At 58.4% G+C, this 57,671-nt stretch carries 51 protein-coding genes and 1 pseudogene (1 of these 52 running past the window's edge); 28 read left to right on the top strand and 24 right to left on the bottom strand.

The genetic code is table 11. From position 1 onward, the window contains the following. Positions 1–373, top strand: partial view of a LysR family transcriptional regulator gene (locus GRH90_RS06415; protein WP_162365120.1) — the end only. 530 nt of this gene lie to the left of the window's left edge; the window shows 373 of its 903 coding nt (coding positions 531–903); its start codon lies off the left edge, out of view; it ends in the stop codon at positions 371–373. An 82-nt stretch (positions 374–455) separates the two neighbouring features. On the opposite strand, the gene fabI is transcribed toward GRH90_RS06415, so the two are convergent. The 8 genes from fabI to pspF form a co-directional block, all read right to left on the bottom strand. Then, a complete protein-coding gene (gene fabI, locus GRH90_RS06410) occupies positions 456–1,244 on the bottom strand; it encodes an enoyl-ACP reductase FabI (protein WP_162365119.1) in 789 nt (262 codons plus the stop codon). 132 nt (positions 1,245–1,376) lie between these two features. Further along, on the bottom strand, positions 1,377–2,189 hold the full coding sequence (gene sapF, locus GRH90_RS06405; protein ID WP_162365118.1) for a putrescine export ABC transporter ATP-binding protein SapF: 813 nt from the start codon (positions 2,187–2,189) through the stop codon (positions 1,377–1,379). Between the two features lie 2 nt (positions 2,190–2,191). Then, complete coding sequence (gene sapD, locus GRH90_RS06400; protein WP_162365117.1) at positions 2,192–3,184, bottom strand: putrescine export ABC transporter ATP-binding protein SapD; 993 nt, start codon at positions 3,182–3,184, stop codon at positions 2,192–2,194. Next, complete coding sequence (sapC, locus tag GRH90_RS06395; RefSeq protein WP_162365116.1) at positions 3,184–4,074, bottom strand: putrescine export ABC transporter permease SapC; 891 nt, start codon at positions 4,072–4,074, stop codon at positions 3,184–3,186. The genes sapD and sapC overlap by 1 nt, the downstream gene beginning before the upstream one ends. Beyond that, the gene (gene sapB / locus GRH90_RS06390) at positions 4,061–5,026 is read right to left on the bottom strand and encodes a putrescine export ABC transporter permease SapB (RefSeq protein ID WP_162365115.1); all 966 of its coding nucleotides are present in this window, start codon (positions 5,024–5,026) and stop codon (positions 4,061–4,063) included. Before sapB ends, sapC begins: the two co-directional genes overlap by 14 nt. After that, complete coding sequence (gene sapA / locus GRH90_RS06385; RefSeq protein ID WP_162365114.1) at positions 5,023–6,660, bottom strand: ABC transporter substrate-binding protein SapA; 1,638 nt, start codon at positions 6,658–6,660, stop codon at positions 5,023–5,025. Before sapA ends, sapB begins: the two co-directional genes overlap by 4 nt. Positions 6,661–6,902: 242 nt before the next feature. Continuing rightward, positions 6,903–7,124 carry a hypothetical protein gene (locus GRH90_RS06380; RefSeq protein ID WP_162365076.1) on the bottom strand — a complete coding sequence of 74 codons (222 nt, stop codon included), beginning with the start codon at positions 7,122–7,124 and terminating at the stop codon, positions 6,903–6,905. Beyond that, complete coding sequence (gene pspF / locus GRH90_RS06375) at positions 7,111–8,124, bottom strand: phage shock protein operon transcriptional activator (RefSeq protein WP_162365113.1); 1,014 nt, start codon at positions 8,122–8,124, stop codon at positions 7,111–7,113. The genes GRH90_RS06380 and pspF overlap by 14 nt, the downstream gene beginning before the upstream one ends. A gap of 184 nt (positions 8,125–8,308) precedes the next feature. Between pspF and pspA the strand changes: the two genes are divergently transcribed. From pspA to ycjG, 9 genes and pseudogenes are all read left to right on the top strand, one after another. Next, the gene (gene pspA, locus GRH90_RS06370; protein WP_162365112.1) at positions 8,309–8,977 is read left to right on the top strand and encodes a phage shock protein PspA; all 669 of its coding nucleotides are present in this window, start codon (positions 8,309–8,311) and stop codon (positions 8,975–8,977) included. Positions 8,978–9,008: 31 nt separating this feature from the next. Further along, a complete protein-coding gene (pspB, locus tag GRH90_RS06365) occupies positions 9,009–9,230 on the top strand; it encodes an envelope stress response membrane protein PspB (protein ID WP_312857176.1) in 222 nt (73 codons plus the stop codon). A gap of 1 nt (position 9,231) precedes the next feature. After that, positions 9,232–9,591 carry an envelope stress response membrane protein PspC gene (pspC, locus tag GRH90_RS06360; protein WP_162365110.1) on the top strand — a complete coding sequence of 120 codons (360 nt, stop codon included), beginning with the start codon at positions 9,232–9,234 and terminating at the stop codon, positions 9,589–9,591. A 265-nt stretch (positions 9,592–9,856) separates the two neighbouring features. Beyond that, complete coding sequence (locus tag GRH90_RS06355) at positions 9,857–10,765, top strand: SDR family oxidoreductase (RefSeq protein ID WP_162365109.1); 909 nt, start codon at positions 9,857–9,859, stop codon at positions 10,763–10,765. Between the two features lie 156 nt (positions 10,766–10,921). Continuing rightward, positions 10,922–11,020: pseudogene (locus GRH90_RS26185) on the top strand (ATP-binding cassette domain-containing protein); the annotation flags it as partial. A 174-nt stretch (positions 11,021–11,194) separates the two neighbouring features. Continuing rightward, positions 11,195–12,592, top strand: a complete 1,398-nt coding sequence (locus tag GRH90_RS06345) for a YcjX family GTP-binding protein (protein ID WP_162365108.1) — start codon at positions 11,195–11,197, stop codon at positions 12,590–12,592. After that, positions 12,589–13,644, top strand: coding sequence for a YcjF family protein (locus tag GRH90_RS06340; protein ID WP_162365107.1), 1,056 nt, complete (start codon positions 12,589–12,591; stop codon positions 13,642–13,644). The genes GRH90_RS06345 and GRH90_RS06340 overlap by 4 nt, the downstream gene beginning before the upstream one ends. Before the next feature lie 130 nt (positions 13,645–13,774). Next, positions 13,775–15,346, top strand: a complete 1,572-nt coding sequence (gene tyrR / locus GRH90_RS06335) for a transcriptional regulator TyrR (RefSeq protein WP_162365106.1) — start codon at positions 13,775–13,777, stop codon at positions 15,344–15,346. Between the two features lie 130 nt (positions 15,347–15,476). Further along, positions 15,477–16,445 (top strand): L-Ala-D/L-Glu epimerase, encoded by a 969-nt coding sequence (ycjG, locus tag GRH90_RS06330; protein ID WP_162365105.1) that lies wholly within the window; start codon positions 15,477–15,479, stop codon positions 16,443–16,445. Between the two features lie 72 nt (positions 16,446–16,517). Here ycjG and mpaA read toward each other — a convergent pair whose 3' ends face one another. Continuing rightward, positions 16,518–17,252 (bottom strand): murein tripeptide amidase MpaA, encoded by a 735-nt coding sequence (gene mpaA / locus GRH90_RS06325; protein WP_162365104.1) that lies wholly within the window; start codon positions 17,250–17,252, stop codon positions 16,518–16,520. Positions 17,253–17,395: 143 nt separating this feature from the next. On the opposite strand from mpaA, the gene GRH90_RS06320 reads away from it, so the two are divergent. Continuing rightward, positions 17,396–19,012 carry a peptide ABC transporter substrate-binding protein gene (locus GRH90_RS06320; RefSeq protein ID WP_162365103.1) on the top strand — a complete coding sequence of 539 codons (1,617 nt, stop codon included), beginning with the start codon at positions 17,396–17,398 and terminating at the stop codon, positions 19,010–19,012. A gap of 42 nt (positions 19,013–19,054) precedes the next feature. Here the strand turns inward: GRH90_RS06320 and GRH90_RS06315 are convergent, their stop codons facing one another. Then, positions 19,055–19,366, bottom strand: coding sequence for a hypothetical protein (locus tag GRH90_RS06315; RefSeq protein WP_162365102.1), 312 nt, complete (start codon positions 19,364–19,366; stop codon positions 19,055–19,057). Positions 19,367–19,890: 524 nt separating this feature from the next. Between GRH90_RS06315 and zntB the strand changes: the two genes are divergently transcribed. Then, entirely contained in the window at positions 19,891–20,868 is a 978-nt protein-coding gene (zntB, locus tag GRH90_RS06310; RefSeq protein WP_312857172.1) for a zinc transporter ZntB, read from the top strand. Positions 20,869–21,241: 373 nt separating this feature from the next. Next, positions 21,242–21,439, top strand: coding sequence for a hypothetical protein (locus GRH90_RS06305; RefSeq protein ID WP_162365075.1), 198 nt, complete (start codon positions 21,242–21,244; stop codon positions 21,437–21,439). An 8-nt stretch (positions 21,440–21,447) separates the two neighbouring features. Here the strand turns inward: GRH90_RS06305 and ttcA are convergent, their stop codons facing one another. The 3 genes from ttcA to nifJ form a co-directional block, all read right to left on the bottom strand. Beyond that, complete coding sequence (gene ttcA / locus GRH90_RS06300) at positions 21,448–22,374, bottom strand: tRNA 2-thiocytidine(32) synthetase TtcA (RefSeq protein WP_162365101.1); 927 nt, start codon at positions 22,372–22,374, stop codon at positions 21,448–21,450. A gap of 110 nt (positions 22,375–22,484) precedes the next feature. Beyond that, positions 22,485–22,973 (bottom strand): hypothetical protein, encoded by a 489-nt coding sequence (locus GRH90_RS06295; RefSeq protein WP_162365100.1) that lies wholly within the window; start codon positions 22,971–22,973, stop codon positions 22,485–22,487. A 162-nt stretch (positions 22,974–23,135) separates the two neighbouring features. Beyond that, positions 23,136–26,678, bottom strand: a complete 3,543-nt coding sequence (gene nifJ / locus GRH90_RS06290) for a pyruvate:ferredoxin (flavodoxin) oxidoreductase (RefSeq protein ID WP_162365099.1) — start codon at positions 26,676–26,678, stop codon at positions 23,136–23,138. 245 nt (positions 26,679–26,923) lie between these two features. On the opposite strand from nifJ, the gene GRH90_RS06285 reads away from it, so the two are divergent. Both GRH90_RS06285 and GRH90_RS06280 read left to right on the top strand, forming a co-directional pair. Next, complete coding sequence (locus GRH90_RS06285) at positions 26,924–27,151, top strand: DUF333 domain-containing protein (protein ID WP_246235914.1); 228 nt, start codon at positions 26,924–26,926, stop codon at positions 27,149–27,151. 425 nt (positions 27,152–27,576) lie between these two features. Next, positions 27,577–28,188 (top strand): hypothetical protein, encoded by a 612-nt coding sequence (locus GRH90_RS06280; protein WP_162365097.1) that lies wholly within the window; start codon positions 27,577–27,579, stop codon positions 28,186–28,188. A 287-nt stretch (positions 28,189–28,475) separates the two neighbouring features. Here GRH90_RS06280 and GRH90_RS06275 read toward each other — a convergent pair whose 3' ends face one another. Next, the gene (locus tag GRH90_RS06275) at positions 28,476–29,468 is read right to left on the bottom strand and encodes a 2-hydroxyacid dehydrogenase (protein WP_162365096.1); all 993 of its coding nucleotides are present in this window, start codon (positions 29,466–29,468) and stop codon (positions 28,476–28,478) included. 162 nt (positions 29,469–29,630) lie between these two features. Between GRH90_RS06275 and GRH90_RS06270 the strand changes: the two genes are divergently transcribed. Continuing rightward, positions 29,631–32,408, top strand: coding sequence for a YdbH family protein (locus GRH90_RS06270; RefSeq protein WP_246235912.1), 2,778 nt, complete (start codon positions 29,631–29,633; stop codon positions 32,406–32,408). Then, the gene (locus tag GRH90_RS06265; protein ID WP_162365095.1) at positions 32,405–32,620 is read left to right on the top strand and encodes a YnbE family lipoprotein; all 216 of its coding nucleotides are present in this window, start codon (positions 32,405–32,407) and stop codon (positions 32,618–32,620) included. Before GRH90_RS06270 ends, GRH90_RS06265 begins: the two co-directional genes overlap by 4 nt. Positions 32,621–32,690: 70 nt before the next feature. On the opposite strand, the gene GRH90_RS06260 is transcribed toward GRH90_RS06265, so the two are convergent. After that, on the bottom strand, positions 32,691–33,296 hold the full coding sequence (locus GRH90_RS06260; RefSeq protein ID WP_162365094.1) for an FMN-dependent NADH-azoreductase: 606 nt from the start codon (positions 33,294–33,296) through the stop codon (positions 32,691–32,693). A gap of 235 nt (positions 33,297–33,531) precedes the next feature. Here GRH90_RS06260 and hrpA point away from each other — a divergent pair, with 235 nt between their 5' ends. Further along, positions 33,532–37,419: an ATP-dependent RNA helicase HrpA gene (gene hrpA, locus GRH90_RS06255; protein WP_162365093.1), complete on the top strand. Its 3,888-nt coding sequence runs from the start codon at positions 33,532–33,534 to the stop codon at positions 37,417–37,419. A 43-nt stretch (positions 37,420–37,462) separates the two neighbouring features. On the opposite strand, the gene GRH90_RS06250 is transcribed toward hrpA, so the two are convergent. The 5 genes from GRH90_RS06250 to rstA all read right to left on the bottom strand — a co-directional run bounded on the left by GRH90_RS06250 (position 37,463) and on the right by rstA (position 41,299). Then, positions 37,463–38,332: a trypsin-like serine peptidase gene (locus tag GRH90_RS06250; RefSeq protein ID WP_162365092.1), complete on the bottom strand. Its 870-nt coding sequence runs from the start codon at positions 38,330–38,332 to the stop codon at positions 37,463–37,465. A 165-nt stretch (positions 38,333–38,497) separates the two neighbouring features. After that, complete coding sequence (ydgU, locus tag GRH90_RS26845; protein WP_512698838.1) at positions 38,498–38,578, bottom strand: small membrane protein YdgU; 81 nt, start codon at positions 38,576–38,578, stop codon at positions 38,498–38,500. Between the two features lie 133 nt (positions 38,579–38,711). After that, positions 38,712–39,047 carry an acid resistance repetitive basic protein Asr gene (asr, locus tag GRH90_RS06245; protein WP_162365091.1) on the bottom strand — a complete coding sequence of 112 codons (336 nt, stop codon included), beginning with the start codon at positions 39,045–39,047 and terminating at the stop codon, positions 38,712–38,714. A 219-nt stretch (positions 39,048–39,266) separates the two neighbouring features. Then, the gene (gene rstB, locus GRH90_RS06240; RefSeq protein ID WP_162365090.1) at positions 39,267–40,580 is read right to left on the bottom strand and encodes a two-component system sensor histidine kinase RstB; all 1,314 of its coding nucleotides are present in this window, start codon (positions 40,578–40,580) and stop codon (positions 39,267–39,269) included. Then, entirely contained in the window at positions 40,577–41,299 is a 723-nt protein-coding gene (rstA, locus tag GRH90_RS06235; RefSeq protein WP_162365089.1) for a two-component system response regulator RstA, read from the bottom strand. Before rstA ends, rstB begins: the two co-directional genes overlap by 4 nt. 321 nt (positions 41,300–41,620) lie before the next feature. On the opposite strand from rstA, the gene GRH90_RS06230 reads away from it, so the two are divergent. Then, entirely contained in the window at positions 41,621–42,046 is a 426-nt protein-coding gene (locus GRH90_RS06230) for a hypothetical protein (RefSeq protein WP_162365088.1), read from the top strand. A gap of 72 nt (positions 42,047–42,118) precedes the next feature. Here the strand turns inward: GRH90_RS06230 and ydgH are convergent, their stop codons facing one another. Then, positions 42,119–43,072, bottom strand: coding sequence for a DUF1471 family protein YdgH (gene ydgH, locus GRH90_RS06225; protein WP_162365087.1), 954 nt, complete (start codon positions 43,070–43,072; stop codon positions 42,119–42,121). 329 nt (positions 43,073–43,401) lie between these two features. On the opposite strand from ydgH, the gene pntA reads away from it, so the two are divergent. Both pntA and pntB read left to right on the top strand, forming a co-directional pair. After that, positions 43,402–44,931, top strand: coding sequence for a Re/Si-specific NAD(P)(+) transhydrogenase subunit alpha (pntA, locus tag GRH90_RS06220; RefSeq protein ID WP_162365086.1), 1,530 nt, complete (start codon positions 43,402–43,404; stop codon positions 44,929–44,931). Positions 44,932–44,942: 11 nt separating this feature from the next. Continuing rightward, positions 44,943–46,331: a Re/Si-specific NAD(P)(+) transhydrogenase subunit beta gene (pntB, locus tag GRH90_RS06215; protein WP_162365085.1), complete on the top strand. Its 1,389-nt coding sequence runs from the start codon at positions 44,943–44,945 to the stop codon at positions 46,329–46,331. A 66-nt stretch (positions 46,332–46,397) separates the two neighbouring features. Here the strand turns inward: pntB and uspE are convergent, their stop codons facing one another. Together uspE and fnr are read right to left on the bottom strand one after the other, a co-directional pair. Next, entirely contained in the window at positions 46,398–47,351 is a 954-nt protein-coding gene (uspE, locus tag GRH90_RS06210) for a universal stress protein UspE (RefSeq protein ID WP_162365084.1), read from the bottom strand. Positions 47,352–47,491: 140 nt separating this feature from the next. Then, positions 47,492–48,244 carry a fumarate/nitrate reduction transcriptional regulator Fnr gene (fnr, locus tag GRH90_RS06205; RefSeq protein WP_162365380.1) on the bottom strand — a complete coding sequence of 251 codons (753 nt, stop codon included), beginning with the start codon at positions 48,242–48,244 and terminating at the stop codon, positions 47,492–47,494. A 208-nt stretch (positions 48,245–48,452) separates the two neighbouring features. Between fnr and GRH90_RS06200 the strand changes: the two genes are divergently transcribed. The 7 genes from GRH90_RS06200 (at position 48,453) to GRH90_RS06170 (ending at position 56,210) form a co-directional block, all read left to right on the top strand. Continuing rightward, a complete protein-coding gene (locus GRH90_RS06200; RefSeq protein WP_162365083.1) occupies positions 48,453–49,361 on the top strand; it encodes an L-lactate dehydrogenase in 909 nt (302 codons plus the stop codon). A gap of 126 nt (positions 49,362–49,487) precedes the next feature. Next, positions 49,488–50,054: a DNA endonuclease SmrA gene (smrA, locus tag GRH90_RS06195; RefSeq protein WP_162365082.1), complete on the top strand. Its 567-nt coding sequence runs from the start codon at positions 49,488–49,490 to the stop codon at positions 50,052–50,054. Positions 50,055–50,071: 17 nt separating this feature from the next. Next, positions 50,072–50,848, top strand: coding sequence for a trans-aconitate 2-methyltransferase (gene tam / locus GRH90_RS06190; protein ID WP_162365081.1), 777 nt, complete (start codon positions 50,072–50,074; stop codon positions 50,846–50,848). Between the two features lie 243 nt (positions 50,849–51,091). After that, a complete protein-coding gene (locus tag GRH90_RS06185) occupies positions 51,092–54,337 on the top strand; it encodes a hypothetical protein (protein WP_162365080.1) in 3,246 nt (1,081 codons plus the stop codon). 80 nt (positions 54,338–54,417) lie between these two features. Further along, positions 54,418–54,822 (top strand): antitoxin Xre-like helix-turn-helix domain-containing protein, encoded by a 405-nt coding sequence (locus GRH90_RS06180; protein ID WP_162365079.1) that lies wholly within the window; start codon positions 54,418–54,420, stop codon positions 54,820–54,822. Further along, positions 54,822–55,529 (top strand): RES family NAD+ phosphorylase, encoded by a 708-nt coding sequence (locus GRH90_RS06175; protein ID WP_218586226.1) that lies wholly within the window; start codon positions 54,822–54,824, stop codon positions 55,527–55,529. Before GRH90_RS06180 ends, GRH90_RS06175 begins: the two co-directional genes overlap by 1 nt. A 366-nt stretch (positions 55,530–55,895) precedes the next feature. Beyond that, a complete protein-coding gene (locus GRH90_RS06170; protein ID WP_162365077.1) occupies positions 55,896–56,210 on the top strand; it encodes a hypothetical protein in 315 nt (104 codons plus the stop codon). 659 nt (positions 56,211–56,869) lie between these two features. On the opposite strand, the gene GRH90_RS06165 is transcribed toward GRH90_RS06170, so the two are convergent. Continuing rightward, a partial coding sequence (locus GRH90_RS06165) for a fibronectin type III domain-containing protein (protein ID WP_218586225.1) occupies positions 56,870–57,671 on the bottom strand: 802 nt, incomplete at its 5' end.

The following is a 57,671-nucleotide window of genomic DNA, read 5'->3' as shown; positions in this document are numbered from 1 at the left end:
ACGGTTGACCGAAGGCGCGGTTTTGTCGCTTGAGGAGGTGGCGGCGCTGCCGTTGTGCCTGGCCGAGCCGAGCCGATATTTCCGCCGTTACCTGGATGAGCATTTCCGCGCCCTGGGGTTGCGGCCGCATATCCGGCTGGAAAGCGCGTCGATTTTCCAGCTGTTGCAGGGCGTCTTTACCGGGTTGGGATGCGGGATGATGCCGCGCGGGCATTTGCTGCCGGGGATGACGCCGGATTTGCGTTCGGCCTTGATTAACCTGCCGCCGATGAAGCGCCAGAGCGCGATTGTGATAACGGAAGCGGGCCGGGCGACGCCGCTGGCCAGGACGTTGTTTGCGTTTGCGCGGGAGTGGCTGGCGCAACGGGCTTAAACCTTTGACGCGCCTTGCATAGACAGTGTCGGCGAGCCAATCGCGCCAAAGAGAAAGGCCCGGGGATATCGGGCCCGGGAGCTTATTCGGCTTCGAGCTCGCCCATGGCGGCGATGCTGAAACCGCCGTCCACGTGGATCACCTCACCGGTGATGCCGGAGGAGAGATCGGAGCACAGGAACGCGGCGGTGTTGCCCACGTCCTCGATGGTGACCACCCGGCGGATCGGCGTGACCGATTCACAGTGCGCCAGCATTTTCTTGAAGTTTTTGATGCCTGACGCCGCCAGGGTGCGGATCGGCCCGGCGGAAATGGCGTTGACGCGAATGCCCTGCGGGCCCATGGCGTTGGCCATATAACGGGTGTTGGCTTCCAGCGACGCCTTGGCCAGGCCCATCACGTTATAGTTCGGGATGGCCCGTTCAGCGCCCAGGTAGGTCAGTGTCACCAGCGCGGAATTCGGGTTCAGCATATGGCGGCTGGCCTTGGCCATGGCGACAAAACTGTAGGAACTGATGTCGTGGGCAATGGCGAAGCCTTCGCGGGTCACGGCGTTCACATAGTCGCCGTCCAGCTGATCGCCGGGGGCAAAGGCGATGGCATGCACAAAACCGTCATAGTTCGGCCATACTTTGGCCAGCTCGGCAAACAGCGCTTCGATGCTGGCGTCTTCGGCCACGTCGCAGGGCAGCACGATGCTGGAATCCAGTTCGGCGGCGAAACCTTCCACCCGTGATTTCAGCTTGTCGTTCTGGTAAGTGAACGCCAGTTCGGCGCCTTCACGGCGCATCGCCTGCGCGATGCCGAATGCGATTGAACGGGTGCTGGCCACGCCCGTGACCAGAATGCGCTTACCGGTAAGAAAACCCATAGCATTAATCCTTGTGATCGTTATTACATGCGCGCGTTGCATCGTTTTGACGCCAACGGCGCTGCGTTTCGACGTTGATAAACCGGCGAAGTGTACCATATAACGCCGGGGGAGGTGTATACCCCGCCTATCTCAGGCGATAATCCCGTCGCGCCGCCAGGCGTCGGCGGTGAGGGCCTCGCCGAAGTGGCTGGTTATCAGCCGTTTGGTCAGGTCATGCAGCGGGGCGGCCAACACATCGGCGGTATTGCCGCGTTCCACCACCTCGCCGTTCTGCATCACCATGATCTGGTCGCTGATATGTTTCATCATACCCAGGTGCTGGGTGACGTAGATATAGGCGATGCCGTGTTTGGCCTGCAGTTCCAGCATCAGGTTGATGATTTGCGAGCGCATCGACATATCCAGCGCGGCCAGCGCCTCGTCCGCCACAATGACCTTCGGCTGCAGGATCAGCGCCCGCGCAAGGCCGACGCGCTGTTTTTGCCCCGGCGCCAGCATATGCGGATAATAAAAGGCGTGATCGGGGCGTAGTCCGACCTGGCGCAGGGTCTTGTCGATGGCGCGTTCACGTTCGGACGCCGGCAGATCGGTATTGAGCCGCAGCGGCACATCCAGCAGTTGCCCGATGCGCTGGCGGGGATTGAGGGCGTTGCCGGCGTCCTGGAAAATCATCCGGATGCGCTGGCTGCGATAGCGGTAATCGCCGAAAGTCAGCGGATGGTCGTCGATATACAGCTCGCCGGCGGTGGGCGCCAGCGTGCCGGCCAGCATTTTCGCCAGGGTCGATTTGCCGGACCCGTTCTCGCCGATAATCGCCAGCGTCTGGCCCTCGCGCAGGATAAAGCTGAGGGGTTTGACCGCCTCCACCTGATGGCGGGTAAACAGACCGGTGCGATAGCGAAAGGTTTTGGTCAGGTTGCGCGCTTCCAGTAAGGTTTCCATGCTTATTGCCCCTCCATGTTGAGCGGGAAATGACAGGCGAACCAGTGGGTTTTCACCGGCACCAGGGGCGGCATCTGGATACAGGTTTTCTGCGCGTAGGGGCAACGCGGCCCAAGGCGGCAGCCGATGGGCAAATGCTCCAGGGACGGGATGCCGCCGGGCAGGGTGTTAAGCCGGCTTTTGGGCGGCATCGAGCGGCCGAAATCGGGGATGGCGCGGATCAGCGCCTGGGTATAAGGATGGTGCGGCGTGGCGATCAGCTCCTCGCAGGCGGCGCTCTCCACCGTCTGGCCGCAGTAGAGCACGTTGATCCGGGTGGCCCATTTGCTCATCATCTGGATATCATGGCTTATCAGCAGGATGGTGGTGTTGTTATTCTGGTTCAGCCCCGCCAGCAGGCGGAATATCTGCGCCTGGGTCGTGGGTTCCATGGCGTTGGTCGGCTCGTCGGCAATCAGCAGCCTGGGCTGGTTGGCCAGGGCGATGGCGATCATCACTTTCTGGCACTCGCCCTCGGTCAGCTCGTAGGGGTAGCTACCCATGATATTCTTGTGATCCTTGATGCCGACCCGGTGCAGCAGTTCAATGGTGCGGCGCCGGCGCCAGCCGAACCGTTGCCACCATGTGCCTTTATAGGTCCAGCCCGGTATGGCCTGGCCCAACTGGCGGCCGATGGTTTCCGACGGATCGAGGCACGACTGCGGCTCCTGGAAAATCATCGAGACGTTATGACCCACCAGCCGCCTGCGCTGGCGCGGGGTGAGCTGCAACAGGTCGATATCGTCAAAACGAAACCGGTCCGCCGTCACGCGCCAGTTATCCTTGGTGACGCCGCAGATGGCTTTGGCGATCAGGCTTTTGCCGGAGCCGGACTCGCCTACCAGGCCGCGCACCTCGCCCTCGGTCAGGGTAAAACTGACCCGGTCTACGGCTTTTACCGGCCCCTCGGCGGTCATGAATTCAATGGTTAAGTTGCGGATATCCAGTAACGGCATTATTCCACCCCCGAGATCATGGCGCGGCGCAGGCCGTCGCCCAGCACATTCACGATCAGCACGCAGGCCATGATGGCGCCGCCGGGCAGCATTACCGTCCAGGGCGCGACATAGACCAGCTCAAGCGTATCGCCCATCATCGCGCCCCACTCCGGCGACGGCAGCTGGGCGCCGAGGTCGAGGAATCCCAGCGCGGCGATATCGAGTATCGCCATCGACAGCGAGCGGGTAAATTCCGAGACCAGGACGCTGGCGATGTTCGGCAGCACCGCATAGCGCAGGATATGCATCATCGACGCGCCGTCGATGCGCACCGCCAGCACATACTCCTTATCCAGCTCGTCATGCACCGCGTCATAAACCGTGCGCACGATACGCGGCAACAGGGCCAGCCACACCGCCAGCATGGCATGCTCCAGCTTGGGACCCAGGAACGCCACCACCACGATGGCCAGCAGCAGCGAGGGAATCGACAGCAGGGTATCCAGCACGTGGTTAAGCGCCGCCGAGCGCAGGCCGCGGGTGATGCCCGCCAGGACGCCGAGCGTGACGCCGAACACCGAGGCGGCGATGGTCACCACCAGCGCCGAGCCAAAGGTGGGCGCCGTGCCGGTCAGAAGACGGCTTAGCACGTCGCGCCCCAGGTCATCGGTCCCCAGGAAGAACGACACGTCGCCGTAGCGCGACCAGGACGGCGGCAGCAGCTGGTAGCCGAGGAACTGCTGATCCAGCGCGTAAGGCGCCACTACCGTGCCGAATACGCACAGCAGCAGCAGGGTGAGAAAACCGTAGAATCCGATCATCGACAGGGCGTCATGGTAAAAAATGCGCCAGATATGCCGCAGCGGGCTGGGCATGCGTTTTTCGCGATAAACATTATCTGAGGGCATACCATTCCTTATGGCGCAGCGGGTTCGCCAGCGCGCCAATTACGTCGGCCAGCACGTTGACAGAGATAACCAGCGTCCCCACCACCATCACCCCGGCTGAAATGGCGGCATAGTCCTGCTGGCGAATGGCGTTGACCAGCCAGCGGCCCAGTCCCGGCCAGCTGAATACCACTTCGGTAATCATCGCCAGGGTCAGCATGGTGGAAAACTGCAGGCCCAGCTTGGGGATAATCGGCGGCAGCGCGTTATGCAGCACGTGGCGGCGAATGACGGTGGCCAGCGTCAGCCCGCGCGTCGCCGCCGCCTTGACATAGTTACTGTCGAATACCCCAGCGGCGCTGATGCGCATCAGCCGGATCACCTCGGTAGTGGGCGCCACCGCCAGGGCGGTAATGGGCAGCACCATATGCCGCAGCGCGCTGGCCATCATTTCATGCCGGTAAGGCGAGTCCGACAGCCAGGCGTCAACCAGGGCAAAACCGGTGACCTGCCTGACCTGGTAGAGCAGGTCATAGCGCCCGGATACCGGCAGCCAGCCCAGGTGCAGGGCAAAAAACAGCGTCAGCAGCAGGGCCAGCCAGAATACCGGCATCGACAGCCCCAGCAGGGCGAAGACGCTGATACTGATATCCTGCCATTTATTGCGCGTTACCCCGGCGATAATACCGAGCGGGATGCCGATGGCCAGCGCCAGGATAAACGCCAGGATGCACAGCTCAAGCGTCGCCGGGAATACATCGCGCAGCTGTTCGCCGATGGACTGGCCGTTGATGCTCGACACGCCGAAATTACCGTGCAGCAGGCTGCTGAAATAATACCGATAGGCATCGGTCAGCGCCGCGCCGCCCAGCGGCGCATGAGGGGTGAAATAGCTCAGGCTGAATCCCACCAGCGTCAGGAAGAACAGGGTAATCAGCAGCAGCACTAGCCGGCGCAGGGTAAATATAATCATGGTTTCTGTTCCTGGGGGGCTTCCCGGTACACCCCGGCAAAGGAGGCGTTGCCGAAGGGACTGAGCACCAATCCCTTGATGTCGTAGCGGTAGGCCTGCAGGCGCAGGGAAGACGCCAGCGGCAGGACCGGTAGCTCTTGTTCCAGCATTTTTTGCACATTGCGATAGGTGTCCATCCGTCCCGACAGCTGTTGCGACAACAGCGCCGCGCGCAGCAAGTCATCGAACCGCGGCTGGCACCAATGAGCATAGTTGGTTTGCGAGCGGATGGCGGCGCAGCTGAGCAGCGGCCGGAAAAAACTGTCCGGGTCGTTGCTGTCGGTGGACCAGCCGGCCAGCGTCAGGTCATGGTTCTTGGCCATCAGCCGCGCTTCCTGGAAGCGGCCCTCCACCGGCACGATGGTCAGCGTAATGCCCACCTGCGCCAGGTCGGCCTGGATAAGCTCGGCGGTTTTCAGCGGGCTGGGATTATAGGACTGCGAGGCGGTCGGCACCCATAGGCTTAACTCCAGATGTTCCCTGCCGAGCGAGCGCAGGATTTCTCGCGCCTTGTCCGGGCTGTACTCGGTCACCCTGGCGTCGTTGTCGTAGGCCCAGGACGCGCGCGGCAGGATCGAGGCCGCGGTTTCCGCGGTGCCGTAATAAATGGATTGCATCAGGCGCTGGTTATTAATCGACAACGCAATGGCGTGGCGCACCCGCGCATCGTCCAGCGGCGGTTTGGCGGTGTTGAACGCCAGGTAGGCGATATTCATTCCCGGCCGCAGGGTCAGCCGCAGGCGCGGATCGTCGCGCAGGATGGTCAGCTGGCTGGCGGCCGGATAGGCCAGCACGTCGCATTCGCCGGTTAACAGCTTGGACAGCCGGCCGATGCCGCCGGCGCCCAGATCGATCACCACCTGCTCCATGCGCGGCAGGCCCTTCCAGTAACGGTCGTTGCGCAACAGCCGGATATATTGTCCGGCCCGGTATTCGTTGAGCATAAAAGGGCCGGTGCCCACCGGCTGCCGATCGATCTGCTCCTGGCGGCCGGCCTGGCTCAGCTGTTCGGCATACTCACGGGAAAGCACCGGCGCGTAATGGGTGGCGATATGCCACAGGAACGAGGCATCCGGCGCGTTCAGGCGAAATTCCACCGTGTCGTTATCCAGCTTTACCACGCTTTGCACCGAATCGGCGAACTGCAGGCTATCGAAATAGGGGTAATCGCCGCCGTTGACCTCATGGTAAGGATGGCGCTGGTCGAACATGCGCGCAAAGCTGAACACCACGTCGTCGGCGTTCAGCGCGCGCGTCGGGGCGAACCAGGCGGTATGCTGGAACGGCACGTTTCTACGCAGGTGGAAACGATAGGTGGCGCCGTTATCCAGCACTTCCCAACTTTGCGCCAGCTCGGGGATCAGGCGATAGGTGTAGGGGTCGACCGCCAGCAGCCGGTCGTACAGCTGGGCGGAAAGGGTGTCCACCGTTAATCCGCCGCTGGCCATCTGGGGGTTGAAGGTATTGAGCAAGCCGTTGACGCAGTAGACAAAGCCGCTTTGACGGATATCCCGCGCCGGCCCCGGTACCGGCGCGGCGGCGGCCTGGCCGATCAATACCAACGCGATGCCCCAGGACAGGGCGCGCCCGGACATAAACCATCGGGACAGGATAGGCCGACGCCACGCGCGCCGGTGCCGCGCCGGCAAAAAACACGCCTGCCAAGAAAACCATTTAATTCGCATACACTACTTACATCCCGCGGGGCAATAATTCCAGTTTACCTTACTCTGCCCTGACACCCAATTCATGGCGCGAATATACCTCGCGCAGTGGGTTAAAAAGCAGCAAGGTGGCGAAAAGAACCCCAATAATTGTATGGAAATGAGAATAATTATCAACAAAGCGCTTTACAAGCGATAGTGATAACCATTATCATTGCTTGGCTGACGGACGGCAGGCCTCGTTTGCCGGTCGACAGCACGACATTGCTCACATTGCTTCCAGTATTATTTTTAGCCAGCATGGGTGCTGGCTTTTTTTTGCCTGTTGTTTCCCTTAATATAATAGTCGCCGCCGCCGTATCCGCACCGGCCGTCACCGCCTTACGATTGCCCATCGTTTTCACCGCCGCCTGCCCTGATGCCATGCTTTTTCATCACGCCCCGCAGCTGATGATAGGTCAGCGCCAGCAGCTCCGCCGCCTGGCGCTGATTGTAATGCGCCTGCGCCAGGGCGCGCCCGACCCATCGCCGCTCCTGTTGTTCCAGGGCCTGTTTCAAATCCATTGGCAATGACGCCGGCTCGTCCGCTGACGCCGCCGCCGTCTCATCGGGCGGCAGCGACACCGCGGCAAACGGGTCCAGCAGGATATCGTCCAGCGGCCGTTCGGCGCTGTCATGGCGGTAAATCGACCGCTCCACTACGTTTTTCAGCTCGCGCACATTGCCCGGCCAGCCATACCCCAACAAAGCGCGGCGCGCGCGCGCGGTAAAACCGGGGAACAGCGGCAGGCCGATTTCGCGGCACATCTGGATGGCAAAATGCTCGGCCATTACCATGATATCCTGCTGGCGCTCCCGCAGCGGGGGCAAGGCCACCACGTCAAACGCCAGCCGGTCCAGCAGGTCGGCGCGAAAGCCGCCGGATCGCGCCAGCCGGGGCAGGTCGGCATTGGTGGCGCAGACCAGCCGTACATCCACCTGCAGCGGCCGGCTGCCGCCGACGCGTTCCAGTTCGCCGTATTCAATGACGCGCAGTAATTTTTCCTGCACCATCATGGGCGCGGTAGCCAACTCGTCAAGGAACAGGGTGCCGCCGTCGGCGCGCTCAAAGCGCCCTTGGTGACGTTTTTGCGCGCCGGTAAACGCACCGGCCTCGTGGCCGAATAACTCCGAGTCCAGCAGATTTTCATTTAACGCGGCGCAGTTCAGGGAAATAAACGGGCCCTGCCAACGGGGCGACAGGTAGTGCAGACGCCGGGCGATCAGCTCTTTGCCGGTGCCCCGTTCGCCGATCACCAGCGCCGGTTTGACCAGCCGCGCCAGCCGGGAAACCTGTTCCAACACCTCGAGAAAATTATTGGACTGTCCCAGCAGGTTGTCGTGGTTTTCAGCCATGGTTAATTTCGCCAACAATTAGTGATAATAATCACTATAGCGTACGTGCCGACTGCGTCAATTTTAAAAGTTATTTTAAATCAATAAATTAAATTGAATCATATCTTGGCATGGTAATTGTAATGATAGGGTGGTGAAGGATGACAGCATCTTTCGGCCATCACTGATTAAAGAGGAGCTCGCTATGGGTATTTTTTCTCGTTTTACCGATATTGTGAATGCCAACATCAACGCACTGTTGGATAAAGCGGAAGATCCGGAAAAACTGGTGCGCCTGATGATCCAGGAAATGGAAGATACCCTGGTCGAGGTCCGCACCACTTCCGCCCAGGCGCTGGCGGAAAAGAAACAGCTGCTGCGGCGCGTCGAGCAGGCTGAAACCCAGCAGGCCGACTGGCAGGGCAAGGCCGAACTGGCGCTGGCCAAGGACAAAGAAGATCTGGCGCGCGCCGCGCTGATGGAAAAACAGCGTCTGACCGCTATTATCGCCACGTTGCGCCAGGACGTGGCGGTTATCGAGGATACCCTCGAGCGCATGAAGCATGAAATCGGCGAACTGGAAAACAAACTCGCCGAAACCCGCGCCCGCCAGAAGACCCTTACCCTGCGCCACCAGGCGGCCGCCTCGTCGCGCGACATCCGGCGCCAGCTCGATAGCGGCAAGATCGATGAGGCCATGGCCCGTTTCGAACAGTTCGAACGCCGCATCGATCATATGGAGGCTGAGGCGGAAAGCGTCGGTTTCGGCAAGCAGAAATCGCTGGATCAGCAGTTCGCCGAACTAAGGGCGGACGATGAAATCAGCGCGCAGCTGGCGGCGCTGAAGGCCAAAATGAACCAAAGCCAAGAATAAAAAGCCACCTAAAGGAGCCATCATGGAAGCCGTGTCAATTGTGCTTGCCATCCCGCTGACCATTTTTATCCTGTTCGTGGCGCCGGTATGGCTATGGTTGCATTACAATAGCCGCCGCCGGCAGGGTTCGGTCCTGCAGGCGCAGGACAGCCGCCGCCTGGCGCAGCTTAGCGCGGACGCGGGGCGCATGCAGGCGCGCATCCGGGCGCTGGAAGATATACTGGACGCCGAACATCCCGGCTGGAGGCAATAATATGGCCCATACGTTTAAACAGCCGCTTTACCTCAGGCCTGACGAAGGTATGTGCAAAGGTGTCTGCGCCGGGGTGGCGCATTACCTGGACGTACCGGTAAAGCTGGTGCGCATTATCGTGGTGCTGTCGATGTTCTTCGGGCTGTTTTTGCTGACTATCGTCGCCTACGCCATCCTGGCCTATTGGCTGGAACCGGCTCCGGCGGATGAGGCATCGGCGGAGCGCTCGCGCATGGCGCCGTCACAGCAGCTCGATCTGCTGGAACTGCGGCTGGACGACAGCGAGCAGCACCTGCGGCAGGTGGAGCGTTATGTCACCTCGGAAACCTTTGGCGTGCGCAACCGCTTCCGCCGGCTGTAACCCCACCAATTGCCAACGCCGGGCTCAAAGAAGGCGGGTTAAAAGGAGGGCGTGCCGATGGGCCGAGGCAGGCATGGTTTTTCTGCCTGCCCGGAACGTGGCCGGGTCAAGCCTGATACGGCGATCTCCTGGAAAGTTGCCTGGTTTATTGCCGGTTACGTCGGCCATTGCGAGGCTGTTAGGATTTATACCATGATAAAGCCACTACTTTTATAATAATGACTTTAAGATAATACTTCCTGCCACACAACACAGGAGGTATCCCATGCGCGTATTTCTCACCGGCGCGACCGGTTTCATCGGCTCCCGCATCGTGCCCGAACTGCTGGCGGCCGGACATCAGGTCATCGGCCTGACGAGATCCGATGCCGGCGCTCAATCCCTGGAGGCCTCGGGAGTGGAAGTACATCGCGGCGCCCTGGAAGATCTCGACAGCCTGCGCGCCGGAGCAGCCAAGACGGACGCCGTGATCCACACCGCATTCGATCACGACTTCTCGAACTTCGCGGCAAACTGCGAGAAGGACCGGCGCGTAATCACGGCGTTGGGCTCCACGCTGAAGGGTTCCGGGCGGCCCCTCATCATCACATCCGGTACCGGGATGGGCGATGCCGGATCCGGCCAACCCGCGACGGAGGATGTTTTCAACGCCGGCCATCCCAACCCGCGCGTTGCGTCCGAGCTGGCGGGTCATGAGATGCTGGCGGCGGGGATCGACGTGCGCGTGGTGCGGCTTCCGCAGGTCCACGATACGTTCAGGCAAGGGCTCATTTCACCTTATATCGACATCTCGCGGGAGAAGGGCGTGGCGGCCTATATCGGCGATGGCGCCAACCGCTGGCCGGCGGCCCATGTGCTTGATGTGGCGAAGCTCTATGTCCTTGCCCTGGACAAGGGCGGCAAGGGGGCGCGCTATCATGCCGTTGCCGAGGAGGGCATTCCGGTCCGCGCGATAGCTGAATTAGTGGGCGCAGGCCTTGGCGTGCCGGCGGTGTCTCTGTCCGCCGGGGACGCGGCGCGGCATTTCGGCTGGTTCGCCATGTTCGCGGGCATGGACCTCCGTGCTTCGGGCGCGTGGACGCGCGCGCAGCTCGGTTGGGAACCTGCCGGGCCGGGGCTGATCGACGATCTGCGGCAAATGAACTACCGGCCAAGGGAGGCTGCCCGGCGTTAAGTTCCGGCGGCGCAAGCCATTGTCCCGGGCGGCGGCTGCCCGTCCGCCGCTCCGGACCCGCCGTTGCCATAATCCGATCACCACCTCACCTAACTTTGTGATTTTGCTTACAACTATTAAAAGATAGGACTGGTACCGGGTTTCCTCGACCCTAATCCCCACCCATTGTCGGGCGGCCAGCGCCAGCGGGTGGCCATCGCCCGCGCGCTGATCCCCGAACCCAGGGTATTGTCACTGGACGAACCGACCCCGGCGGCGGGTTAAGGCGCGCCCCGGCCGCGCAAGGGCGGCGGTTGGCGGGCGGATTTGTTTGTTTGCCGTTTGGACGACATAATAGACTTCTTGTCAACGGGAGGGATTTATGTCTGCTCAGGCCACGATGCCTATTTACCACCGCCATTATTGTCCGCCGCCGTCGGTCGTCCTGCCATGAGCCGGCTGCAAAACGATCTTGGCGCGCTGCTGAACCGCGGCCTGGACCGCCACCTGCGCCTGGCGGTCACCGGCCTGAGCCGCAGCGGCAAAACCGCGTTCATCACCTCCTTTGTCAACCAATTGCTGATGGTCAATAACGGCGCGCGCCTGCCGATGTTTTCCGCCGCGCGCGACGGCCGGCTGCTCGGGGCCAAACGAGTGCCGCAGCGCCATCTCGGCATTTCACGGTTTGCGTATGATGAAGGTATCGCCGCGTTGTACGGCACGCCGCCCGCCTGGCCGACGCCGACGCGCGGCGTCAGCGAGATGCGGCTGGCGCTGCGCTATCGCTCCCGCGACGCCCTGTGGCGCCATATCAAGGATACCGGCACGCTGTACCTGGAAATCGTCGACTATCCCGGCGAATGGCTGCTGGACCTGCCGATGCTTGAGCAGGATTACCTGTCCTGGTCGCGGCAGATGAACGGCCTGCTGCAGGGCGAACGGGCGGAATGGGCGGCGCCCTGGCTGGCAAAATGCGCCGCCCTCGACCCGCTGGCGCCGGCCGACGAGCGCGCGCTGGCGGATATCGCCCACGCCTATACCGATTATCTGCTGCGCTGCAAACGCCAGGGCCTGCATTTTATCCAGCCGGGACGTTTTGTCCTGCCCGGCGATATGGCCGGCGCGCCGGCGCTGCAGTTTTTCCCCTGGCCCGATGTGGCCGATGGCGGCGAGGCCAGGCTGGCGCAGGCGGCCAAAACCTCCAATCTCGGCATGCTGCGCGCGCGTTATCACTACTATTGCCGGGACGTGGTCAAGGGATTTTACCAGCAGCATTTCACCGGCTTCGATCGGCAAATTGTGCTGGTGGATTGCCTGCAGCCGCTCAACAGCGGTCCCCACGCCTTTAACGATATGCGCCTGGCCCTGGCCCAGCTGATGAGAAGTTTTCACTACGGCAAGCGCAGCCTGTACCGCCGGCTGTTTTCCCCCTGTATCGATAAGCTGATGTTTGCCGCCAGCAAGGCCGATCACGTCACCGCCGATCAGCAGGCCAACCTGGTGTCTTTATTACAACAACTGGTACAGGACGCCTGGCAGAACGCCGCGTTTGAAGGCATCGCCATGGACTGCGCGGGCCTGGCCTCGGTACAGGCGACGCAAAGCGGCCTGGTCGGCCACCAGGGCGGCAATATTCCCGCGCTGCAGGGACACCGCCTGGACGACAACCACCCGCTGACCTTTTATCCCGGCGACGTGCCGGCCCGTTTGCCGGGCTCCGCCTTTTGGCAGGAGCAGGGATTCCAGTTCGAAAATTTCCGGCCGCGCGCCATGGATCCCGACCGGCCGCTGCCGCATATCCGCCTGGATGGCGTCATGGAATTTTTATTGGGAGACAAACTACGATGAGCGACCCCGTCAAGCCCCGTATCGATTTTGAACAAGGGCGGGATCTACCGCTGACGCCGCCGGCGGAGCCGGTCCTGCGCGGCGCGCAAGCCTTCGACGCGCTGGAGGACGCCCAGTTTCATCCGTTGCCGGAGCCGGATGAGGAAGGGCGCCCGGAGCAGTTGCTGCTGAGCGCCCTGCGGCCGAAACGCGGCATCTGGCGCCGCATGGCCATCGCCGGCGCCGGGCTGCTGGTAGTGAGCGCGGCGGCGCAGGGGGCGCTCTGGGCCGCGCACGCCTGGCAGCGGCAGGACTGGCTTGCCCTGGGCGCGCTGGGCGCCGGCGCCCTGTTCGCGCTGGCGGGCGCCGGCTCGCTGGCCGCCGAATGGCGGCGGTTATACCGCCTGCGCCAGCGTGCCGGGGAACGCGACCGGGCAGGGGAGCTGCTGCGCAGCCACGCGCTGGGCCAGGGCCGTGAATTTTGCCTGCGCCTGGCCGGGCAGGCCGGCATTGACGATGCCCATCCGGCGCTGCGGCGCTGGCAGGCCATGGTGCACGATACCCACAGCGATCGCGAAGTGGTGACGCTGTACGCCAAAATGGTGCAGCCGGTCATCGATCGCCGGGTACGCGCCGAAATCAGCCGCTCCGCCGCCGAGTCCGCGCTGCTGATCGCGGTCAGCCCGCTGGCGATCGTGGACATGGGGTTTATCGCCTGGCGCAACCTGCGGCTGATCAACCGCGTGGCGGCGCTGTACGGCATTGAGGTGGGGTATTTCAGCCGCATCCGGTTATTCCGGCTGGTGCTGCTGAATATCGCCTTCGCCGGCGTGAGCGAATGGGTGCGCGAGGTGGGCATGGACTGGATGTCGCAGGACCTTACCGCCCGCCTGTCCGCCCGCGTGGCCCAGGGCATGGGCGCCGGCCTGTTGACCGCGCGCCTGGGCATCAAGGCCATGGAGCTGTGCCGCCCGCTGCCCTGGATAGACGGCGACAAACCGCGCCTGGGGGATTACCGCCGTGAAATTATCGGCCAGTTGAAAACCCTGCTGGAGCGCAAGCCCGCCCCCTGAGGCAACAGGGCAAGCCGCGGCTTGGTAAAAAATTTCCACCCTGGCAACTTTTTGTGACAGATGACTTCATACCGGGCGCGTCGCCACGTATTATGTAGCCATCATTGCCACCATGGATAAGAGGCGTTACATGCGTTTGGAAGTTTTTTGTCAAGACCGCCTCGGTCTGGCCAGGGAATTGCTGGATTTACTGGTATTGCGCGGCATCGATTTGCGCGGTATCGAAATCGATCCCGTCGGGCGGATCCATCTTAATTTTTCCACGCTGGAATTTGATCCGTTCCGGGCGCTGATGGCGGAAATCCGCCGCATCCCCGGCGTGACCGATGTGCGTACCGTGGCGTTTATGCCCTCGGAACGCGAGCATCGCGCGCTTGAAGCCATCCTGGCCGCCATGCCGGAGCCGGTGCTGTCCATCGATCTCAAGGGCCGGGTGGAACTGGCCAACCCGGCGACGCTGGCCCTGTTCGGCATGGGTGCCGGCCAGCTGCACCAACTGCCGGTAAGCCAGCTGATTGCCGGTTTTAACGTCGTGCGCTGGCTGGAGAGCGGACGGCAGTCCCCCGATAGCCAGCGGGTGGTGATCCTGGGCCAGGATTTCCTGCTGGAAATCACCCCGGTCCAACTGATCGGGGAGGATGGGCAGGCTGCCGCGGTGGGCGGGGTCATCCTGCTGAAATCCGCGGTGCGCATGGGACGCCAGCTGCAGGATCGCGGGCAGAACGATGACAGTGAATTCAGCCACATCATCGCCGCCGGCGATAGCATGCGCCAGACGCTCGATCGGGCCAGGCGGCTGGCGATGCTCGACGCGCCTCTGCTGATCGCCGGCGAGACCGGCACCGGCAAGGATCTGCTGGCCCATGCCTGCCATCTGCGAAGCCGACGCGGCAAACAACCGTTCCTGGCGCTGAACTGCGCCGCGCTGCCGGATGACGTGGCGGAAAGCGAACTGTTCGGCCATGCCGCCGGCGCCTATCCCAATGCCCTCGAAGGTAAAAAAGGCTTTTTTGAACAGGCCGACGGCGGATCGGTACTGCTCGATGAAATCGGCGAAATGTCGCCGAGCATGCAAAACAAGCTGCTGCGTTTTATCAACGACGGCACGTTCCGGCGGGTGGGCGAGGATCGTGAAATGCACGTGGACGTGCGCATCTACTGCGCCACCCAGAAGAACCTGCTGGAGCTGGTGCGCAAGGGCCAATTTCGCGAAGATCTGTATTATCGCCTGAATGTGCTGACGCTGAACCTGCCGCCGCTGCGCGAACGGCCGGACGATATCATGCCGCTGACCGCGCTGTTTATCGCCCAGTTCTGCGACGAACAGGGCATCGCGCGGCCGCGGGTCGCCCCTGGGCTGGCCGATATGCTCACCCGGTATGCCTGGCCGGGCAACGTGCGCCAGCTGAAAAACGTATTGACCCGCGCCATGGCGCAGCTGGACGCGGATGAACTGCGCGCCGACGATATCGATCTGCCGGATTTCGCCCTGGCGCCGCCGATGTCGGACGAGATCCTCGACGGATCGCTCGACGACATCAGCAAACGCTTCGAGCGTTCGGTGCTGGCCCGTCTTTACCGCACCTATCCCAGCACCCGAAAACTGGCCAAACGCCTGGGTGTCTCCCATACCGCCATCGCCAATAAACTGCGGGAATATGGCCTCGGCAGTAAAAAACCAGCCGAAGAGGACGAAAGTTAACTGGAATTGCCACCCGGAAATATATTCAGTACCTTGTGTTTGCCGGCATGGTTGTTTAACGTTACGACGGGTAAATCCTTGGCGACCTGCAAAATTTTTGATTTTATTAATGATTATCTGAGGGCTCATAATGAGAGTGATGCGTTTCTATCCTGAGGCATGGCCGCTGCATACGCCATTTGTGATCTCGCGCGGCAGCCGTACCGAGGCCCGCGTAGTGGTGGTCGAGATTGAACAGGACGGCGTCAGGGGTATCGGTGAGTGCACGCCTTATCCCCGCTATGGCGAAAGCGAGCAATCGGTGATGGAACAGCTCGCCGCCGTGATCCATGCGGTGGAGCAGGACGTGACCCGCGACGTATTACAGCAGTTGTTGCCGGCCGGCGCGGCGCGCAACGCCGTCGACTGCGCGCTCTGGGACCTGGAGCGCCAGCTTACCGGCCAGACTTTAGCGCAATTGACCGGTATCGCCCTGCCGTCGGCCATCACCATGGCGCAAACGCTAAGCATCAACGATCCGGAACACATGGCCGGGGCGGCCTTGAAGTATTGGCAGGCGGGCGCCCGGCTGCTGAAAATCAAACTTGACGATCGGCTGATCACCGAGCGCATGGTGGCCATTCGCGCCGCGGTGCCGGAAGCGACGCTGATTGTCGACGCCAACGAGGCCTGGCAACCCGAGGGGCTGGCAACCCGCTGCCAGCTGCTGGCGGATTTAGGCGTGGCCATGCTGGAGCAGCCGCTGCCCGCCGAGCAGGACGCCGCGCTGCAGCACTTTATCCATCCGCTGCCCATCTGCGCCGACGAAAGCTGCCATACGCGCCAACAGCTGCCGGCGCTCAGGGATAATTACGAGATGATCAATATCAAGCTCGACAAGGCCGGCGGGTTGACCGAGGCCCTGCTGCTGGCACAGCAGGCGCGGGAACAGGGTTTCGGCATTATGCTCGGCTGTATGCTGTGCACCTCGCGCGCCATCGCGGCCGCGCTGCCGCTGACGCCCGGCGCGCGGTTTATCGATCTTGACGGCCCGACCTGGCTGGCGATGGACGCCGAACCCCATTTAAAATTCGGCTGCGGCTCTATCAGTCTGCTTTAAACCCGCATTTTCTGCCGCCCAGGGGTCCCATGGCGCGGCAGGACCGCTAACCCTCGACTTGCAGCGGACGTGTTAACGGGGAAGCGCCTCGCGCGCGACATTTTCATCGTAGGCCAGCAGATCCACCAACGCCGCCAGATAGCGGTTCGTGGCGGCATCGGCCGAAATAGCCGGAAACTCGGCGGTAATGCAGGGCAAACCGCCATCGGCGCACCAACTGCCGAAGGAGCCGGGTGTCTCGTAGCCCACGCTTGCCACCAGCGGCAAGGTCAACCGCGCCGCCAGCCACCGGCCCAACGGGGAGGCCGCCGCTTCCTCCACACAGGCCAGCGGTTCATGGAAAGACACCACCCACGCCGGCTTGAGGCGCGCAATCAGCCGGCACAGCGCCGCCGTTTCCGGTTCCGAACCGGGGCCGCCGCCGGTCGACAGCAGCACGTCACGCTCTTGCGCCTGGCTGGTCCAGCGATACACCGTATCCCCCGGCCGCCAGTTGGCGGCCGGAAAATTGCGGTTCAGGTCCACGCCGTTGGCATTGGCCCGCAGCCCCAGCTGGCACCCGTCGGGGTTGACCGCCAGGATCAGATGATGACGCAGGGCCTGCATGCCCAGGGTACGCAGCGCGCACGACAACGCCACGACGCTCGCGGTCTCGTCGCCATGGGTGCCGGCGATCACCAGGCCGGTATCCGGCCCGGCGGCCGTGGCCGGAAAGTACAGCAACGGCGCGCCTAAGACCGATCGGCCGAAGGGTTCGCCCAGCGAAGGCAATTTCCCGCGCCGGGAACGTGGTTGAAATGACATCATGCTGTTTCCTGACAGAAAATAATACGTTACATTGGCCTGTCTACTTTATCGCAAAACGTCCGGCGTTATTATCCCCGGCCGGCAAAACGCCGGGAAAGCGCGCGGGGACACGGTGCACCGGATACGATAGCAAGGATAACCCTATGCCACGTTTTAAATACACCCTATGCGCGTCGTTCATCGCCGCCCTCAGCGGCCATCCCTGGGCCGCCACGGTGCCCGAGGGCACGCAGCTGGCCGACCGGCAGCAAATCGTGCGCCATATCAAAGATGAACCCGCCTCCCTGGACCCGATTAAAGTGGTCGGCCTGCCGGAAGCCCAGGTGGTGCGCGACCTGTTTGAAGGCCTGGTCAACGAGGATGCCAGGGGCAACCCGATCCCGGGCGTGGCGGCCCGCTGGCAAACCAATGATAACCGGACCTTTATTTTCCACCTGCGCCACGACGCGCGCTGGTCAAACGGTGACCCTGTCACGGCAAATGACTTTGTCTACAGTTGGCGACGCCTGGCCGACCCGAGAAATCTTTCTTCTTTCGCCTGGTTCGCCGAACTGGCCGGCCTGGAAAACGCCGCCGATATCACCGCCGGCAAACTGCCCGCCGAACGCTTGGGCGTCAGCGCGCCGGACGACTATACCCTCAAGGTCCAGCTCAGCAAACCGGTGCCGTACTTTGCCAGCCTGACCGCCAATTTCAGCCTGTTTCCGGTGCATCGCGCCGCGGTGGAAAAATACGGCAACGACTGGACCAGGGTCGGCAACCTGGTGGGCAACGGCGCTTTCGCGCTGCATCAGCGGGTGGTCAATGAAAAAATCGTCCTGACGCCCAATGAACATTATTGGGATCATCAGCACACGGTATTAACCCAGGTGACCTTTATTCCCCTGAACCAGGAATCGTCGGCCCTGAACCGTTACCTGGCCGATGACATCGACATCACCGAATCCTTCCCGAAAGACAGGTACCAGAAGTTGCTCAAGGATATTCCCGGACAGGTCTATACCCCGGATCAGCTCGGCACTTATTATTACGCTTTTAACACCCGGCGTGCGCCCACCGACGATGTTCGCGTGCGCAAAGCCCTGTCCTACGCCATCGATCGCCGGATTATCGCCGGAAAAGTGGTCGGCACCGGCGAAAAACCGGCCTGGCATTTTACCCCGGACGTGACCGCGGGCTTTAAACCTACGCAGAATTTCCTGCAGCAGCATTCCCAGGAGGAGCTGGATGCCGAGGCGAAAGTCCTGATGAAAGCGGCCGGCTACGGTCCGGAAAAGCCCCTTACCCTGAGCCTGCTGTATAATACCTCGGAAAGCCACGAAAAAATCGCCATCGCCGTCGCCTCCATGTGGAAGAAAAAGCTGGGCGTCAATGTCCAGCTGGTGAACCAGGAATGGAAAACCTATATCGACAGCCGCAACACCGGTAATTTTGACGTGGTGCGCGCCTCCTGGGTAGGGGATTACAATGAGCCGTCCACCTTCCTGTCGCTGTTGACCGCCGCCCACAGCGGCAATATCGCCAAGTTTAACGACCCCGCCTACGATCGCCTGCTCGCCGAGGCCAGCCGGCAAACCAGCCCTGAGCGCCTGAGCGCCGATTATAATAAAGCGGAAGCGATGATTGCCGACCAGGCGCCGATTGCGCCGATTTACCAATACACCAACGGCCGCTTGATCAAACCCTGGGTGCGGGGATACCCGATAACCAATCCGGAAGACGTCGCCTACAGCCAGACGATGTATATCCTCAAACACTAATCCAGCGTTTCGCATAAACCCCATGGCAGGTCATGGAGTTTATTATCCCGTCGCCGGTGGTTTTTGCCCGCCACGAATCAGGGATAATGAGGCGGTTTGGCGGCGCATTGTTTTTCGATTGTAATCATTTGCTAAATGATCTTTGCCCGCCGCCATATCCGCGCCGGTCTGTTTTGCCAGGCTTATGGCATAACGCTCTTCTGACGATACGCTCATGAAAACCGGGAAGTTGGTAACGATATCGCCGGGGCCGATAATGTCGATCCAGGGGATATAGGCTCCTTGGGGATAGCGCGCCACGCGCGAATATTCCCCTTGATGGGTCGGCAGATTACGATTGAAGACGTTTAACAAATATCCAAGGTCCTGAGTAATCTTAGCCCGGCATGCCAATAGCCCCAGGATAAACTCCCGACCCGCCGCGCATCGGAGTCGGCCAGCGCCGTCTCATGACCGAGCGTGGGCATAACGGCCAGCACGATTTGATGTTAGAATCTCATTGATAATATCGGTTTTTGGGATGCCGCTTAAAATACTGCTTAACATGATTATACTTAATCTCCAGAATGTTATTTTGTCGCGTGCCGTTATTGAATAAACGGGATGGTTATTATGGCGATTGGCATCTTTATAGCAACGTGATAAAAAGGAATATCTTTTTAAGGGCAAAAGACGCGGTTAATATAATAATGTCGATTGCCTTTTTTTTGTAATAATAACCGGATGACGCGACGACCCGTTTTAGAACGACATAACGGACCATCCATGATGGACTGAGGCTATTAATTACGTCTTCAATAATAGGTAAAGCAGGATTTTCTGCCGGTTTGGCGCTAGACTTGACGTCAACGTTTGCTGTTTAAGGGATAGAAGTTGAAGTGATAGATCGTGAAGCCTTGCATATCAACGGCGTGGTCTACGCCGGACAACTGGACGGCCAGGGGGGCATTGTCCCGATTGAGGCCTCGGACATCGCGCACTGTATCCATCCATGCTGGCTGCATCTGGATACGGAACATCCGGCCAGCAGCGAATGGCTCAGCAGCTCGCCGTTAATTCCCGACCCGGTGCGCGAATCGCTGGCCGGCATCAGCACGCGGCCGCGTGTTAACCGCATACCTGAAGGGGCGCTGATTATTTTACGCAGTATCAACTTCAATACCGAGGAATATCCGGAAGAGCTGATAGTCCTGCGCATTTATATCACGGAAAAACTGATCGTCACTACCCGTAACCAGCCGATCCAGGCGGTGGAGGAGATGCTTGACGAACTGCAGAAAAAACAGGGGCCGGAGGACAGCGGCAGCTGGCTGGTGGATATGTGCGATACGCTGACCGATCACACCAGTGAATTTATCGAGGATATGCACGACCGGATCATCGTCCTGGAAAACGATCTGCTGGACCAGCAGATCCCCCCGCGGGGCCAGCTCTCGAAGCTGCGTAAGCAACTGATAGTCCTGCGGCGCTATATGGCGCCGCAGCGCGATGTGTTTGCCCGTCTGGCCAGCGAACATCTGCCGTGGATGGGGGATGACGATCGCCGCCGCATGCAGGATATCTCCGACCGGCTTGGGCGCGGCATCGACGATATAGACGGCGGCATTGCCCGCACGGCGGTGATTGCCGATGAAATCAACTGGCTGACCGCCGAGTCGATTAATCGTCGCGGTTATACCATGTCGCTGATGGCGATGATTTTCCTGCCGACCACCTTCCTGACCGGTCTGTTCGGCGTCAACCTGGGCGGCATACCGGGCGGCAATATGCGTTTTGGCTTCAGCATCTTCTGCCTATCGTTAATCGTACTGGTGCTGGGTGTAGCGATATGGTTAAAACGGCGTAAATGGCTATAGCCCCAAGCTTTCTTTTGGTGTGAGCCGCGGCGAAGTTTGCTGAATAATCGCAAAAAAGCCAACTAAAATTGAGCAATATCAAAAAGCAGGGGTTCGGGATGGGGCAATATCGATCCCGCAGGTGAATGCAACGTCAAGCGATGGGCGTTGCGCTCCATATTGTCTTACTTCCTTTTTTTGAATTATTGCATAGCATATTTAATTCATATAATGCCGGGTGTTGAACCTGGCATTTTTTTTTGGCTTTTTTTACGGCTGTCTCCGGCATGTCGGCAGCCGCGGCGATTTGTCCTGCGGCCGATTGCCCACTATCCTTAAAGGGAGTCAACGGCACGCCCGCCGTTTTGATATGGCCCTTGATGAGGTGGACAATATGTATACGACCATGACGCCGCGGGTGCGCCGCGCACCGACTCCGTATCGAATGAGCATACCCGGCGATCCGATCCCCAATGAACCCATCCCCACCGATCCGCCGCCCATACCCAATCCGCTGCCGGACCCGCCGCTGGAGCCGCCCTATAATCCGGACCCGAAACCCATTCAGGATCCCCCGCCGCATATGTGGTAATCGTGGCGCTATTTTATCTCGACCACGCTAAGCCGCGCGCCGGCCGGCATCTGGACCACCGCGGCCTCATCCGCCAGCCAGCCCGCGGGCTGGGAGGGTAGCTCCTGCGGATCGAACGCCAGGTCGCCGCCGTCGACGATATCATCGCCGATATGCAATTGCTTGAAATCAAACAGCCGGCCGTCGGCCAAATGGGACGGCACCACGTTTTGCATGGCGCTGAACATGGTCTCCAGGCGGCCCGGGTAATGCTTGTCCCAGTCCCTGAGCATATTGCCTATTACCTGGCGCTGCAGGTTAGGCTGCGAGCCGCACAGGTTGCAGGGGATAATCGGGAAGGCGCGGGCCTTGGCAAACCGCGCGATATCTTTTTCACGGCAGTAGGCCAGCGGGCGGATCACGATCTGCCGGCCGTCATCGCTCATCAGCTTGGGCGGCATGCCTTTTAATTTGCCGCCGTAGAACATATTGAGGAACAGCGTCTGCAGGATATCGTCGCGATGGTGGCCCAGGGCGATCTTAGTGGCGCCCAGCTCAGTGGCGGTGCGGTACAAAATGCCGCGCCGCAGGCGGGAGCATAAGGAGCAGGTGGTTTTGCCCTCGGGAATCTTATCTTTTACGATGCCGTAGGTATTCTCCTCGACAATTTTATATTCAACGCCCAACGCCTCGAGATAGGCGGGCAGGATGTCGGCGGGAAAGCCCGGCTGCTTTTGATCCAGGTTTACCGCCACCAGCGAGAAGCCGACCGGCGCGCTTTGCTGCAAATTGCGCAGGATTTCCAGCATGGTATAGCTGTCCTTGCCGCCCGAGAGGCATACCATGATGCGATCGCCGTCTTCAATCATATTAAAATCGGCGATGGCCTGGCCGACGTTGCGACGCAGGCGCTTATGTAATTTATTGCGGTTGTATTGTTCTTTTTGGTCGACCACGTGGTTATGCCTTTGACTTATCCTGGCGCGCCGCAAAGCCCTGCGGCGGCGCGATGTTATGACTTATGCCGTGGATTGTACGCGATTATGCCTGCGGCGTTGAACACATTTCAGCGGGGAAAATCCTGCATCAGCTTCTGGTTGATGACCGCCACCGCCAGATTGCCGCGCTTGATGTGGGCGACCAGGATTTCGCTGGAGTGGGTAAAGCGATGGCCGACCCGGACGCGATACGACTTGGTCAGCCAGCTGATGAAGCCGGTGTAGTAGGTGGCTTCGTCGATATCGCGCCATTTGACGCCGCCGATGCCTTTTTTCCACGGCAGGATGCCGCGAAATACCCACACGCCGTCCTCGTCATAATAAAACATAAAGCGCCGGCGCCAGGCGATATCGTAAATCACCTTGATGATGGCGATAAACAAGATGGCGTAGCCCACCAGGATAAAATTGGCGTCGCGGGCGGACTGGGAGACGATAAGTCCGATCGTGCCCATCACCAGGAACAATACCAGCGGCCGGATATAAGCCACCCATGAAAGAAAAAATATGTCCTGCGCGGGATGCTGAACAGCGGAGGTCACTTCACCCTGATCCATTGCGTACCTGAATTAATGCCGAAAGATGCTCCATAGTAGCGCCTAAGCCGGCGGCTGGAAAGTCCATGCCCCGCATCAACGCGGGGCGGGGCCTGATATCAACGCCCCATCCCGGCCCGGGGGCGCGGAGCCTTAACGCATCACCCCATCGCCGGCCGGGCGTTATTCGGCCGCGTCCTCTTTACCCGCCATACGGGCCAGGAAATCGTATTTTACCTGCAGATCTTTTTCCGCCGCCTGGTAGAGCGCGGCGGCCACCTCCGGCTGCTGGGTGTTCAGCCGCCGGAAACGCTGCTCGTTAAGCAGCGTGGCGCTGAGATCGCTGCCGGGCGGACGCGAATCCAGGGCCAGTGGAAGCTTGCCCTCGCCGCTGCGGCGGGGATCGAAACGATAGAGCGGCCAGAAGCCGGTGGCGGTCAGCTGGCGCATCTGGTCGTGGCTTAACGCCAGGTCATAGCCATGTTCCTCGCAGGGGCTGTAGGCGATAATCAGCGACGGGCCGGGATAGGCTTCCGCCTCCTGAATGGCTTTTACCGTCTGGTTCAGCTGGGCGCCGAGGGAGATTTGCGCCACGTAAACATGACCGTACATCATCATGCTGACGCCCAGATCCTTACGGGCCTTACGTTTGCCCTGCTCGCCAAATTTGGTCACCGCGCCCAGCGGCGTGGCTTTCGACTGCTGGCCGCCGGTATTGGAATAGCATTGGGTGTCGAGCACCAGGATGTTGACGTTTTCCGTCAGGCTCATGACGTGATCCAGCCCGCCGAAACCGATATCGTACGCCCAGCCGTCGCCGCCGATGAGCCAGATGGATTTATCCACCAGGTAGTCGGCGTCCTTGGCCAACTGGCGCAGGCCGTGGTCGACGCTATCCTGTCGCAGCGCCGGTTGCAATTCGGCGCGCAGCCGCGTTATCTGGCCGCGGCGCTCCTCCACCGCCACGCCATCGGCGCGCAGCCCCTCCACCAGCGCCGCCGGCAGCAGCGCGGCATGCTCATTAAGCAAGCGCAGCACCCGTTGACGATGGTGGTCCACCGTCAGGCGGAAACCCAGCCCGAATTCGGCGTTATCCTCGAATAATGAGTTGGCCCATGCCGGACCGCGTCCTTCGGCGTTGGTGGTATAAGGCGTGGAGGGCAGGTTGCCGCCGTAGATGGATGAACAGCCGGTGGCGTTGGCGATCAGCAACCGATCGCCATAGAGCTGGGTCAGCAGCTTGATATAAGGCGTTTCGCCGCAGCCGGAACAGGCGCCGGAGTATTCAAACAACGGCGTAACCAGCTGTGAGGTGCGGATATCGATACGCTCAAGCTGCGATACGGCCATTTCCGGCAGATCCAGGAAGAAATCGTAGTGGATTTTTTCTTCTTCCACATGTTCCAGGCGCGAGGCCATGTTAATGGCTTTGATCGACGGGTCCTGGCGATCCCTGGCCGGGCAGACCTCGACGCAGAGGTTACAGCCGGTACAGTCTTCCGGCGCCACCTGCAGCACGTATTTTTGTCCGCGCATATCGCGCGACTTGACGTCCAGCGAGGCCAGCCCCGCGGGCGCCGCGTCCATGGCCTGCGGCGCCACGACCTTGGCGCGGATGGCGGCGTGGGGGCAGGCGGCGACGCAATGGTTACACTGGGTACAGAGATCCGGCTTCCACAGCGGGATCTGTTCGGCGATATTGCGTTTTTCCCATCGGGTGGTGCCCACCGGCCAGGTGCCGTCGGGCGGCAGGGCGGAAACCGGCAGGGCGTCCCCCAGGCCCGCCAGCATGGCGGCGGTAACGGTTTTGACAAAATCCGGCGCGGCGTCGGAAACCACCGGCGGGCGCATCGGGCTATGGGCGTTAACGTCCTCCGGCGGCACCGCGTGCAGCGCTTCGCGCGTGGCGGCCAGCGCCCGCCAGTTACGCTCCACCAATTCCTGGCCTTTGCTGCTGTAGCTGCGGGCAATGGCCGACTGCAGCTCCGCCAGGGCGCTGTCCGGAGGAAGGATTTCGGCCAACTGGAAAAACGCCATCTGCATGACGGTATTGATGCGCGCGCCTAGCTGGCATTCGCGGGCAATCTGCGCGGCGTTGATAATATAAAAACGCGCCTGGCGCGCCTTGAGCAGCGCCTGCACTTCCTGCGGCAGGCGCGCCCAGATTTCATCGGCGCCGTAAGGGGTGTTCAGCAGGAAGATGCCGCCGGGGCGCAACCGCTCCACCATCTGGTATTTATCGATAAACTGCGATTGATGGCAGCCGATAAAGTCGGCGTGGCTTATCAGGTAGGCGGAGTTAATCGGTTTTTCGCTGACCCGCAGATGGGAAACGGTCAGGCCGCCCGCCTTTTTCGAATCGTAGACAAAGTAGCCCTGGGCGAACATCGGGGTACTGTTGCCGATAATTTTAATGTTGTTTTTGGTGGCGGACACCGAGCCGTCGCTGCCAAGACCGTAAAACAAGGCTTCCAGCTTGGCCTGGCGCGGCAAATCCGCCTCCGGCAGGGGCAGGGACAGGTTGGTCACATCGTCGTAGATGCCCACGGTAAAGCGCGGCTTGGGCCGGGGCAGGGACAGCTCGTTAAAAATCGCCAGCACGCACGCCGGATCAAATTCCTTGGACGACAGGCCGTAACGGCCGCCGATGGTGCGCGGCAGGGAGTCGCGTTGTCCCAGGCCATAGGCCTCCGCCAGCGCGGTCATCACATCCAGGTACAGGGGTTCGGCAAGCGAACCGGGCTCCTTGGTGCGATCGAGCACCGCGATGCTTTTAACGCCGGCGGGGATTTCGGCCAGCAAATGTTCGGCCGAGAACGGCCGGTAGAGCCGCACCTTGACGATGCCGACCTTTTCGCCGCTGGCGAGCAGGGTATCGATCACCTCTTCGCAGGTGCCGCTGGCCGACCCCATCAGGATAATCACGCGCTCGGCCTGCGGATGGCCGTAATATTCAAACGGGCGGTATTGCCGGCCGGTGGCGCCGGCAAAGGCGTCCATGGCCTGTTGCACATGGGCATAAGTCTGGTTGTACCAGGGATTGGTGGCTTCGCGCGACTGGAAATAGGTGTCCGGATTGGCCGAGGTGCCGCGGATCACCGGGTTATCCGGCGTCAACGCCCTGCTGCGATGGGCGTCGATGCCCGCCTGCGGCAGCAGGCTTTTGAGCTGGTCGTCGGACAGCGGCGCGATTTTATTGATTTCGTGCGAGGTGCGAAATCCATCGAAAAAGTGGATAAACGGCAGCCGGCTGTTGAGGCTGGCGATTTGCGCTATCAGCGCGAAATCCTGCGCTTCCTGCACGTTGCTGGCGCACAGCATGGCGCAGCCGGTCTGGCGCACCGCCATCACGTCCGAATGGTCGCCGAAAATCGACAGCGCATGGGTGGCGACGGTGCGGGCCGCCACGTGCAGCACAAACGGCGTCAGTTGCCCCGCCAGTTTGTACAGCGTCGGGATCATCAGCAGTAAACCCTGCGACGAGGTAAACGACGTGGACAAGGCGCCGGTTTGCAGCGCGCCGTGCACGGTGGCGATGGCGCCGCCCTCGGACTGCATTTCCACCACCCGGGGAACGTCGCCCCAGATATTGGTGGCGCCTGCTTCTGACCAGGCATCAGCCTGTTCCGCCATGGTGGAACTGGGCGTAATCGGATAAATGGCGATAACTTCATTAATGCGGTAGGCCACCGAAGCGACTGCGTTATTCCCGTCTGTGGTGATCATGCTGTACCTTAATTCTGCTTCACGGTTGATAACCCATAAATCATTGGGTTATCCCTAATGGCCGCCAGTATACCAGCAGCAACCATAGGGGATTTTTGCTTTTGTGCGATGGCGTGGGTTTGCCGGTTTGTAAAGGCGGGCGCGCGATACTCGACGTGAACATTATGTGCGTCTAGAATGCAAGTTTCAGACTATTCCCAGCTTAATTATTTTGGAGCCGATTGATGACGTTTTCACGGTGGTTAATGGCAACATCCGCGTTATTTTTAGTCGCCTGCAGCAGCCCGAATAATGAAGAACCCGAACAAGTGGGCCAGCAGGCCACCGTCGCCGGCCTGCCGCAGCGCGTGGATGTGCCCAATACCCCCCGCTGCATGTCCGCGGGCGGCACCATGACCCTGGCGCGCCAGCTCGACGGCACCACGGTCGGTATGTGCCAGTTGGCCAATGGCAAGCGTTTCCAGGCGTTCTAACGCTTAACAGGCCGTGGTCCGGCCTGTGGCGGGTGTAATCTATCCTTTTGTCCGGGCGCAATAGCGGAAAGGTTGGGGTTGCCGTCGGCGATCGCTGGCCGCGGCAAACTTTTGATTGTACGCTTTGGCGGGATGTTTAATTGCAGGGTCCAGCATTACCTTTATCCGCGCGGGAAATAGTAGCCTTTCCTTACGCCGGCCTGCTTAAAAATAATTATTTTATCCTGATAGGTATCATATTAATTAATTCATCCTTGCCAGCGCGGTCGTGCGCTGGGGAAATGTATTCTAACTTAACAATGGGGAAACATTAAACGGATAGCGGCCCGGCTCAGACTTTGCTGGAATAAAATCATGTTCCTGCTGGCAACTGCCGTTAAAAGGAGCCAGGCCAATTGTTTATATCGCAAGGATTAAACGTCCCTATGAACACATTTTTTGCATCCGCCGTATTTAATGCCGTAGCCCTCTCGCGGGCGGCAACGCAATACCCGCCATGCCCTGAAGGGCGGGTATTGCCTTTCCCGGTCGTGGCCATACAAAACTACGCTGGCGACGGCGGTCAACCGGCGTTCAAGCGGGACGCCGCCGTGGCTGGGCTGGATGACACTTATCCCGCACAGGCAAAAACCAGGCGGGCGGGCGAGTTACTCCCTCCTGCGCGGCCTGTGCACAATACTCCGCCGCCCGGGGTTGGCGCGACCGGTGGTGGCTCTATGGTTAGTTCCTTGGATTGGTTTTGCCTGACTGCCAGGGAATTATGCCTGGGTATTGAGGTGCTTCAGCATGAAATGGATACCAGTAAGATAGAATCCGGGTTTGATCAGCCTGAAAAATTTCTTGGGCATTTTAATCGCCTGATGGATATGGTTAGCCGGTATATCGACTGGATGCGCTGTTTTAATCAATGGAATGAGGACGACAGGGTCCGTATTGAACTCCATAAAAATATATCCCTGCTTGGACCCATTATAGAAGAAATGATTAAAAAAATTAACGTAATTGAATCTATTTTCTTAGAAAGAAATTCACAATAATAAATTATCCATTATCGGTCCCGGTAACCCGGGGCCATATCAATTTATCAACAATTCATAAATATTAAGGTTTTAGCCATTGGCAATGCGTGCGGCATGCGTAAAATAATAGGTTCGCCGGCAAAAAAAACAAAAAATCCAGGGCTTTCCATTACAGTTTAAACAGGGGTACTTAAAATATAAAATGGAATGCCATCCCGGTATTTTTGGCGATGCAAGCCGCTGCGGTTTCCGTCGGGAACCGTAAATGTCTGTCCCGCGGCCCGGCCACGGGACCGGCGGGTTTATCAGGCTGTCACCAGGTTCGGGCAGCGCTCGCCTTGGCTCAACTGCAGCAGGTTTTGCAGCGTGACCTCGCCGATGCTGGTCAGCGCTTCTTCGGTCAGGAACGCCTGGTGGCCGGTAAACAGCACGTTGTGGCAGGCGGAAAGGCGGCGGAACACGTCATCCTGGATCACGTCGTTGGAGTTATCCTCAAAAAACAGATCGCGTTCATTTTCATACACGTCCATGCCCAGCGCGCCGATTTTCTGCAGCTTGAGCGCTTCGATGGCCGCCTGCGAATCGATCAGACCGCCGCGGCTGGTGTTGATGATCATCACCCCGTCCTTCATCTGCGCAAAAGCCTGCCTGTCCAGCAGATGGTGATTTTCCGGCGTTAGCGGGCAGTGCAGGGTAATCACGTCCGCTTGCGCAAACAGGGTTTTTAAATCCACATATTCGGCGCCGAGCTCCAGGGCCTGGGCGCTGGGGTAGGGATCGAAGGCCAGCAGGCGCATGCCGAACCCTTTCAGGATGCGCATGGTGGCCACGCCGATTTTACCGGTGCCGATCACGCCCGCGGTACGGTTGTGCATATTAAAGCCGATCAGTCCCTCCAGGGAAAAATTGGCGTCGCGGGTGCGCTGGTAGGCGCGGTGAATGCGCCGGTTCAGGCACATCATCAGGCCGATGGCATGTTCCGCCACCGCCTCGGGCGAATAGGCGGGCACGCGCGCCACCTGGATGCCCAGCTCTTTTGCCGCCGCCAGATCCACATTGTCGAAGCCGGCGCAGCGCAGCGCCAGCAGCTTCACGCCCAGCCCGGCCAAGGCCTCCAGCACCTCGCGGCCGCCGTCGTCATTGACAAAAATACAGACGGCGTCACAGCCTTCAGCGGTTTTTGCGGTGCGTGGCGTTAGCTGGAATTCAAAAAATTCAATTTCGAAGCCAAAACGTTCATTTACCTGCGACAAATATTTATGATCGTAATTTTTGGTGCTATAAACCGCTAGTTTCATGTGATTTCTCCATATTATCGGCCCAGGGTAGCAAAAGGCATGGGATCACTCAATGTATCCCTCTCCATGGGATAAAAGTACGCGTTTGTGCCGAATCACCTAAAATGCTGCCTGGAATCTAAGTATGGTATCTTGCAGGCTTCGGGACAATAAGGGAATGTCATGACCAACGTATCTGGCGCATACAGGCGCATACGCCGTTTTTTACGCCGTTCCGGGTTGGTTGCCCTGTCCCTGCTGTTGGCCGTTTCGTTGACGCTGGGCGCCGGATGGTATTTTATTCCGCTCTGGCTACCGGCGGCGGCAAAAATGATCCTGCCCGCCGATGTGGACATCACCTTTACCGGTCGCCCCGGCTGGCGCCAGGGGGCGGTGATTTTGCCCGGCTTCGCGTTAAACCGGCCGTCCTGCGCGTGGATAACCGCCCGGGATATCAGCGCCCGGCGCCAGAACGGCGCATGGCGCATTCTCGCCGGGCAGGTCACGATGGACAGCGCCTGCGCCGGGGAGCGCGCGGCGGACGTTCAAGCGCCCCTGACCTGGGCGACGCTCGATAATGCCCTACCGCGCTTTACGCTCGGCATCAGCCGCCTGACGGTCGCGCCCTGGCAGTCCTATGCCGGCGGCGTGGAGCTGGAGCACCTTGCCGACGGCGCCCGGCTCCGTTACCGCAATGGACAACTGCGGCTGGACCTGGCGCTGCGGGACCGACAGCTGACGTTAAATGAATTCACCTATACCGGCGAGACCGTGCCGCCGCCGCTTGCCGTCCCGGCGCCGCCCGTATTCAAGGGGCCTTTCGGCCTGCCGGACACCGGCGCCGCGGCGGCGTCTGCCGGGGCGCCGGTGATGGCGCCGCTGTTATTGTCCGGTGCGCTGCGCATTGGGATAACCGGCAGCATGACGTTGTCTCCCCAGGTGTCGCTGCCGCCGGAGGAGGGCGAAATGACCGCCGGCCTGGCACTGCCCGACGGGACGCCGCTTAATGCCGCCTTGAGCTGGCGCCAGCGGCAGGGGGAACTGGTGGTCGCCGACGGGCAAACCGATATCCGGCTGGCGCGGTTGCCCTGGAAGATAAGTGGGGAGGACCTGCAGATTAGCGACGGCGAATGGCGCTGGCCGTATGCCACCCAGCCCCTGTCGGGCCATATCGCGGTTACCCTGGCGCGCTGGCAGGGCGGCCTGGATCGGCTCGGCGTCACCGCGCGCATGAATGTGTTGACCCAGGGACTGCGCGGCAAGGCCAATGCGGTGCTGACCGTCGGCCCCGGCCCGCTGCGCCTGGCGGACAATGCGCTGGATTTTCGTTTTACCGGCGTGGCCAACCAGGGCGGGTTATCGCTGAGCGCATCGATACCCGGCCAGCTGCGGGGAGTGATTACCGACCCGACGCTGGCAATGCTGCCCGGCGCATTATTACGGGTGACCGGGTTGATTTCCGAGGTACTGAATATCAGCAGCGCCCGCCTGCCGCTGGCTGGCGTACAGGTCTCTTCCCGCGGGCTCAGCGGGCGGCTGCAGGCCATTTTACTGGCCAATGCGCCTGGCTACGGGCATTTTACCCTGCATATGGACGGCCGGGCGACGGATTTTCTGCCCGATCGGGGGCAGTGGCGCTGGCGTTACTGGGGCGGCGGCAACCTGGCGCCGTTTGAGGCGCGGTGGGATATCAAGGGCCGGGGTTCCTGGCTGGCGAATACCATTGAGCTGAGCGAATTATCCAGCGGCCTCAACCAGCTGAATTACGGATTGGCCGGCGTAGTCGCCCCGCGGCTTTCGCTCACCGCGCCTCTGCGCTGGCGCCGCGATGAGCGCGATCCGGCGTTTAGCGGCGTGCTGGTTATCACCGCCGAGCGGATAAATATCACCCGAGGCGGCTATTTGCCCAGGCCGGCCCTGACGCTGCGGATGAGCGGGCGTACGCCCGGGGATTTCAACTGGCGGGGACAGCTCACCGCCGGGGCCGTAGGGCCGGTGCGCCTGAACGGCCGTTGGGACGGCCAACGGCTGCGCGGCCAGGCCTGGTGGCCGAAACAGCCGCTGCGGGTATTCCAGACCTTGCTGGCGCCGGATTTGGGGATTACCCTGCGCGCGGGTGAGTTTAACGCGCAAAGCGCCTTTTCCGCCGCCAGTGGCCAAGGTTTCCTCGCCGGCGGGCACGCCACCGTCGGCCGGGGCGACGTGTGGGTGGGGGAAACCCGCCTGCGGGGCGTGGCCCTTGGCCTTTCCTATCGTTTACAGGACCAGCGCTGGTTATTGGGGGTAAAGCAGCCCGTCAGCCTGCGCATTGATTCGATTACCACGCCGGTGGCGCTGAATAACCTGGCGATGGGGCTGCAGGGATATTACCCGTATGATGAGCGGCGTCCGCTCACCCTCACCGGCGTGGATGTGGATACCCTGGGCGGCAGTATACACCTTACCCCGCTTAGCCTGCCGCAGCGCGACGCCGCGGTGCTGAGCGTCAAATCCATTGAGATGAGCGAGCTGATTACCGCCCTTAAGCCCAAGCAGTTTGCCATTTCCGGCCGGGTCAGCGGCGAACTGCCGTTGCATCTAAACGATCCGGCGGGATATGTGCGCCATGGATGGATCGCCGGCGACGGCTCGATGGCGCTCAGGCTGGATAAACAATTCGCCGACGCCATCGGCAGCCGCAACCTGGCCACCGGCATGGCCATCGACTGGCTGCGTTATATGGAAATCACCCGCCTGCGGGCGGATGTCAACGTCGATCGCGACGGCGATCTGGATTTACTGGCGCATTTCATCGGCACCAATCCGCAAATCAACGCCCAGCGCGAGGTCAGGTTGAATTATCACCATCAGGAAAACATATTCATGCTGTGGCGCAGCCTGCGCTTTGGCACCACGGTGGAGCAGACCCTGGAAAAGCAAGCCGCCGCCACGCCCGCCGGGACCGCAAGGGGAAAAAAATGAAAACAGGATATAAGCTTGCCGCGCTCCTGCTGGCGCTGAACGCCGGCGCCTGCGTGCCGCGCATTGAGCTGGCGATGCCGGAGGAGCCGATCACCATCAATATGAACGTGAAAATCGAGCACGACATTAATATCAAGGCGGATAAGCAGAGCGTGGCGCTGCTGCAGCCGACGCTATGTGAGGCCTCCCGGTCTTGCACCGCGGCCAAATGAAAAAAGCGCATCCGGAGATGCGCTGAAAAAAGAACTAAATGGAGCCAGGATGAGGGTGGGGCTAACGATTTCAGGCGGCAATAAACTGGGTAATGGCGGCTTTGGCGTCTTCCTGGGCCTTGCCCGCCACTTCCGGACCGTAGGCCACGCCTTCGGCAAATACGAATTCCACGTCGGCAATGCCCAGGAAGCCCAGCATCAGCCGCAGATAGGAGGTCACCAGATCGCTCGGGGTATCTTTATGGATGCCGCCGCGGGTGGTCAGGATCACCGCCTTTTTGTTCTTCACTAGGCCTTCCGGGCCTTGCTCGCTGTAGCGGAACGTCACGCCGGCGCGGGCTATCAGGTCGATATAGTTCTTTAACTGGGTCGGAATGTTAAAATTATACATCGGCGCGGCAATAACGATGACATCGTTAGCCTGCAGTTCATTGATCAATTCGTCGGACAAATCCAGTGCTTCCTGCTGGCGCGGCGTCAGGGTCGCGTCCGCCGGACGCAGGGCGCCGACCAGTTCGCCATCCAGCACCGGCACCGGCTGCGCGGCCAGGTCACGGACGGTAATCTTGTCGCCGCCATGGGTGTTCTGCCACTGTTCGATAAAAAAGTCGGCCAGCTGGTTGGACTGGGAAAAAGTGGCAAGAATACTTGATTTAAGAATTAATACTTTGCTCATTAGTTATTCCTTCATTATTCAAATAGGTAATTAACCCTCGGGCGTTGAGAAACACTTTAGGGTTTAACCCCCTACAGTGATAGCGCAATATTTCGAGTTGTTTGTTCGAATTTCCTGAACGATTGGAAAAGGCGGGTAAAGCCAACGCCGGGGATATGGTAAACTAATGGCATAAGCACATTCTATTCGGACCGGAGCAGGGTACTGTATCCGGTCGCAGTGTAAGGAAGATATCGTGAAGTCATCGCTGGCGGCACTGTCCGCTTCGCTGGAGTCGGTTATGCTCCGCGATAAAACAGTTTTACGTCGACGCCTGCAGGGGGCGCAGAAAGAAATCCGTCCCGAGGCGCAAACCGCTATCGCCGGGCAAATCGCCGCCGATATACAGGCCTCGGCCCAACGCGCGGCCAACCGCCGGGCCGCCCGTCCGGCCATCACTTATCCGGAAAACCTGCCGGTCAGCCACAAGCGCCAGGATATTCTGCGGGCCATCCGCGACCACCAGGTGGTGATTGTCGCCGGCGAAACCGGCTCCGGCAAGACCACCCAGATCCCCAAAATTTGCCTGGAACTGGGGCGCGGGATCACCGGCCTTATCGGCCATACCCAGCCGCGTCGCCTGGCGGCGCGCAGCGTGGCCGACCGCATCGCGCATGAACTGGCGGTGCCGTTGGGCGGGGCGGTGGGGTATAAAGTGCGTTTTAACGATCAGATCGGCGATACGACGCTGGTAAAGCTGATGACAGACGGCATCCTGCTGGCGGAGATCCAGCAGGATCGGCAATTATTGCAGTACGATACCCTGATTATCGATGAAGCGCACGAACGCAGCCTGAATATTGATTTCATCCTCGGCTACCTGCATCAGCTATTGCCGAAACGCCCGGACTTAAAGGTGATTATCACCTCGGCGACCATCGATCCGCAGCGCTTTTCGCGCCATTTCAACAACGCGCCGATCGTCGAGGTCTCCGGGCGCACCTATCCGGTGGAGGTGCGCTACCGCCCGGTGGTGGAAAGCGAGGACGACGGCGATCGCGATGTCTCCCAGGCGATTTTTGACGCGGTGGACGAATTAAGCCAGGAAGCGCCCGGGGATATCCTGATCTTTCTGAGCGGCGAGCGCGAAATCCGCGATACCGCCGACGGCCTCAACAAGCTGAACCTGCCCCATACCGAGGTGCTGCCGCTCTACGCCCGGTTGTCCAACGGCGAACAGAACCGGGTATTCCAGTCGCACAGCGGCCGGCGCATCGTGCTGGCGACCAACGTGGCCGAAACCTCGTTAACCGTGCCGGGCATTAAATACGTTATCGATCCGGGCACCGCGCGCATCAGCCGCTACAGTTTTCGCACCAAGGTACAGCGGCTGCCCATCGAGGCGGTGTCGCAGGCCTCGGCCAACCAGCGTAAAGGGCGCTGCGGCCGCATATCCGACGGTATCTGCATCCGGCTCTATTCGGAACAGGATTTTCTCTCGCGGCCGGAATTTACCGATCCCGAAATCCTGCGTACCCACCTGGCGTCGGTCATATTGCAGATGACCGCCCTGGGACTTGGGGATATCGCCGCCTTCCCCTTTGTCGAAGCGCCGGATAAACGGCAAATACAGGACGGCGTGCGTCTGCTGGAGGAACTGGGGGCGCTGGAGGCGGAATCCGCGCGCGGCTACCGGCTCAGCCCGCTGGGACGCCAGCTGGCGCAGTTGCCCCTCGACCCCAGGTTGGCCAGGATGGTGCTCGAGGCGCGCAATAACGCCTGCGTGCGCGAGGTGATGGTGATAGCCGCCGCGCTGTCCATTCAGGATCCGCGCGAACGGCCGATGGATAAGAAACAGGCTTCCGATGAAAAACACCGGCGCTTCGCCGATAAAGAATCGGATTTCATCGCCTTCGTCAATTTATGGGATTATGTGCAGGAGCAGCAGAAGACACTCTCTTCCAGCCAGTTCCGCCGCCAGTGCCGCGTCGATTTCTTAAGCTACCTGCGGGTGCGCGAGTGGCAGGATGTCTATACCCAGCTGCGCCAGACGGTGAAAACCCTTGGGTTGCCGGTCAATACCCAGCCGGCGGACTACCGCGGCCTGCACTGCGCGCTGTTGTCCGGGCTGTTATCCCATATCGGGCAAAAGGACGCCGAAAAGCAGGAGTACACCGGCGCGCGCAACGCCCGTTTTGCCATTTATCCCGGCTCCGGCCTGTTCAAAAAACCACCCAAATGGACCATGGTGGCCGAACTGGTGGAAACCACCCGCCTGTGGGGACGCATCGCCGCGCGCGTCGACCCGGAATGGATCGAGCCGCTGGCCCCGCACCTGGTCAAGAGCAGCTACAGCGAACCTCATTGGGAAAAGGCGGCCGGCGCGGTAATGGCCACGGAAAAGGTCACTTTACTGGGGCTGCCCATCGTGACCGGCCGTAAGGTCAATTACAGCCGGATTGATCCGCTGTTATGCCGCGAGCTGTTTATCCGCCACGCGCTGGTGGAAGGCGAGTGGCAGACCCGCCACGCGTTTTTCCACGTCAATCGCAAACTGTTGACCGAGGTGGAGGAGCTGGAGCACAAATCCCGCCGCCGCGACATCCTGGTGGATGATGAAACGCTGTTTGCCTTTTACGATCGGCGCGTCGGCGGGGACGTGGTCTCGGCGCGGCACTTTGACACATGGTGGCGCGAGGAGGCAAAACAGGACCCCGATCGGCTGAATTTTGAAAAAAATATGCTGATCAAGCAGGGCGCGGATGAGATAAGCGCGCTGGATTACCCGAACGTCTGGCACCAGGGCAACCTGAAGTTAAAACTCAGCTACCAGTTCGAACCCGGCGCCGACGCCGATGGGGTGACGGTGCATATTCCGCTGCCGGTACTTAACCAAATCACCGCCGCCGGTTTTGACTGGCAGATACCCGGCGTGCGCCGCGAGCTGGTCATTGCGCTGATAAAATCGCTGCCAAAACCGTTACGCCGTAACTTTGTGCCGGCGCCCAATTATGCCGACGCCTTCCTTGGCAGGGCCACGTCCGCCGACGGGCCCCTGCTCGAGACCCTGGAGCGAGAGCTGAAACGCATGACCGGCGTGAGCGTCGATCGTGACGCCTGGCAATGGGATCAGGTGCCCGATCACCTGAAAGTATCGTTCCGGGTGGTGGATGACAAGCGAAAGACGCTGGGTGAAAACCGGGATCTCGACGCCCTTAAGCTGCAGCTCAGGGATAATGTGCAGCAAACCCTGTCCTCGGTGGCGGACGACGGCCTGGAACAGCGGGATTTGCATCTCTGGAGCTTCGGCGATTTACCGGAACGATACGAGCAAAAACGCGGCGGTTATTCGCTCAAGGCTTACCCCGCGCTGGTGGATGAAAAACACGGCGTGGCGATCCGCCTGTTTGAAACCGAACACGACCAGCGCCGGGCCATGTGGCACGGCACCCGACGCCTGCTGCTGATCAATATTCCGTCGCCGATAAAATACCTGCATGAAAAACTGCCGAACAAAGCCAAGCTGGGCCTCTATTTCAACCCGTTCGGCAAGGTGATGGATTTGATTGACGACTGCATCACCTGCGGCGTCGATAAGCTTATCGAGCAGCACGGCGGCCTGGTCTGGCGGGAAGGGCAGTACGCCGAACTACAGGAATATGTCCGGGCCAACCTCAACCAGACGGTGGTGGAGATTGCGGCGCAGGTGGAGCAAATTCTAACGGCGGTGTTTGCCATCAACAAGCGTCTGAAGGGGCGGGTGGATATCAGCCTGGCCCTGGCGTTGTCCGATAGCAAGGCGCAGCTGGGCGGCCTGGTGTATCGCGGCTTTGTCACCGGCAACGGCTGGCGGCGGCTGCCGGATACGCTGCGTTACCTGCAGGCGCTGGAGCGGCGGCTGGAAAAACTGGCCAACGACGTGCATCGCGATCGCGCCCAGATGCTGAAGGTGGAGCTGGTGCAGCAAGCCTGGCGGCAATGGCTGGACAAGCTGCCGCCGCTGCGGCGCGAGGACGCCGACGTTAGGGAGATTCGCTGGATGATCGAGGAACTGCGGGTCAGCTATTTTGCCCAGCAGCTCGGCACGCCTTATCCGGTCTCGGAAAAACGCATTCTCCAGGCGATGGGGCAAATACAGCCGTAGGCGCGCGCCAGGATCGGGATGCGGCGCGCGGACGCCGGGATAACTAGCGGGATGAATGCGCCGGCCTGGCCTTGCCGGTCGGCGCAAGGCCATGGCCGCGTTTGCCGGCCGGAGGCGTGTTCATAAGCGATAGCAGCTCGCCCTCGATGGCGGTCACGGCCAGCGCGCGGTTATCCGCCCGATAGCGGTCCTTGGGCAGCGGCGCCGAGCTTTGGATGGCAATCAGGCGCCAGCCGGTGAGCGTGTAGAGCATTAACGGCGAACCGCTGTCCCCGGGCAGGGTATTGCAGCGATGGGATAACACCTCGGTCTGCGCCCAGCCTGTGACCTGGCAGTTTTGGTGGCGATATAGCGTATCCAGGTGATCCTCGGGATAACCCGCCTGGGTGACCTGGCGGTCGGCCTGCTTTAACTGCAGGGTCAGTTCCTGGTGGTCGCCCTGCCATAGCGGCAGGGGCTTGATTTTCTTAAAGGCCTTGGTCAGCCGAATCAGGGCGAAGTCATAGGCGGCCGCGTCGGGCGGCACGATCCAGCCGTCGCCGGAGGGTTTCAGCCGTTGCCCGAGCTTGGCGTCCACCAGGGTTTCTATGGCGCTGGTCTGGTAGCGCCATAGCTGGTTTTCCGCCACGAAACGCAGCATCACCGCTTTATCAATCGTCCCGCCCGGCGCCAGCACGCAATGACCGGCGGTCAGAGCCAGGTGCGGGGAAATCAGGGTAGCGGTGCAGAGATTGCCGCTGGCGGTTTCCACCTGGCCGATGGCCTGCCACGGCCACTCATCCGGTTGGGTAATGGCCTGGCGATGGTCGTGACCGAAAAACAGCGCCTTTTGATCTTTGCTCAATCCGGCCGGCGCGGCGCTAAAGGTACAAAGGGGCAACAGACACAGCAGCAACAGCGGAACAATACGCATAAACAAGCTTGCCTTATGATAAGTGCTGACATCATCCATGAAAAAATATTATCTCAATATAGCTTATAAATAGGTTTGCACAGAGAAAAATCGTTGTGTTTCAGCACGCTAAAACAGATTGTCGTCAATGCGGAAAATACGGTGAGGAAGGACAAAGAAGGGGGGTTAAATAAAAAAACAGGCGCTGATAATGGCGCAGAGGATAAGGCTTCCCAGGATGATTTCATACATGTAGCGGCGCAGCATAGACGAAACCTTAAGGAACCGACACCCGGCGGGCCGGGTGTCGGAGAATCAATGATAATCTGCTAAAATCAGCTATGACAGCCGTCTTCCAGACCTGCCTGAACGGCGTTGGCCGATTCAGGCACGACGCATTTTATGATGCAGGGGTCGTGGTGGCAGCGGCAGCGGCCGGAGCGGCTTTCTTATGCTGTACTTTTTTCACGTGTTTTTTAGCGGCCTGGGCGGTTTGCGCCGGAGCTGCTTTTTTCACTTTCTTCACGTGTTTTTTAGCGGCCTGGGCAGTTTGCGCAGGGGCTGCTTTTTTCACTTTCTTCACGTGTTTCTTGTGAGTAGTCGTGGTTTTAGCCGGAGCAGTGGTGGTGGTGGTGGTGGTCGCTGCAGGGGCGGTGGTGGTAGTGGTATCGGCGGCAAACGCAGCGGTGGACAATCCCATGGCGGCAGCAACTACCAGTGCAAGTACTTTTTTCATTGTCAAATCCTCAGAATTGCGGTTTCTATTTACAACCCCGATTTGGGGCCGGTGAAGATACAATAGGGACTTAACTGCACGTTGTCCGTGAGTGTTTGGTTTCGGCGTGTAACCGAATGTACAAGCACTTATGTCCTGGTTTAGTTACAACATACAATGAAGCCGGCTAACCAAACCCATCAGCACCGGCGATAATCTGCCATACCTCGGCCGGGCAGGCTAAAACGGGCTTTTGATCGCCAGCGCATCGCGCGAACCGCTGTTTATCGGCCAGCGATATAAGAAGCTGGCGCCGCCCAGCGGACTGGTGCCGACCGTTACCCGGCCTTCGTGGGCCAGGGCAATGGAGCGCACTATGGCCAAGCCAAGCCCACAGCCGCCGGTAGTGCGGTCCCGGCTGGGATCGAGCCTGACAAAAGGCTCGAATACCCGCTGGCGCTCGTCTTCGGGAATGCCCGGTCCGTCATCGTCTACCTGCAGGTAACCGTAACCCTTGTCGGCGCCGAGCCGGACGATGACGGCTTCGCGGCTGTAGCGCAGGGCGTTGTTCACCAGGTTATCCAGCACCCGCTCCATCAGCCGGGCGTCCACCTGGCCGAAACCGCCGGCGGCTTCGATCTCCTGGCCGATAATACGTTCGGGATGCACCTGCCGGATATCGCTGAGCTTTTCCGTCAGCCAGCCCGGCAGATCCACCGTCGCCAGGTTAAGGGTAACCTGCGGCCGGTCCAGCCGGGCAAAAGTCAATAATTCGTCTATCAAGCCTTCCAGCTGGCTGACATCACGGTTAAGCCGTTCCTGCTCCCCGGTGGACAGGCCTTCGCTCATGGCCAGCCGGTAGCGCAGCCGTACCAGCGGGGTACGCAATTCGTGGGCGATATTGTCAATCAGCTGTTTCTTGCTGGCGATCAGCGTATTGACGTTGTCCGCCATTTGGTTGAAGGCCACGCCGAGGCGGAACAGGCTCGACGCATTGTCAAAATGGATGCGTTCCTCCAGGAAACCGGCGCCCAGCCGCTGCGCCGCCGTTTCCAGCCGCAGCATGTCCTGCCAGTGCGGCCGCATCCAGATAAACACCGGGAAAGCCAGCGAGAGGCCGATAAATACCAGCAACGCCAGGTCAAGCAGCCGCATTTCGTGGATAAAGAACAGATAGGGTATCGGGCCGACCGCCAACACATAATTACTGCGCGGTATGCGCTGGATAAAGGTGTACTCATCATCAAGGGCGACAATCTCACCGCGCCTGAGGCGCAGATCGTTATGGGCATTAAGCTGGTATTTCTTAAGCGATTCGATATGCAGTTTAAACGACAGGTTAAGATCCAGTTTGTTGATGGTTTTATTCCAGTCGCGTGGCGGAATGGTGCGCAGCTCGTTGCGCATCAGGTAAAGCGAGCTTTTCATCAGGTCGTCCATCGATTTCCTGCCGGCGCGTTCGGCCGTCACCTTGTAAACCAGCCCGACCAATAGGGTCATGACCAGGAAACAGACGAACAGCAGCAGGTAGAACTGGATGAACAGTTTCCTCATGAACCGGCGTTCTCCCAGGCATTGGGCGCGAACAGGTAGCCTTTATTGCGCACGGTTTTAATCCGGAACGGCTCCAGCGCGTTATCGTAGAGTTTTTTGCGCAAACGGGAGATGGCCACGTCTATACTGCGATCCAGTCCATCATAGCTGACGCCGCGCAGGTTCTTGAGCAAGGCCTCGCGATCCATGATGTGGCCGGCATGGGTCGCCAGTTCCCAGAGCAGTTCGAAGTCGGAGGTCGACAGCACTATGGTTTCGGCGGCCAGCATCACTTCGCGGTTAATCAGGTCGATACTCAACTGGCCGAAGTGCAGCACGCTGCCGGTGGCCGCGGGTGCCTGCGCGGCGCGGGCGGCGGGCGGGTTTTGGCGCAGGTGCAGACGCAGGCGCGCCAGCAACACCGCCGGCGGCGTGGTCTTGAGGATATAGTCGTTCGCGCCCATCTCCAGCGCCAGGATATGGTTCATATCGCTGTCAAGCGAGGTCAGCAGCACGATAGGACCGTTATATACCGGGCGTAAATCGCGGCAAATGGTCATGCCGTCCTTGCCGGGCAAAAGAATATCCAGCAGCACCAGGTCGGGTTTGAGGGTGGTAATCACCTCCTGGGCCAGATCGCCGCGGGGTTCTATCGTCACCTCGAAATCATGCTTACCCAACCATGCGGCAATCAGATTGCCGACCTCGGTGTCATCTTCAACAAAAACAATCTTGTTCATTGCGCCAATAATCTGCTTTGGTTAAAAAAGAAGTGCCGTCGTTAGCCGCCATGAGCATACCGCCTGTCGGCCAGTTGCGCCATCGGATAAGCGTGAACGAAATTACCGGGGTTATTGACCGGCGCGGATTGCCGGCGCAATTTATTACCGGGACAGGACGGCGGCAACCATTCGAGACAGCCGGTGGAACAAAATTTTACCACTCAATTACCGCCGGGTTGTGCGCTCATTCGCCCTTATCGATCTTGGTATGTTATAGTTATCGCCACTTTTTCGGTCATGGTCATTCAACTTCGGTTGGTCACGAGAGGAACAGGCTAGATGGCGAAACATCTGCTTGCGACTGCCGGTCAAAGCGAACGGCCTTGCTTTGATTATACGAACTATCTGTCGGCAAGTTGCAAAAAACGCTGGGGTTTTATCGACGCCATTTATGGCGTTATGCCGATCTTCGGCATTGTCACCAAAACCCCGCAGGAACAGACCCAAACGCGGGCGGAGCAGTTGGAAGCCCTGGCGCTGCAGGTGCTCTCAACCCAGGTGAATGACGAAACCAACGTCATCCGGCTGATTGCCCTGGCGCAACAGCAGGGTATCCAGCAGTTCGATATCCGGCTGCCGTATTCATTGAATACCGGGCAGCTCGGTTTTATCCAGCAGGAATTTGGCGAACATCTGCTGCTTGACCAGCATGATGAGCGCCTGTCGATTGCGCTGCCGCCGTTAAGCGCCACCCCCCGCGCCTGATTGCGCCAATAAAAATGGGCAAGTTTCCTTGCCCATTCCATCATCCCCCTTTACCGCTGATGAGCTGTTTCGCTATTTGAACAAGTCCGCGCTGACGGTCAGGTTGCCGCCGCTCTGGTTCTGTTCCCACTGGCGGGTAATATGATAGTACTTGGCGCCTTTTTTCGCGCCGAGACGGGCGACTTCATGCGCCACGTCGGTAGAGCTGTTGTAGTGGCCGGTAAAGGTGACGGAATCGAACGGCACCATTTGCGCGGCGGTGATTTTATTCACTTCCTGCACCTTGGTACCGTCGGGCAGCGTTACGGTGTAACGGCCACCCTGGGTGGATTGCGTTTCAAAGAAGCGGCCCACGTCGCGGCTTGGCGACGCGGACGAGGCTACTCCCGGTATTTCCACCCTGGCGGCGGCGGCGCCACCGGCGGCCAGCGCGGCTTTACCCGCTTGTGAATCGGCGGGGATGGCATCCGGGCTTTGCACTACGCGTTTGGCGGCGTCGGCTTTATAAACGTACGCGGTAACGTACTGGTTGCCGCCTTCGTTGGCGTCGACCTGGCGAACGATGTAAAACGAGGCTGCGCCCTTGTTCTGGGCGGCTTTGGAAATAGCATCGTTGATCTCGGGCTGGCTATGGAAAAAGCCTTTGACGCTGACGGTGTCATAAGGCTCAAGCTCGTTGGCCTCCTGGCGCGGCAACTCCTTTACCCCGTTGAATACCCGGTACTTGACGTCCTGCGATGCGGCCGGGGCGTCTTTATGATACAGATCCGCGGTGACGCGCCAGTTACCGCTGTTATTGGCGTCGTTGATCCCCTGGATATAATACCCATAGGCGCCCTTGGCGTCAGCACGACGTGAAATTTCATCGGCGGCGTCGTTGATGGCGTTAAACCGACCGGTAATCGTAATTCTGTCAAACGGCTGCAAACTGGCTGCTTTTTCCGGCGTCAGCTCTTGGGCTGCCTGCACGGATAACGTGGTCAACGTCAGTAACGCAGAGACCAAAACTGTGTTCTTCAGCTTCATAAAAAATCCTTTCGACATACGCTTTCAGGCTAAACATGCTGAACTGTTGATGTATAACAGAATAGCTGGCGATTATGGCATGTAATAATAGCGGGTGTCTCAGCAATTTATGGCACCGTGAACAACAATTGTTTGAGCCGGGGCAAATGGTGCGCCGTTTTATGCAAAAATGCCGTTTGTCAGCACAAAATATAGACCGCGGTTAGTATTTTAAGTAGGTTATTGTGTGGCTCTTGTAGGGTGATCCCAGGGTCTACCGTATGACACATTTGACTTTTGGGTCAGGATGACGGTTATTTTCAAAAAGAACAGCTCAAAAAGGGAAAGCTATGCGTATTGGTGTACCAAAAGAACGCTTGGCCAATGAGGCCCGCGTTGCCGCTACCCCCAAAACGGTAGAGCAGTTGCTCAAACTTGGTTTTACCGTGGCGATTGAAAACGGCGCTGGCAAGCTGGCAAGCTTCGAGGACGCGGCCTTTCTGGCGGCCGGCGCCTCCATTACGGATACCGCCGATGTCTGGCAATCCGATATCATCCTGAAGGTCAATGCGCCGACGGATGACGAAATTGCCCTGATCAAACCGGGCAGTACCCTGGTCAGCTTTATCTGGCCGGCGCAGAATCCGGCGCTGCTGGAAAAGCTCGGCGCCCATGATGTGACCGTGATGGCGATGGATTCGGTGCCGCGCATCTCCCGCGCGCAATCCCTGGATGCCCTGAGCTCCATGGCCAATATCGCCGGTTACCGCGCCATCGTGGAAGCCGCGCATGAATTCGGACGCTTCTTTACCGGACAGATTACCGCGGCGGGAAAAGTGCCGCCGGCCAAGGTGATGATTATCGGCGCGGGTGTCGCCGGGCTTGCCGCCATCGGCGCGGCGGGCAGCATGGGCGCCATCGTGCGCGCTTTCGACACCCGCCCCGAAGTGAAGGAACAGGTCCAAAGCATGGGCGCGGAATTCCTCGAACTGGATTTTGAAGAGGAAGCGGGCAGCGGCGACGGTTATGCCAAAGTGATGTCCGAGGCGTTTATCAAGGCTGAAATGGCGCTGTTTGCCGCCCAGGCGCAGGACGTGGACATTATTGTCACCACCGCGCTGATTCCCGGACGTCCGGCGCCCAAGCTTATCACCAGCGAAATGGTGGCGTCCATGAAGCCGGGCAGCGTGATTGTCGACCTGGCCGCGCAAACCGGCGGCAACTGCGAACTGACGGTGGCCGATCGGATCACCGTCACCGACAACGGCGTCAGGATCATCGGTTATACCGACCTGCCGAGCCGCTTGCCGACCCAGTCGTCACAGCTCTACGGCACCAACCTGGTTAACCTGCTGAAACTGCTGTGTAAAGAAAAAGACGGCGAGATCCTGGTGGATTTCGACGACACCGTCATTCGCGGCGTTACCGTAGTAAAAAGCGGTGAACTGACCTGGCCGGCTCCGCCTATCCAGGTATCCGCCCAGCCGCAGCAGGCAAAAGCCGCGGCGCCGCTGCCGAAACCGGCGGCCAAACCCAGCTCCCCGGCGCTTAAATACGGCTTGATTGCGCTGGCCATTATCTTATTCGGCTGGCTGGCCAATGTCGCGCCCCGCGATTTCCTGTCGCATTTCACCGTGTTCGCCCTGGCCTGTATCGTGGGTTATTACGTCGTTTGGAACGTTAGTCATGCGTTGCATACCCCGCTGATGTCGGTAACCAACGCCATATCCGGGATTATTGTGGTTGGCGCGCTGCTGCAAATCGGTCATGGCGGATGGGTGTCTTTCCTTTCCTTTATTGCCGTGCTGATTGCCAGTATCAATATTTTCGGTGGTTTCACCGTGACTCAGCGCATGCTGAAAATGTTCCGTAAAAATTAAGGGGTAAACCCATGTCTGAAGGATTAGTGACGGCGGCATATATAGTTGCCGCTATTTTATTTATTTTCAGCCTGGCGGGGTTGTCCAAGCACGAGAGCTCAAGGCAGGGCAATCTGTTTGGTGTCAGCGGCATGGCGATTGCGCTTATCGCCACGATTTTTGGCCCCCATGCCGGCAATATCGGCTGGATAATCGTCGCCATGGTGATCGGCGGCAGCATCGGGGTTTACCTGGCGCGTAAGGTTGAAATGACCGAGATGCCGGAGCTGGTGGCCATCCTGCACAGCTTTGTCGGCCTGGCCGCGGTGCTGGTGGGTTTCAACAGCTACCTGGATCACGGCGACATCCTCAACCCGGTAATGGAAAATATCCATCTGACCGAGGTCTTTCTGGGCATCTTTATCGGCGCGGTCACTTTTACCGGTTCGATTGTGGCGTTTGGCAAACTGCGCGGCAAGATTTCCTCGCGTCCGCTGATGTTGCCTTACCGCCATCATATGAATCTGGCCGCCCTGGTGGTGTCGTTCCTGCTGCTGGTGCTGTTTGTCAGGACCGACAGCGTCGCCCTGCAATCCATCGCGCTGCTGCTGATGACCATTATCGCCCTGGTGTTCGGCTGGCATCTGGTGGCCTCCATCGGCGGCGCCGATATGCCGGTGGTGGTGTCGATGCTCAACTCCTACTCGGGATGGGCGGCGGCGGCGGCCGGCTTTATGCTCAGCAACGATTTGCTGATCGTGACCGGCGCCCTGGTGGGTTCATCGGGGGCGATACTGTCCTATATTATGTGCAAAGCCATGAACCGTTCGTTCCTGAGCGTGATAGCCGGCGGGTTCGGCACCGACGGCTCCGGCGGCGGTGAAGAAACCGAAATGGGCGAATACCGCGAAACCACGGCGGAAGACGTTGCCGAGCTGTTGAAAGGCTCCAGCACCGTTATCATCACCCCCGGCTACGGCATGGCGGTGGCGCAGGCGCAGTATCCGGTGCATGACATTACCGCCAGGCTGATTGCCCGCGGCATCAAGGTGCGTTTCGGCATCCATCCGGTGGCTGGGCGCTTGCCCGGTCATATGAACGTGCTGCTGGCCGAGGCCAAGGTGCCTTACGACGTGGTATTGGAAATGGATGAGATTAACGAGGATTTCAGCAGCACCGATACCGTGCTGGTGATCGGCGCCAATGATACCGTCAACCCGGCGGCGCAGGAAGATCCGCGCAGTCCCATCGCGGGCATGCCGGTGCTGGAAGTCTGGAAAGCGCAGAACGTAATCGTGTTCAAACGTTCGATGAACACCGGCTACGCCGGCGTGCAAAATCCGCTGTTTTTCAAGGAAAATACCCAGATGCTGTTTGGCGACGCCAAGGCCAGCGTCGAGGCGATTTTACGCGCGCTCTGAATTCCGGCCAACCCGCTGGCGCGGGTTGGTCTTCAAACACAGCCCCGGATATTATCCAGGGCTTTTTTATTCGTACCTGTCGCCGCCTTCCAGCGTTACCGGCGAGACATAGTCGTCCGGCTTAATCGCCAGCAAATCGCATTTCAGATGGTCGATCACCAATTCGGTGGTGTTGCCGATAAACGCCGCGGAAAATCCGGTGCGCCCGATGCTGCCCAATACCACCACCCCGGCATCCAGATGCTCGGCCAAATCGGGGATCACTTCCTCCGGCAGGCCTTTTTCCACATGGGTAAATTTTTCATCCAGCTGGAATTTCTGCCGCAGGCTTTTCATGGCGATTAAATGCTGGCCGCGAATGGCGTCGTTATAGACGCTGGGATCGAAATCCGGCAGTTCGATGGCGATATTGATGGGGGTGACCGGGTAAGCCCCCACCAGATGGACTTCGGTCTGGTTGACCTGTTTCGCCAGGGCCAGGGTTTCGGTGACCAGCTTGACATTCAGCGGATCGTGATAAGGCTCCTCGCCGGAGAGATTGACCGCCACCAGCGCCTTGCCGCCTTCGGGCCAGGGTTGATCCTTCACCATCCAGACCGGGCACGGACATTTACGCAGCAGATGCCAATCGGTGGGGGTAAAGATAACGGATTCAAAACGATCGTGCTGATGGGCCATTTTCAGCACCAGATCATGTTGATGGGCGATGACTTCCTGGATGATGGCCTCGAATGGACGATTATGCCAAACCACCTTGATCTCGATGGGTACGCCGCTGCTCAGGTAGTGCTGGCACTGCTCCTCAATCCACGCGGTACGCTGGCTGATCACGCCCTGGCGCATCGCGGTGCGTTCATCGGGGGAAAGCAGCGTGGTCATTTCGTAGGAAAAATCATAGATGGGCAGAAAGGCTTTGATGGAACCGCCCAGCTGATGCACCAGATACACTGCCCGGCGCAGGGCGGGTTGATCATCCTGGTTAGGATCGATTGCAACTAACAGATTACGATACTTGGCCATTAAGAGACTCCTCATTTCTGCAAAACCACAGAATGTTAAAATAAGAGTAACTCATTGGGACATTGACGGACAGAAGAGAAGTGTTGCCGGATCAATAAAATCAAAACTTATATCCCCGGCCGGAGGTTGAACTGGTTGTATCAACACACTTTTTGCGGTGTGCCAGCCAGCTCGGACAGGGCTTCGCCGTCCTCGATGGTAATATATTTACCTTTCACCGCGAGCATGCCGCTTTTCTGGAAACGGCCCAACAGGCGGCTGATGGTTTCGACCGTCAGGCCGAGATAGTTGCCGATATCGCCCCGGGTCATGGTCAGGCGAAACTCGCGCGGCGAGAAGCCGCGTTGGGCAAAACGGCGCGACAGGTTGTAGACAAAGGCCGCCAGGCGTTCCTCGGCGTTCTTTTTGGACAGCAGCAGGATCATGTCCTGGTCGCCTTTAATCTCGCCGCTCATCAGCCGCATCATCTGCTGGCGCAGATTGGGCATCTTGCCTGATAAATCATCAAGGGTTTCAAAGGGGATTTCACAGACCATCGAGGTTTCCAGCGCCTGGGCGAAGCTTGGGTGCTGGCCCGCGCCGATGGCGTCAAAACCGACCAGATCGCCCGCCAGGTGGAAGCCGGTAATCTGCTCGTCGCCCTGCTCGGTGATGGTATAGCTTTTGATGGTGCCTGAACGGATGGCGTAAAGCGACTTCAGTTCGTCGCCGGCCTTGAACAGCGCCTGGCCTTTCTGGATCGGTTTTTTACGCTCGATGATATTGTCGAGCTGGTCCAGCTCGTGCTCATTAAGGGTAAAAGGAATACATAATTGGCTGATACTACAATCCTGACAGTGGATCGCACAACCGCCAGACTGGATTCGTCTGATAATACGCTTTTCCTGAATGATCATATCTCGCCGCTCATGCATTACTTGATTTGGGTCAATTTTACCATCAATTGGTGTCGTTGATAAAGTGTCCAACGCCCTTGCTGCACATTTAGCTAAAAGATCCGCGCGCGCGGGCGCGTTTTGACGGTGGGTTTTGCATTTTAAAAGGTGTAAGGTTAAAAAAAACACCACGGCAAAACACGTTCAACATCAGGGGACGACAGCTATGAAGCGGACAGTGGGCATTATCGGCGCGGGCCACGTGGGGGCCGATACGGCATTTTCCCTGGTGACCCAGGGATTGTGCGACCAAATCGTCTTGATTGATCATAATGAAGCCAAGGCGCGCAGCCAGGGCCTGGAATTGCGCGATATGGCGTCGCTGGTGGCCTCCAGGGTGCATATCGTCGTCAATGATTATGCCGCGTTGCAACAGGCGCAGGTGGTGGTGATGGCGGTGGGGCCGACCACGCTGCTGCGCGAGGACCGCATGGAGGAACTGCTGGAAACCAGCGCCACGGTCAGGCGGGTGGTGCCGCAGATCATGGCGGGCGGTTTTGACGGGGTCATTATCAATATCACCAACCCCTGCGACGTGATAACCGCCGTGATCCAGCGGGAAAGCGGCCTGCCGGCGTCCAGGGTGTTCGGCACCGGCACATCGCTTGATACCGCGCGCATGAAAAGGGTGGTCGGCGAGTTCTTCGGGGTGGATCCTAAAAGCGTCAGCGGTTATGTGATGGGCGAGCATGGCGAATCCCAGTTTGTCGCCTGGAGCACCGTGCGCATCGGCGGATGCCTGGTCAGCGCATGGGAAAGCGATAAACGGCCCGATCTGGCGGCAATGAAGAATCAGGTGCGCGCGGGCGGCTGGGAAATCCTGCTGGGCAAGGGCTGGACCAGTTTTGGCATCGGCACCGCCACGGCGCGGCTGGTCGACGCGGTGCTGTCGGATGCCCGGACCGTGTTCCCGGTGTCGGCGTGGGATCGGCGGGAAGCGGTGTACATCGGGCAACCGGCCATCGTCGGCGCCGAAGGTATCGTGCGGGTGCTGCCGGTGACGCTGGCTCCCGAGGAACGGCTGGCCTACGCCGCGTCGGCCGGGGTAATCGGCCGCGCGTTATCCTCGCTCTGACGGCCGGCGCTGCAGCAATGAAATAATTCTGGAGTCGGGCTATAGTCAAACAGTACTGTTCTTGATGAGTTGCCAACCAACAAAAGGGCGACGCCGGCATCGCCCTGATAAGCGCGAGTGACAACGATGACCTGGAATGATAAAGAACTGTTCAAAAAGGCCATGGACGATGTCAAACCGCTAAAGGATCCGGCCAAGGCGGTCTTTTTGCAGCACAAGTCCGCGCGGACCTTCCGCCGGACCGAAGATATCGCCGTTGCCGATAATTTTCTCATCACCGCCCTGCATGACGCGATCCCGCTTGATCTTCCCCTGTGCTATAAGCGTGACGGCATACAGCAAGGCGTGCTGGATAAACTGCGCGGCGGCCGATATCCCATCGAGGCCACGCTCAACCTGACACGCGCGCCCGTGGAAACCTGCCGCCGCGATTTGTTCGCGTTTATGCAGCGTCTAAGCCGCGAGAGCGTGCGCACGGTATTGATTATCCACGGCAAAGGGCGTAATAACGACAGTCATGCCAATATCGTGCGCAGCTTCGTGGCGCGCTGGCTGGCGCAGTTTGACCAGGTGCAGGCGTTCTGCAGCGCGCAAACCTTTCACGGCGGCGGCGGCGCCTGTTATGTCGCGCTGAAAAAATCCGCCATCGCCCGCGACGAAAATCGTGAGCGGCTTGCCCGGCGCGGGCGTTAATCTATGAGGACAGCGTCATGCCAGATTGGAATCCCGAACTTTACCGTCAATTCGAGGCGGAAAGAACCCGCCCGGCGCTGGAGCTGCTGTCACGCATTCCGCTGACGTCGCCTGCGCGGATAACCGATCTCGGGTGCGGCCCCGGCAATTCCACCCAGGGACTGCAGGAGCGGTTCGCGCAGGCCGTGGTCGCCGGTATCGACAGCTCGGCCGCCATGCTTGACAGCGCGCGCCAACGCCTGCCGCAGTGCCGGTTCAGTCGGGACGATATCGCCACCTGGCGGCCGGCCGCGGCGCAGGACATTATTTATGCCAACGCCTCGCTGCAGTGGGTGCCGGACCACCAGACATTGTTTCCCCGGCTGTTTTCCCTGACTGCCCCGGGGGGATGCCTGGCGGTGCAGATGCCGGATAACCGTGAAGAACCAAGCCACCGGGAAATGCGGCGTATCGCCGGGGAAGCGCCGTGGCGACAGCATATCGGCGACACGGCCGCGGTCAGGGTGAAAGTGCTAAGCGCGGAGCAATACTATGATCTGCTGGCGCCCGATGCTGAATCCGTGGATATCTGGCGCACCACCTATTTCCATGTTATGCCCTCGGCGGACGCGATTGTTGAATGGGTACGCGCCACGGGCCTGCGGCCTTTTGTCGAACGGCTGGACGAGGACCTGCGTTCCACTTTTATCACGCGTTACCGCCAGGCACTGCAAGACGCTTATCCCGCGCGCGCCGGCGGAACCGTTCTGCTGGCATTCCCGCGTCTGTTTATCGTCGCCGGGAAAGCCGTATAGCTCTACCTGCATTGACGTTTGCCGCTAAAATCAACTAGGGCCTTTTACCGCCCAAGTTGCGATGTCGCATACGGTTAAATGGCAAAAACAATGCAATAGTGGGATGCCGGCCCAAGTTATTTCATTAGTCCTTTTGAACATAAACACCGATAATTGCAACGGGAACAGTAAAGTTGTCAATATAAAGTTTCCTTGCGATACTAATAGAGTCGGTTAATAATAAATCTTAACAAAAGGAGGGTTATGAAAGTCGCAGATAAGGCATATCCTTGTTATAAGGATAATGTTGAAGATATATCCGATTCGTTTTCTATAAAATTTTGTTTGTCAAAAAAATCAACGCTACGGCGCAATTTTCAAAACGCCAGAAGTGTCGGGGAGAAATTGTCACTGCGTCATGCTTCTTTCCCTGATTCCTTGAATGACCTGGATAAAATACAGGACGCCTGGCCCCCTTTATCGACATTCACTCTTCGCCGCAGTGTAGCGATGCCCGATATTGGCGGCAAGCCTGAAACTATTCATATAAAAACCATGCTCAGGTATCATGTTGTGGATTTAGATTATGTGATTGACGCCACCCATTATGTTTATGGCGGCTCGGTGCATAATGGTCCTTTTTTACAGCAGGGTATTACGCTTGATCGGGAGGGCGGGCTACTGCTGGTGAAAGGGAAGCAGAAAGATTTGTTTAAAAGCGGCTGGCAGGCAATCCATGGCGTTAAAAAATTCCATGTGGCACAGGTTGATTTAAATGAATACAACCACCTGAAATTTGAAAGTCTTTTCATCAATGATGATGGTCTTTTGATAGGAAAAACGAAAGATGAAAACGAGTATTATGACATAAAATTACGCGCCGCCGGTATGCGGAAAATCCTTGATGTGGATGCGAATTTTGATGATTCATTTATGATCGCCGTCTCGCTTGGGAAATTGCCGCCCAGGGTACCGGCCCCGGATAAGCTGCGCTTCAAATGTCATGACGGCGCTAATGTTGCATTTATATTTAAAGAGGGCGATATTTATCTGGTGTCATCCGCGGAACAGCAGGATGAGGCGCAGCGGGGCACCATGCTAAAAAAACTCAGGCTACCGCTATCCCGCCAGGAGAAAATTTCATCCGCTACAAAAATGCTGAATATGATCAAATTAACGGTGGAAGATCATGGCAACATAAAGATTTTCTACCTGGATCCTAACTATGTGGATAGGATCAATTTAAAAGTCAGGCATTTAAGCCATAAGCCGCCACAAAATTTTTATTCAGGCACGGCAACCGATCCCTTTGAACGGGTAGTTTCCGGCCAGCCTTTTTCCAGCAGGCGCTGGGGTAACTTCAGCAGCCGGCGGATCCCATTACTGGCAAAAACGGTTGATAATTTTCGCATTAACTTTAAGCGTGCAAGAACATTTTCCCACCAGGGGAATGCCCGCCTTGCCGCCATCGCGGTTGCGCAGGCGGTGGACCCCGGTATGCAAAGCCTGGCGCAAATCATAACGGCAAGCGTCAAGAAAAACCGGGATAACGTCATTGACCGCGGGCAGCCGCAGGCATTTTCACCAGAATTTACTGAAATAAATAATTTTGCCGATAGTAACCGAATGAATAACCTGCTCGATTCGGCTACGCCGTATCTCAGCGTCCAGGCGAATATCAGTGAAAAAATTAAATATACCTTGTCTTTGTTAAATAAGAATGATTCTGTCTCCTTGAATAGTTTGTTCGACGCGTCATGTTTCCTGGGGGTGGCGATGGCCGGTTTGCCTTTCAGGCCCGGTTGGTTCGCCGGCATCCTGGCCCGGATTAACAAGAGTCACTCTTTGACCTTTACCAAGAATGATAAAGGGAATATAAAATTCAACTATACCAAAATCAATTATAAATCATTAGTTTCCATCTTAGGCACCGGCCAGGGTTTGGAAGATCGCTGCAAATTAGTGACTTTTAACAGGATTGATTATGGAACAATAATGCCCTTGGAAGCCAATTTTATCCTGATGGCGAACCTTAATCGGGAAGTCAATTTTAGTTTTGATATTGCCTGGGATCATATAAGCGACCTGCTGGAGGCGATTTTCAATCCAGGGGACAAGAACAAGCTTATCGTGAATTTAACCCGACAGGCCATAAAGAAAACCAGTAAAGGCGTGGGGGCCACGCTGCTATTGGAAGCCAAAAGCGAGATCCGGGCGCAGGTTGGCTTTATGGCCAATCCCGGCACGTTCATGGTATTGCCACGCACCGCGTCGGGCATCGGCGGCGCGGTAAATTTCTTCGATATCAACCGGCAAGACGATGAAGTATTGACCTATTTTGCCGGCATACCCGCGCAACAAAACGCTGTCACCTATAATCAGAACTATCTTGGCATGTCATTGTTTTCTTATCAGGAGAGCAAGATCATGCCAATAGCCATGGCGTCCATACCGTACCGGGACGATACCCTGCTGTGTTTTCCGTTACCCTTAACCGAAGAGTCAAAACAGACGCTGCCCATCACCCGCAATGCCTGGCTCAGAAATTATCGTCTGGACAATGCAACCCTAAAAATTGAATCGGAGCCTTTGTTTTCCAGGAGTAATAAAGAGGCTGCAATGGCAACGGGGCAGGATGCGGAGCTGGCGTTTAACCTGATGGTCAATGAACTCGATTATGCGGTCTCCGGATTATTAAAACAATTGCCGGAATTGCCGGGAGACGTAGGCGACATGGTTCGAGCCCTGAGTAAGAACATAAAAAATGCATTCGATCGCTGCCATGGTTACCAAACGGTGAAGCAAGGGCAGGAAATCGGCACTTTTGTCCTGTCCTTAGGCGACTATAAACAGAACCTGCTGCTGTTAAGGCAATTTAAGGCCGCAAAAATTGATATTTTTGCCAAACCGCCCAAACCGTTTTATCGCCGATGGAAAAAGACCATCCGTCCCTGGACGCTTAACACCACCCTGGCAGAATTTCTGGCGGAAAAAGCGCAAAGCCCGGGTGCCGCCAATAGCCAGGTGAAGGAACGCCGCCATCGCGCGTATGACTTTATCCGCGCCGTGGAAGACTATGCCGCCAGGAGCAGCAGGGACAGCCTGGGGAAACGCTCCGGGGTAATGGCCATCGCGACCTATAAAATCCAAAAAAAGGTGCTCAGGCAGATTTGCCGGGAATTTATCGCCGCCCTCGACATTATCCAACTGGGGGGCGCAAACGAGTATAGCCGTGCCGTTAAGCGCCTAGAGTTGCTTTCCGATCGATGCAGCCTGGAAAGAGCGGGAACCAATCCCTTGTTCCAACTTAACGATATCCAGCTGGTCCGGCAAAATACCCTGGTATCCCGCGTTGGCACCGTGCCTTGCACGATTTTGACTGTGGCGGACAGGAACGAAATTACCTATACCGCCTCGCTTGATACCATCAGGTTTGAGTATCGGGATAACGATGTTTTCCCTTATCGACTGACCTCATCTTTGAATATTATGCCCGATTTGTTGATGTAGCCGTCCAGGCCAAGTCTTAGAATGGACTATTAATTAAATTTAGTCCATAATAATACCAATGCAACGACGGAGGGCCAGCCATGGCATTACCGCAAAAATTACCGCTCACCAGCGAGAAGAAACATGCCGCCGCCATCGGGCTTAAAACCGTCATGACCCTTCTGGAAAAGTGGGGCTGCACGCCGGAGCAGGCCCAGGCCATTTTGCAGATATCCAAGGCGTCGTATTATAAATTTAAAAAGGATCCGGCCGCGGCGCAGTTAACCAACGATCAGCTGGAGCGGCTGAGCTACTTGCTAAATATCCACGCCTCGTTGCGCACCCTGTTTGAAAATCCTGAAAATGTGTACGGCTTTATGTCGCTCAATAATCATAATCCATACTTCAACGGACGCAGGCCGCTTGAACTGCTCAGCACCGGCCATTTCGGCACCTTATATGAGGTACATAAACAACTTGATGCGCTGCGCGGTGGCCAATGGTAATGACCGACGCCACGGCGCTGCCGGTTTTAAACCTGCCACAACAGCGCGGCTATCGCCTGATCAATTCCAAATATCCTCCTATTACGCTGTTTGATGATGTCGCCGATGCCGAAGAGTTTGAAGCCCTGTATGAGCTCCAGGCCCTGACCAATCCCAGGCTAAAAAACAGTGCCGGGGAGCTGGCGTATTTGCCTGCCGCCGATATACCTTTCGGCATTGCCGGCTGTTCCTACGCGGTGGCGCCGTTTACCCATGTCAATCCGCTGGGCAGCCGTTTTTCCGACGGTACTTTCGGCATGCTCTATATTGCCGACGAAATGGCCACCGCCCTGGCGGAGGTGGCCTATCATCAGCAACAGTACTTGCAGCGAATAGAAGGGCTGAAATATGATCGGATGGTGATGCGCAGCCTGGTGTTTATCTTTGACGCCGAACCGGCAAAAGATGCTTTAATATTGCCGTTGTCCCATCCCATCTACGATCCCCACAGCTATAACGCCGCCAGGACGTTGGGCTTGAGTTTAAAAGCAACCGGCTGGGCGGGGCTGCGCTACCGGTCGGTCCGCAGGCCCGGATCCACCTGCTGGGGTTTATTCACCCCTAAAGGCGTGAAAAGCGTGCAGCAAAGCGCGCATTATGAATTTATCTGGGATGGAAGAAAAATCAGCAAGATAGACCATATTGTTTCAGCGCAGGCGCTAAAGTAAACCTGTTCCTAACCGGAAGAGGCGCTGTTTGCCTAAAATGGCTGGTGCCGCCCGGCAAACATCCTGTAATTTTTATCAGCCCGCGCTGCCTGGGTAACTGACAGCCCTATTTGTATCCTCAAACAAAGTAATACAATTTAGGCAAAGACTCATGCGCATCGGTATGAATTAAAACTAATAGTGAAATTTATGAATATTTAACTTATGGCTATTTAAAAATAATCTAGAAAATGCCGCCCGGAAATCGGGCGGCAGTGATTAAATATTTAAATAGCCGCTTTTACCATTGTGGTCCTCTGTGGTCTCCGCAATTCGGGCGCGGCGGGTAGTAAGGAGGCGGAGGCGGCGGATAGCATCCGGGGCGCGGTGGATAATAAGGCGGCCGCGGCGGGTAGTAGGGCGGCGGAGGCGGTAGGAAGCATCCGGGGCGCGGCGGATAATAGGGCGGCCGCGGCGGGTAGTAAGGAGGCGGAGGCGGCGGATAGCATCCGGGGCGCGGTGGATAATACGGCGGCCACGGCGGGTAGTAGGGCGGCGGAGGCGGCGGGAAGCATCCGGGGCGCGGCTGATAATAGGGCGGCCGTGGCGGGTAGTAAGACGGAGGCGGCGGCGGATAGCATCCGGGGCGCGGTGGATAATACGGCGGCCGCGGTGGATAATATCCTGGATTTGACGGATTGAAATATGAATCATTTGGATTTGTCATTATAAAAATCCTCGACATTCAATGCATTGGCGCTTAAGCGCGCGGTTGTAATATCATTTTTTATTTAAAGCCAATAAAGGAATATAAATAAATCACAATTTAATATTGCAGATTTATCTTTAAAGTAAAATGCCAAATAAATACCACGTGTTATGACACATAATGCTAAAAACTCTCAAGACGTTTGTCATCGATCGCAAATTTTATTATTGCCTGGTGTTGAAAAAATAACTGCTGCCAGCTGAAGCATTAGATTAATATTGGTTAATTATTAAATAATTAATCAAAAATATAGTCATTCCATTTTTATATGGTTTAAATAGACGATTAAATATATTATAAATCAGCCTTGTGCTTGTCTGGTTTAACTAAATATGCCTCATTTATTAACAGGCTGTCAATTGCTTAATATAGCATGTTATTTTTTGATAAAATAAAGCATATCCACGAGATGTAAGTGTAATATACAGGTGGAAGTGAAGTGAAAGAATACAAACTTACACTCGATCAGCCATTGGATAATCGCAAAAGCCCGTGCCGGTATTCAAATCCGGAATAGACATGCAGGCGGAACCTGCTGGTATTGCTGCCCGTAAATAGGGCAGCGATAACGGCATGGCAAGCCCTGCTTCATTCACCATGGATACTGAACGGGTCCATAGCCATCGTACCCATGCGCTTGATGCTGCGGATTAAAAGGCAACGCTGGGTACCCGTCCGGCTGTTGTATATCACCGGGTGCCGGATTGGGATAATCTGGAGATGAAATTACCCCCTGCGGCTGCGTAAAGCTGGCCTGAGCATATCCGGCGCTGCGCTGCCCATCGCGGCCCACGGCAAATACCAGGAAATAATAGCTTTGGCCGGGGATGAGGTAATCCACCCGGATCGACGCGTTCGCGCCGGGAGAAAAAAACCAGGCCTGGCTATTGAGTTCCAGCGCGGCGAAGCCGTTCACCACGCCGCCACCGCCGCCGGGGATGATATTCAGCTGAGCCGTGGTGGCGTTGACAAATTGATAGCTCGCGCTGAGGGGCGCGGCGGGCGGCAGCGCCGGCGCAGTCCCGATGATCACTTCGAGCGTATTGCTGCTTGTGGCGCTGGTTTGACCATTGGCGGCGACGGATATGATAAAAAAATCATACAGCAGGCCGGGGGTTAAGGTACTCAAGGTGAGGGTGTATCCGGTTATATTGGTAAGGAATGCGCCGTTTTGATACAAGCTGAAGTAGGACACAGGCTCCGTACCGTCGGTGCCATAGTCCCATTGCAAGGTGACCGAACCGGCGGCAACCGCCGTGGTGCGCAGATTCACCGGCGAGGGCGGACGGGCGAGAGCGGCGGTGGTCGGGGTAATTTCATTGCTGGCATTCAAACCGAACTGCCCGTCTAACCCTTCCGACACGATATAGAAGCGATAGGTTGTTCCAGGCGTT

It is taken from the genome of Acerihabitans arboris (genome assembly GCF_010131535.1).
GTDB lineage: Bacteria > Pseudomonadota > Gammaproteobacteria > Enterobacterales > Enterobacteriaceae > Acerihabitans > Acerihabitans arboris.
This window is presented reverse-complemented; position numbering and strand designations above follow the sequence as displayed.

Excerpts from the sequence above, each read along its gene's own strand:
- fabI (WP_162365119.1), bottom strand. The coding sequence starts at position 1,244 with ATGGGTTTTCTTACCGGTAAGCGCATTCTGGTCACGGGCGTGGCCAGC.
- sapF (WP_162365118.1), bottom strand. The coding sequence starts at position 2,189 with ATGGAAACCTTACTGGAAGCGCGCAACCTGACCAAAACCTTTCGCTAT.
- sapD (WP_162365117.1), bottom strand. The coding sequence starts at position 3,184 with ATGCCGTTACTGGATATCCGCAACTTAACCATTGAATTCATGACCGCC.
- sapC (WP_162365116.1), bottom strand. The coding sequence starts at position 4,074 with ATGCCCTCAGATAATGTTTATCGCGAAAAACGCATGCCCAGCCCGCTG.
- sapB (WP_162365115.1), bottom strand. The coding sequence starts at position 5,026 with ATGATTATATTTACCCTGCGCCGGCTAGTGCTGCTGCTGATTACCCTG.
- sapA (WP_162365114.1), bottom strand. The coding sequence starts at position 6,660 with ATGTCCGGGCGCGCCCTGTCCTGGGGCATCGCGTTGGTATTGATCGGC.
- GRH90_RS06380 (WP_162365076.1), bottom strand. The coding sequence starts at position 7,124 with ATGGGCAATCGTAAGGCGGTGACGGCCGGTGCGGATACGGCGGCGGCG.
- pspF (WP_162365113.1), bottom strand. The coding sequence starts at position 8,124 with ATGGCTGAAAACCACGACAACCTGCTGGGACAGTCCAATAATTTTCTC.
- pspA (WP_162365112.1), top strand. The coding sequence starts at position 8,309 with ATGGGTATTTTTTCTCGTTTTACCGATATTGTGAATGCCAACATCAAC.
- pspC (WP_162365110.1), top strand. The coding sequence starts at position 9,232 with ATGGCCCATACGTTTAAACAGCCGCTTTACCTCAGGCCTGACGAAGGT.
- GRH90_RS06355 (WP_162365109.1), top strand. The coding sequence starts at position 9,857 with ATGCGCGTATTTCTCACCGGCGCGACCGGTTTCATCGGCTCCCGCATC.
- GRH90_RS06345 (WP_162365108.1), top strand. The coding sequence starts at position 11,195 with ATGAGCCGGCTGCAAAACGATCTTGGCGCGCTGCTGAACCGCGGCCTG.
- GRH90_RS06340 (WP_162365107.1), top strand. The coding sequence starts at position 12,589 with ATGAGCGACCCCGTCAAGCCCCGTATCGATTTTGAACAAGGGCGGGAT.
- tyrR (WP_162365106.1), top strand. The coding sequence starts at position 13,775 with ATGCGTTTGGAAGTTTTTTGTCAAGACCGCCTCGGTCTGGCCAGGGAA.
- ycjG (WP_162365105.1), top strand. The coding sequence starts at position 15,477 with ATGAGAGTGATGCGTTTCTATCCTGAGGCATGGCCGCTGCATACGCCA.
- mpaA (WP_162365104.1), bottom strand. The coding sequence starts at position 17,252 with ATGATGTCATTTCAACCACGTTCCCGGCGCGGGAAATTGCCTTCGCTG.
- GRH90_RS06320 (WP_162365103.1), top strand. The coding sequence starts at position 17,396 with ATGCCACGTTTTAAATACACCCTATGCGCGTCGTTCATCGCCGCCCTC.
- GRH90_RS06305 (WP_162365075.1), top strand. The coding sequence starts at position 21,242 with ATGTATACGACCATGACGCCGCGGGTGCGCCGCGCACCGACTCCGTAT.
- GRH90_RS06295 (WP_162365100.1), bottom strand. The coding sequence starts at position 22,973 with ATGGATCAGGGTGAAGTGACCTCCGCTGTTCAGCATCCCGCGCAGGAC.
- nifJ (WP_162365099.1), bottom strand. The coding sequence starts at position 26,678 with ATGATCACCACAGACGGGAATAACGCAGTCGCTTCGGTGGCCTACCGC.
- GRH90_RS06285 (WP_246235914.1), top strand. The coding sequence starts at position 26,924 with ATGGCAACATCCGCGTTATTTTTAGTCGCCTGCAGCAGCCCGAATAAT.
- GRH90_RS06280 (WP_162365097.1), top strand. The coding sequence starts at position 27,577 with ATGAACACATTTTTTGCATCCGCCGTATTTAATGCCGTAGCCCTCTCG.
- GRH90_RS06275 (WP_162365096.1), bottom strand. The coding sequence starts at position 29,468 with ATGAAACTAGCGGTTTATAGCACCAAAAATTACGATCATAAATATTTG.
- GRH90_RS06270 (WP_246235912.1), top strand. The coding sequence starts at position 29,631 with ATGACCAACGTATCTGGCGCATACAGGCGCATACGCCGTTTTTTACGC.
- GRH90_RS06265 (WP_162365095.1), top strand. The coding sequence starts at position 32,405 with ATGAAAACAGGATATAAGCTTGCCGCGCTCCTGCTGGCGCTGAACGCC.
- GRH90_RS06260 (WP_162365094.1), bottom strand. The coding sequence starts at position 33,296 with ATGAGCAAAGTATTAATTCTTAAATCAAGTATTCTTGCCACTTTTTCC.
- GRH90_RS06250 (WP_162365092.1), bottom strand. The coding sequence starts at position 38,332 with ATGCGTATTGTTCCGCTGTTGCTGCTGTGTCTGTTGCCCCTTTGTACC.
- ydgU (WP_512698838.1), bottom strand. The coding sequence starts at position 38,578 with ATGCTGCGCCGCTACATGTATGAAATCATCCTGGGAAGCCTTATCCTC.
- asr (WP_162365091.1), bottom strand. The coding sequence starts at position 39,047 with ATGAAAAAAGTACTTGCACTGGTAGTTGCTGCCGCCATGGGATTGTCC.
- rstB (WP_162365090.1), bottom strand. The coding sequence starts at position 40,580 with ATGAGGAAACTGTTCATCCAGTTCTACCTGCTGCTGTTCGTCTGTTTC.
- rstA (WP_162365089.1), bottom strand. The coding sequence starts at position 41,299 with ATGAACAAGATTGTTTTTGTTGAAGATGACACCGAGGTCGGCAATCTG.
- GRH90_RS06230 (WP_162365088.1), top strand. The coding sequence starts at position 41,621 with ATGGCGAAACATCTGCTTGCGACTGCCGGTCAAAGCGAACGGCCTTGC.
- ydgH (WP_162365087.1), bottom strand. The coding sequence starts at position 43,072 with ATGAAGCTGAAGAACACAGTTTTGGTCTCTGCGTTACTGACGTTGACC.
- pntA (WP_162365086.1), top strand. The coding sequence starts at position 43,402 with ATGCGTATTGGTGTACCAAAAGAACGCTTGGCCAATGAGGCCCGCGTT.
- pntB (WP_162365085.1), top strand. The coding sequence starts at position 44,943 with ATGTCTGAAGGATTAGTGACGGCGGCATATATAGTTGCCGCTATTTTA.
- uspE (WP_162365084.1), bottom strand. The coding sequence starts at position 47,351 with ATGGCCAAGTATCGTAATCTGTTAGTTGCAATCGATCCTAACCAGGAT.
- GRH90_RS06200 (WP_162365083.1), top strand. The coding sequence starts at position 48,453 with ATGAAGCGGACAGTGGGCATTATCGGCGCGGGCCACGTGGGGGCCGAT.
- smrA (WP_162365082.1), top strand. The coding sequence starts at position 49,488 with ATGACCTGGAATGATAAAGAACTGTTCAAAAAGGCCATGGACGATGTC.
- tam (WP_162365081.1), top strand. The coding sequence starts at position 50,072 with ATGCCAGATTGGAATCCCGAACTTTACCGTCAATTCGAGGCGGAAAGA.
- GRH90_RS06185 (WP_162365080.1), top strand. The coding sequence starts at position 51,092 with ATGAAAGTCGCAGATAAGGCATATCCTTGTTATAAGGATAATGTTGAA.
- GRH90_RS06180 (WP_162365079.1), top strand. The coding sequence starts at position 54,418 with ATGGCATTACCGCAAAAATTACCGCTCACCAGCGAGAAGAAACATGCC.
- GRH90_RS06175 (WP_218586226.1), top strand. The coding sequence starts at position 54,822 with ATGACCGACGCCACGGCGCTGCCGGTTTTAAACCTGCCACAACAGCGC.